Genomic DNA, 57,671 nt, shown 5'->3' with positions numbered 1-57,671 from the left:
AGTTGCACCTAGATTGTCAAACAAATCAAAGATTTGATCCATAACCCAATCAGGGCGTGAGCCTGGACGGTCAATTTTATTGATAACAACAATTGGCTTTAGACCTTGCTCGAACGCTTTTTGCGTTACAAAACGAGTCTGAGGCATTGGACCGTCAACAGCATCAACAACCAAAAGTACGCAGTCAACCATTGACATAACGCGTTCAACTTCACCACCAAAGTCGGCGTGACCTGGGGTATCTACAATGTTGATACGGTATTCAGTTTCTGAAGTATGATCTGTCCAGCGGATGGCTGTGTTTTTAGCCAAAATGGTAATACCACGTTCTTGCTCAATATCACCTGAATCCATTGCACGTTCAGCAATGTTTGCGCGGTCGCCAAAAGTACCAGACTGATGTAATAACTTATCAACCAAAGTTGTTTTACCGTGGTCAACGTGGGCAATAATTGCAATGTTACGCAGGTGTTTGATATCGTTCGCCATATAAAATGCTCGTGTCGTCTTAAAAAAATGCAGTAGCAATAAGCGCCGCTGGATAAACTATTATCATCAACCAGATAGACAAATATTGAATCCTAAATGATGCACAATAAATGCTTTCATTCAAAAAATATCAATAGAATCAAATATCTATTCTGATAAATTCATCATACAGATAGCTATGCTAATGTACATTCTGTCAGTTTACAGAATGTTTCGGTGGCTAGTATAACATTATTGATTCATAAATTTATGTAATAACTTACTTTTATCAATGCATAAATGAAAAAAGCCACCCAGTGGGTGGCTTTTTTTGTAACTTTATATTTGACTATCTCATTCGCTAACTACTACTTATTGAACAACCATATCTTTAGTTTGTTCAACAGTCATTGTTTTGTCACCAGTGATGATGGCATAAACACGACGGTTCATAGCACGACCTTCTTCAGTGTCGTTTGAAGCGATTGGGTTGTCATAACCGTAACCAACAGTTGATAGGCGGTTTGGAGCAATACCAAATTCGTTAGTTAGCATAGACTTAACAGCAACGGCACGGGCTTCAGACAGACGTTGGTTATAACGTGCTGAAGGACCAGTTTTAGAAGCATGACCTTCTACACGTGCTGTAGAGTTAGGATACTCACGCATCTTCTCTGCTACTTTAGCGATTTCTGGCTTGTATTGGTTTTTGATAGCTGATTTGTCGTTGTCAAAGAATACACGTAGTTCCATTTTCAGCTCATCAGTAATATCTACTGGTACTGGGCAACCGCGCTCATCAACTACAACGTTCATTGGAGTGCCTGGGCATGCATCGATGCTATCAGGTACGCCATCGCCATCAGAATCAAGGTCAGCTTCAACAACGACTACTGGAGTAGTGTCAACCATTGGCTCTTCCATTGGCGGTACAGCTACTGTAGGTGCTAGATGGCCACCAAGTACAACTTCTAGACCGGCCAAAGCCATGCCTTCCCACCAGTTGTTATCAAAGTTATGAATCGCACGAGCTTCACCACGTAGGCTTAGCGCGTCATTGATACGATACATAGCACCTAGACCTAAGTTACCGATAGTGTCTTTAGAGCTATTAACTTCAGTACCAGCAGCAACTGTAGCGCCATTACTGTTAACATAAGTTTCTTGGTTTTCTACTTTAATTTTAGATTGACCAGCACCTATTAGCACATATGGCTTCAACGCACTGTCAGTATAACCAGTAAATTCTTCAGTACCGATCAAGAAGTTACCAGAGATCATTTCTTGTTCGATATCAAAGCGGTTAACGCCTGCATCAGCAGAATCTTCAGAAGCTTCGCCGTTTGCGTCAGACACACCATACTCTACTTGGAACTGAGTAGAAGGAGTCAATTCGATACCTAGCGCAGCACCAGTATATAGGCTGCTTTCTTTAGCTACGCCGCCGTTAGTTTGGTTGCCAGCACGGCCATCGATTGAATTGCCGTTAGCATCTACATACAGATCTTTACCAGTACGAAAAGAATCACGCTGTTTGTCAGATGTATCACTGAATTCTTCAGTCATGTGATAACCAAGTAGCAACGGGCTAATAGTGACACCAGCATTAGCTGCCATAGGTACAGCCGCTACAGCAATAAGGGCTAAAGCTATTTTATTCAATTTCATGGACTTCCTCCAAAGGATAATTTTAGTAATGCGTTAAGCAAAACCGATTCGCAAGACGCTGTAAAGTAGACGTCTTTTGCGCATTTTAAGTTACAAAGCAAAACCAATTAAGACGTAGCTTAGCGATTATCAATCCAGTTTACAACTTTTTTCGTTAAGGAGCTACACATTATTACACGATAATGTTGTAACCAAAACACAATAAGCAAACTAGGTTACTTAGAACTAACACACCTTACGATCTTTATCTTTTGTATGTGAGTTCATAATAATTCCCCAACCAAGCAATAGCTATTTACTGTTCATATTTTAATACAAGTTTTCCTTTTTCTCTATTGTTAATATAAAGCATTCACTAATTGAAACATTTTTTGACACTAGGCATATATTCTGTTTATATTATGAAACCCAACATTTTTTAATACACTAAACAATCAGACAACGTACCAATTTTGTATGCAGCCCATATTTTAAAAAACTGCGATTAATTGCAAAAGCATTCTAAACAGTCGCTGCGATACACGATGAAAGATAAGGAACCTCATTTTATTACTATAATGGACTGCTATAGGATGTAGCACCTCATGATATTACTTCATAAGATTTCGTTAAGTTATCTCAAGCTCAATACTATTATCTCACTCATACGAGTTTTGATAAGTAGTAGAGTTTGTAGTCAATCAATATTATTCATCTATCGCCCACCTATTTCACTACTCCAATCAGCTATATATACTGAGTCATTAAAATCATACTTATCTCAATCCGCATCGATATCTAAATCGTTAGGTAGTAAAGGCGCCCACGGGTTCACACTCGTTGAGCTTTTGGTAACCATCACCGTGCTAGGCATTATTGCTACTATCGCCGTTCCAAGCATCTTAACGCACCTAGCACGTTTAGAGTCTCAGCGGGTCAAACACCAACTTAAAAACACGCTTTCGTTAGCCAGAGCTGAAAGCTATATCAGTAGACAAGACGTCTTGGTTTGCTTATCCAACAATGGCGGGCGATGTCACAGGGACAGTGATGAGGTGCTATTGTTGTTTGTGGACAATAACAATAACAAACATTTTGATAGCGACGTTGATGTGTTGTTGACTCAGCAGGATTTGAAACTTAGATATAGTACGGTGAAATTACGAGTAGGAGGTAGACGTCACTACACCAAGTTTTGGGGAGATAGCGGCAAACCTCGAGGACACTTTGGACACATCAAATACTGCCCTACTGCTTCTTATAATCAAGCTATGTATCAAATCTCGTTTAATCAGGCAGGTATAGTCAAACATAAACTCAATGAAGATCACCCTACCAAATGCGGCGCATAAGACGGTAGATCAATCACCTAGTTAAACAGGTACCTATTGATAACGCTGCTGCTGTTGCCATAGTAAACGGCTTTGTAATGGTTGATAGTCAAGCAAGTGATCCATCAAATGTCGATGTAGCTTTGACCAGTTATTCAATGTTTTTTCGTTGATTCCTAACGCTACCATCTCAATGAGATCATCACCGCTAAAAATGGTCTGTCCAGTGACGCTGTCTAAGTGCTCAGAAACTTCATCGCTTCGTACGGTAGGATCACTCTGCAGGGTCGGCATAAAACCCACATCAGGTAAAAATTGATAGGTAAAACCAGATTCGATAGCATCTTCAACGTTGTCATGCGTCAATGTTGGCGTAAAACCCAATTCAGTAAACAAGTACCGTTCAAATTGGCGCAAACAAAGGCGAAGTTCGTTGGCGTTTAAAGGTTGTTTGAGTCGTTGTAGACTTATTTGATAGTGCTGCCATAAGGTAGGCATCGGGTCTTCGGTAGCTAGTAGTCGCCAGAGTATTTCGTTAAGGTATAAAGCAGCGTATTGGTTTTGACCACTGATATTCCCATAAGGAACTGCTGCTAATATTGTAGGCACATTATCTGATGGCTCGGCGCCTACTTGCTCGATGCTTACTTGAGCAATGATTTGTGAGGTGATATTGATTTGACTAAATGTTTTTAGATCCCGTTTGCCCGTAGCAAAAAGTTGCAATGGCATGAACAGTGGTGCGCCTTTTTTGCCAACACCGTGTATCACACCATGTTGCTGAGAGAAAAGGTAATATAAAGCGCGCTTTTCTTGGTAAGGGCGCTGATGTAGCAGATAACCAATTAACGCTTCATTGCGCATTTTCTATCCCCTTCAGCTCTCAGCATCTATAAACTATTCTTATGACAGCAATATATCTGCTGCTGTTAGTATCCCAGACTGGTGAGCGCACGCTCATCATCAGACCAACCGCGCTTCACTTTGACCCACAATGTCAGCATGATTTTTTTATCAAAAAGCTGTTCCATATCTTTACGAGCATCCATGCCTACTTGTTTAATACGTTGGCCTTTATCACCGATGACAATGGCTTTTTGACCACTACGCTCGACATAGATAGTTGCATCAATGAAAGTACAGGCTTTACGTGGACGTCCTGTTTTTGGGTCAGTATGTGCAGGCTCATCTTTAAATTCGTCAATTTGCACTGTCAAATCATAAGGAACTTCATCACCAGCACTACGCATGATTTTTTCGCGAATGATTTCACTGGCTAAAAATCGCTCAGAACGATCTGTGATTTGCTCAGTATCATAAATAGGCGCCGCCACTGGTAGATGTGAGGCAATCACTTCTTGTAAACGATCTAAGTTTTGATTTCTTAGCGCGGACACAGGAACGATATCAGCGAAATCAAAGCTGTCGCTGAAGGTTTCAATGAGCGGCAACACACTGCCTTTATCTTTTAGGGTATCTGACTTATTAATCACTAGCACCACAGTCAAATTGGTGTCGCCAAGCTTTTGTAGTGTCAATAAGTCATCATCACGCCACTGATCGGAGTCAACGACGAACAGTACCAAATCAACATCTACTAGAGCAGATACTGCCGCTTTGTTCATGCGCTCATTAATGGCACGCACCTCATTACGGTGAATACCTGGTGTATCAACGAAGACCGCTTGCATCTCATGGTTTGATAAAATGCCATGAATACGATGACGCGTCGTCTGTGGTTTGCGTGACGTGATGGACAGTTTTTGCCCCAATAAATGATTCATCAGTGTTGACTTGCCAACATTTGGACGTCCGACAATCGCAACATAGCCTGTTCTGAAATCTTCAGACATACGGTTATTATTGCTTGGTGCAAAAAACTCTTCAATGGCCATATCATTTTCTGATGTGACATTGTCTTCATTATTTTGGCTGAGGTGATTGTCTAGGTTTTCATTCATATCGTGAGTATTGTCTTCGTTGTTTGATGGCAAATCAGTACGATTGCTCATAAGTTAATCCTATAGGGTTTATGGCCAGCCAATCATCTTTTATCGTGTGCTAATTAAGTCATCACTAGAGATCGGCTGGCAATATTTGGTTTTTCAAAATAAGTGTTAAGTCAGCACTTCTGATCAATACTTCTTTAAGATAAATACGCTTAAAAACGACATGATAAATTTAAAAGTATGCTGTTAATGATTCTTGGATAGTGGTTAAGAGCGTTTTTTGGCTGAGGCTGGAAGCTTGTGTAGCTGATTGATCATCAGCTCTGCGGCTTTCTGTTCAGCAATACGGCGACTTTCACCAGACTCGGTAATGTCAGGACAATTATTGATATTGACATTGCAACGTACCACAAATATTTGATGCGGTGCATTGCCACGCGTTTCCATAAGCTCATAGTTGGGCAAATCAAACTGCTTAGACTGTAACCACTCTTGCAGACGGCTCTTAGCATCTTTTAATGCCTTTTGATCGTTTACATTGTCGATCAAGTCTCCATACCAAGATAACACGCAATTGCGAGTGATTTGCATGTCTTGGCTGTCCAGATAAATAGCGCCAATCAAAGACTCTACCGCGTCTGCCAAGATAGAAGCACGATTGCGCCCGCCGCCCTTTCGCTCACCCACGCCCAGTATCAAATGATTAGAAAGCTCTAGATTTTGAGCAATAATAACCAGCGACTCTTGACGAACCAAAGTTGCACGCATACGCGTTAAGCGACCCTCGTTTTGAGCAGGATAACGATGGTATAAAGCCTCACCCACGATCATACCCAAAAGAGCATCACCTAAGAACTCTAAGCGCTCATAGTTTTTTTTGCTATCAAATGAGCGATGCGTCAGTGCAAGTTTTGGTAGACTCAAGTCATTAAAAACATAGCCTAACTTACGTGTTAGCACTGCTAATCTTTGGATAAACTCTGAGCTAACAACCAGTGTGTCAGCAGACGTGCTATTTTTTTGGGGAGTAGTAACCGCTTGGAGATGTTGCGAAGTTGGTTTCATGCGTGGCTTGTGGTTATCCCTTCTGTTTTACAGATTTAGTTTAATAACGTTGTATGGCTTATCTAAAAAGATTAGCATGCTGTTTGATACATCAGACGATTTATTCTGCTGCTGCCATATCAATATCGTCTTCAAAACGATTAACGATATCAATATTGCTAAATAAATTATTGGTCACTTCATATTTTTTGTGGATGGCCAACTGTCCTGCTTTTTTATCAGTAAATACAAATACGTCTTCTGCGGTAGTGTTATAGTCAGCATTGATAGAGAGCTGTTTATTCACACGCTCAACAAACTGCTTGGCGGTGTCATTATTTTCATTTGCTTGTTTGAGTTCGGCACTTAGCAACTTGGTTAATTGATAGTCACCAATCTGAGCAGGTAAGATCGCCACCATCAATTTAGTCGCAATGCCCAACACCATGATAATAAGAACGATATTAGTGACACTAGCACCGCGCTGTGTGGCTAAACCAGATAATTGCTGCATTATGACACCCTTCGACTGATAAACGACTGTTTTTAATGGCCACTCAATGACTAAATAACTATTTGGTGAATAGTAAATTGGCAGATAGTAACGATATTAGCATAAAACGATTATCGATAAATCAATCAATACAGTATCTATGATGTCAATCAATAGCGCCATTGCGCTCAAACGTTGGTAAAGTAAGTCCTGGTGGTTTGTGCATCCAGATATAAACTGCCTTACCTGCTAGGTTTGCGTCTGGAACAAAACCCCAAAACCGACCATCAGCACTTCGGTCACGGTTATCACCCATGACAAAATACTGACCCTCTGGCACATCAAGGCGCCACTCGGTACCTTCAGAGCTTACCACTTCTGGCGACTGCTGCTGTAAAAACGGTGCATACTGTGCGCTATTCATACCGCTTAAGTATCGAACAAGATGTGTGTTCTCGCCTTGTACCTCCTGAAAGTATTCAGCCGCGTCTTCTTCTTCTTGACCCATTGCTGCCGCACCTGCTTCTGTCAATACTTGACCTGGAGCCACTTGTCCTGGCAGATAAAGCTGCGAAGTTAATTCGTCTTTTGCAGCAAAGTCCACAGAGCTGGTTTCAACAGGCACATCATTAATAGAAAGTGTGCCTTGATTATAACTAACCGTATCACCAGGCAAACCGATAACCCGTTTTATATAATAGATACTAGGGTTTTCAGGATAACGAAATACAGCTACATCACCATGCTCTGGTTCGCCAGTATCCAATACCTTATTGTATGTCAAAGGCAGGCGTACACCATAGGCATACTTATTAACGGCAATAAAGTCACCCGTATATAACGTCGGCACCATAGAAGATGATGGAATGTTAAAAGGCTCAATAAAAAACGAGCGAACAATCAATACCACGGCTAGGACAGGAAAGAAGTCATAAGCCCAGCGTACTAGAAGACTCTCTTTGCCGCGTCCGCGCGTCTTTCGTTGTTTGAGTGTAAGTTTGTCTAACAGCCAAACGATACCTAAGCCTATGGTTAACGGTACTAAAATTAAATTAAAATCAAAATCCATACCAAATTGCCTATTAACGAGCTGCTTTGACGGTTGCTATTTATAAACTATCGTATTTACTGTTATTACTTTTACATGAGTAATAACAGTTTATTGTTTATTCTACTTGCAGTACAGCCAAGAAGGCTTCTTGTGGTATTTCCACATTACCCACTTGCTTCATGCGTTTTTTACCGGCTTTCTGCTTAGATAGTAACTTTTTCTTACGTGAGACATCACCACCATAACACTTAGCTAGTACATCTTTACGCATGGCTTTGACCGTGCTACGGCCAATAATCTGACTGCCAATAGCCGCTTGAATCGCCACATCAAACATTTGACGTGGAATCAACTCTTTCATCTTAGTCACTAGCGCATTACCACGGTAGCGTGATTGGGTTTCGTGCACAATCATGGCCAGCGCATCAACTTTTTCGCCGTTGATCAACACATCCACTTTGACCAGTTTATCGACTTGGTAACGCTCAAAATTATAATCAAGCGAGGCGAAACCGCGTGAAACTGACTTTAGACGATCGAAGAAATCCATGACCACCTCGCCCATCGGAATATCGAAGATCAGCTGAACTTGGCGACCCATAAAACGCATATCGACCTGTACGCCGCGACGCTCAATACATAGCGTCATGACATTGCCCAAGTAATCTTGGGGTACTAAAATCTGACAGCGGGCGATTGGCTCACGAAATTCTTCAATATTATTCGGCTCTGGCAATCTAGAGGGGTTATCAACATAGATAACGTCACCATTCTTTTTCTCAATTTCATAGATTACTGAAGGTGCGGTAGTGATCAAATCCAAATCGTATTCACGCTCTAAACGCTCTTGGATAATTTCCATGTGCAGCATACCCAAGAAGCCGCAACGGAAACCAAAACCAAGTGCATCTGAGGTATCCGGCTCAAAGAACAACGAGGCATCGTTAATTTGCAATTTTTGCAACGCTTCACGAAACTTTTCAAAGTCGGTAGAATCTACAGGGAACATACCTGCGTAGACTTGCGGGGTTACTTGTTTAAACCCAGGAATACGGTCGACGTCAGGCGTTTTGGCATGCGTAATCGTATCACCAACGGGAGCGCCCGCAATATCTTTAATACCAGCAATAATGAAGCCAACTTCACCTGCTTCCAAAACACCCGTATCTAGAGGCTTCGGTGTAAAAACACCAATTGAACCAACCAAATGTGCTTCTTGAGTTGACTTAATATAGAGCTTGTCACCTTTGCGTATGGTGCCTTCGCGCACACGTACCAATGACACCACGCCTAGATAGTTATCAAACCATGAGTCAATGATTAGCGCTTGTAGCGGTGCTTCACGGTCACCAGTCGGCGCTGGAATAAATGCAACCAACGCTTCTAATAGCTTATCAACCCCTAGCCCTGATTTGGCTGATACTCTTGGTGCATCTACCGCATCAATGCCAATGATGTCTTCGATTTCTTGAATAACACGCTCAGGCTCAACTTGAGGCAGATCAATCTTATTTAAGACGGCCATTACTTCTAGGCCTTGATCCACTGCGGTATAGCAGTTGGCCACTGACTGCGCTTCTACGCCTTGAGCCGCATCGACAACCAACAATGCCCCTTCACAAGCCGCTAATGAACGAGATACTTCATATGAAAAGTCGACGTGGCCAGGCGTATCAATAAAGTTCAGCTGATAACGCTCACCATTTGGGTGATCATAAAACAACGTTACCGACTGTGCCTTGATAGTGATACCGCGCTCACGCTCAATATCCATCGAGTCGAGCACTTGCGCCTGCATCTCGCGATCTTGCAAGGCGCCGCACATTTGAATGAAACGATCGGCAAGCGTCGACTTACCATGATCAATGTGGGCAATGATTGAAAAGTTACGAATATTGGCTAATGCAGTCACAAAGCGCCTACTAAATTAAGGGTGATAGAATAATAAAAATGAATACTGTCAGAGGTAGTCGATAGCATACTTAGGTAGTGTAAAAACCAAACCATCAACCGAGTCAATTTTATGAATATAACGGTCTCGAATACACGGCTAAGAATGCTAACGCTTATGCGCAGACATAAAAGAGCATTCTAGCAGTTTTCTACTGCAAAGTAAGGCGATTTTGTTAGCAGAGATGTGATTTACCTTACAGGTGAGCCAATCAACTGACAAACCACGAATTTAGACAGTATGGTGCTTATCAGCTACTGATGAGGAGGGGTTTTAGAGAGTTCTGTTTCTATAGTCTTGTCTTCAGCTTGAGACAGATACTTATACATCCAAGGAGACCGACCATAAAAAGCACCATTGATCTGAGTTTGCTCTATCAGATACTCACGAAATCTCAAATAAAATTCGTTATCTGGGCTCTTGGGATGCTGCCAGAAATCATCCAATGATTTTTGATCCGTCAGTTTAGGAATGTCGTAGATAGCACGGCCCATAACCTTGGTTGGTTTTTTATGATAGACCGACTGTAGACCTGTGGTGCTATTGATAGTGACCATGCCAATGCTATGTTTCATCAAAGTTGGCAAGTGCATATCACAACCATAAAAGACCCGATGGCTCACTTGATAGCGCTCAGCCAGACTAGAGACTAGCTCTCGATAATCTCGATGACCACGATCGAGCGGATGGTGCTTGAATACCAATAGCTGCTTACGCTCTGCACACGTGGCAAAACTGGCAATAGACTCATCGATAAACTGCACCACATCACGATAATCACTATGATGCGTAATCTGTGAATCGTTATGCACTTGCAGACTGATTAAAAAGTAATTATTACTTTCTTGCTTGGTGAGCTTATTTTGTAATCGTTTGTCAGGCAGATAATCTCGAAATTTGCGCCAAGGGGCTTTGAGCCAAGCGATGGCTTCTTGCCATGCGGTCATGCCTCTATAATGCGAATAGTGTGGATAACGACCTTTATAAAGCCATGCAATCACATAGTAAACAACAGCCGCGATACTCAATCGATAAAAACGATTGTGCGTATAGAGTGGATGATCATTTGCTTTTTTCAGTGCTTTAATATCAGCAGTATTCAGCCGTGAATAGCCATTGATACCATATTCTTGCAAGGTAATATAATCGGGGCGCAAATACCCTTCTTCAAATACAAAGAATGAGGTGCCTCTTTTTTCGCTGACACCTGCCGCTTGCGTATGATGTGGACGACAGTCTCCAAAACAAACAATCGCGTCGATGCTATTTGCTTCTATCAAAGCCTGTAACCAAGAGGAGAATTGAGCCAGTGTGCCCGTATACTCATAGGTATCAGCATGATGATAGAAAAAGGCATCTCCCGCATTAAAATTAACTTTACTGACTTTAATGCCTTGGGTTTGCAAAAATTCAGAGAAACGATTAAAAAATCCGCCCATCTTTCCTTGTAGCAGCAAGACGTGTCGATGAGTTAGCAAGTGAGACATCGAAGCTGCCATAGTATTGGGTTACCATTGATTGAAAAATAAAAGTTATATAAAGGACAAATAATTATACCGAAAAACCCGATAATTGTCTCACAGGATTTGTTTGGTGAATTTAGCACCAGCTAGTCAGGTCATTTACGTAAGCGCTGTTGCCATTGATGGCGCTGCTGCATAAAAGCGGTGGTCAATCGTTGCTTTAGTTGCGTGCGCACACTTGGTTTGGACGAAATGGATGATTGAGCTGAACCATTCATATTACCTACCACTCCCGCCTCAGACTCTAAATTTTGGCCTTTTACTGATTGGCAATCTATTGACTGACCTAAATCTTGAGTCGGGTATAAGTAGTCAATCACTTGCTCTACTTGTGCAAGTCCATAGCCATCAGGCAAGCGATATAACGGATAGCATATCAGCGCCCCATATAGTAACTGCTCAAGAGACAACGGTGTCTCGCGCTTACGTCTGGCTAAATACTCCGCCTTCGGCTGAAACTGTGTATCCATATCAGTGGTTAAGCCCCACCCTGCATAGAATGGTAGGCCATAGCATGTGACTCGTAAGCCGCGAAGCAGTGCTTCAAAACCTGTCAGCGAGCTGATGGTGTGTATTTCATCAACCCACTCTAGACAATCAGGCATTGCCGTATGATAGGCAACCGCTTGCACTTGCTGTAGACAAGCCTCTGTCACTTTACCAGCGCGCAATCCAGCTTCCACATCGGGATGCGGCTTATAAATAAGATAAGCATGCGGATTATCCTGCCGCACACGATCAATCAAGCTACTATTTGTCTTTATGGTTGAGCCGCAATATTGTACTGATAAATCATCTTCTACTTGACCAATAATCAGAATACGAGGTTTTCTAGATACCTTTGCCTCTTGCATCCATGAGGTATGCTGGCCACTAAAATTTTTACTGGCATTGGCTTTCGCACTACCAATATTACCCCCAACATTATATTTACTCACCCGCTGAGTGAGCAGTTTGTCTCGAAGCTTTTGTACTCGTGTGACCTGCTGTGGATCTAGTGGCTGACAATCACGTAGTAATGTCTCTAAATCTGAAGGCTGAGTAGCATCATAATAGATACCTTGGGTGTCTATCACGACAGATAATGGTTCTAATAACGTTGCGCCCAAACCATTTGAGCGGATAAATCCATCTTCCATACAGTATATGGCAGGAATATTTGAGGACTGTTCAACAAGCTTATTCTGACGCTTTGATTGTACTTTTTGGCGTTTGGCCAAGCCCCATACGAGTAGAGGCTGTTGATAATCCACACGAAAATGGTCTGGGTGTAGAAAATTTATTAAATTTAATTTAGGTTTGATAAATAGCGTCGTACGTGGCAAATTCGTAAATGCCTTAACAAAGGGCAGCTTCCATCGACTGAATTCATACACCGTCACGCTACCTTCAAGACGCGATTGCCAGTATCGGTTGGTCACTAGCCAATCAATGGCGGTATTGATATCACACGGTTGCTTCGTCGCTGGGTCTGCATAGCAGCTATAATCAATATACGCGCTACAAAATAATGTTTCCAACGTCGTATCGAGCTTTTGACCAACTGCTTTAGGGAATAAAGCTGAGTTTGAACAGTTTCTATCTTTGACTCGTTCATTGGCAAATGCTTTACGGCGTTGCTGAACGGCTCTTAAGAGGTTTTTTGGTGCGCCGCTATCATCAGTCAGCCCCCAACCACTATACCAACTGACGCCAAAGCAATGCACTGTCTTGCCTAGCATTAAGGCTTCAAAACCCATGTGCGAGCTGACGGTATAGACATCATTAACTTGCGATAGCAATTTAATAGGATTGAGTGCTTGAGACAATAGTCTCACGTTTTTTGGTAACGATAAGCTGGTGAGATATCCTGATGCTGAAGCAGGGTGTGCCTTGATCCAAATATAAGCATCAGGATGCTGTCGGCACGCGGTCTTTAACATTTGCTTAAATTGACGTTTATTCGCACCAGCCCCTTTAATAGAGGCATCACCCATTACTTGATCAATCAATAGCACATGAGTTTTTGACGCGGTATTTTTGACACCTGTATATTCTTTATCAATCAGCTCATCTAATAATGGACACGCTATCACTGAATTATATTTGCTCAGCTTTTCTGTACAGAGACGTGCCATCAATTGCTGCGCATGTTGCTTATCTAACTGATTCTTTTTAGAGGTACTATCGACCTTGGTTCGGGTAACGATTAACTGCTCAAGGCGCGAGCTGCTGGTCATGTCAAAATAGATACCAATATCATCAACCACCACACTCAAACCATGACGACTATCAACACCTGAATCTAGTGACCGCAAAAAACCATCTTCAATACTCAAAGCAGTCAGGTTTTGACGCCTCGCTGCTTTTTCGGCGCGCTGATAGCTTTTTTTGTGTCCCCAACCCATAAATGCATCGGGTCGTAATGAGTTAGGTTCATTATTGGAACCAACATGCTTTATTTTCGATAGTGGCAATAAAGACAGCAATGCTCGGTTACGGTTAGCCATGCGTTGCTGCACACCTGACCATGGATACCAGCGTTTAATATTCGCTTGCAATGCTTGAGGTAATAGCAGATTATTACGGCGCATTCCTTTGCCAATAACTGCTAAATTTTTTGGTGATGAATACTGGTCTGGCATTAAAAGCAGCGCATTATCAGAGGTAGGTAAAGCCAACACCTTGTCTTCATTTGCTACCTTTTTTGCCATTTTTAATGCCTTGTATTGGTGGTACTTTTTTTATGGTACGTCGTTTACTGGTACATTGTTTGCTGGTGACGGTTTCAGAAATGGACTATTTTATCGTAGCCTATTTTTAGAACCTTCCACACAGCGGTCTTTTATATCTGCAAATCAATGCTTATAAGTCTAGCACCACTTTGGCGGCGATGGCTAACTGATACACTATCTGAGACAAGCCACGAGCAATTTCCACACGCTTGGTTTTGACTTTTGGCAGTATCATAATCTCATCACCTTGCTGGATACGGTAAGCGGTATTGACCACTTGGCTGGCACCATTTTGATGAATAATCAGGATATCTTTGACATCTGCATTGTCAGAGAAACCACCAGAATTGGCAACATAATCGCCCACCGTATAATCTGGGTTGAATGTCAACGCACCTTGCGCACGTACTTGACCATTGACAGTAATCACAGAGGTTTGCGCTGGTATTTCAATGATATCACCTTGCTGTAAGATAATATCTTGCCAAGAATTTGGTACGACGACGATTTGGCCATCGGTCTGCACTTTACGTGCTTTAGCCACAAACTCTTTGACCAAAGCGGCATCATCCTGACGTAGCGCGGCTTCCTCACGTGTGGTTGACTGCGTGGCAAGTGTTAACTCTTCTAGGCGATCAAGCGACTCATTGATCATACGTTTTTGTTGTTCAGCAACGGACTGACGATAAATGGTCAAATGCGTCAATTTTGCCAGTGGACTTGGTTGCAGCTGTGGAACGATGTCTTTGAGGCGCGCACCATATGGCACCACCATCGCCCCATTACCTGTGTGAGCACCTTTAACTTGTACGGCGATGGTGCCCGCATATCGATCTGAGGTCACAACCATCTGGTCACCATTATAGACAGGGACGTTTCGTGCTTCAGTGAGTGAATAATACTCTGCTGTTTGTGCACGTCCTGCACTGCGTGTAATACTAACATTGGTTGCATTTGCCGCAGGGCTGGCCACTTGTAATACATCACCAATGGTCAAATCATTCACATCAAATTCAAAGGTATATTCATTTTGAACTTCCCCGCCTACTTCAAACGTTTTCTTTTGCGGTGCGACCGTAATCACATCGCCATCACGAAACGAGAATGACTGCAATTTACCCGCCAGTAGAAAATCATAAAGATTGACTTGCTGTAGCATTTGGCCGTTACGTTTTATTTGAATGTCGATATAGCTACCACGTGTTGGATCAACACCGCCCGCACGATCCAAATAAGACAATACAGAATCAGCGGCCAAACCGCCATAGTAACCAGGCTGTTTGACAAAGCCTGTGACAAATACTTTCACTGGTTGCGCCTGCTCTAGTGACGCATAGACACCAACGTTTGAGCGATAGATACGATTGACCGCGCTTTTGACGACATTTTGTAGATTGCCGTTTTGGACACCAGAGATGCGTACTGGACCCACATTTGGCAAGAAAATATTGCCTTGCGGATCAACGGTCATCGTCGCGGCGTACTGGTAGGCACCCCACATTCTGACCTGAACGTTATCGCCGGGGTTGATAACATAACCATCATTAAAAGTAGAGCCTGAGGTCGTTGAAAAAGCCCCACGAAACAGCTGCTCACCAAACATCATATCCTGAGTGTTGATGTCTTGGTAAGGACGCGTGGTATTAATAACTGACTGACTTGGAAGGCTGGCTGCATTGACGGCCTCTTGTGTAGTTGCCTGTCCGGGCACGCCGCCTGCAAATGCTTGCGTTGAGACATTGATATTGCTGCGGTTCTGGTCTTGACTCATATTATTGCTGCTAGTGCCAAAACCCGAGCCTGATATTTGATCGGCATAACTGGTCGCTGCTACGGCAGACATACTCATCGTAGCCATTGCCAAACTTATCATTATCAAGATAGAACGTGGTTTCGTATTCATGCGTTATATTCCTTTACTGATCTATCGATCATTACTGATGTCTGGTTTGTCAAAACTGGCTTGATCAAATCTAGCTGCGATGATCACGGACTACTGCCATCACGAGGCGCACAAAACCGTATAGCATCAACAGCAGTGCCAATGATGTCCAAATAAGATATGCTTGACGTGGATAAGTTGCGTCTTCAGCCTCATATGGGGTTGAGATCACAATCAAGTTTTTCATTTTCTTAAAGGCTTCTAGTCGTGATTTTTCAAGCGATGACAAAGACAGCTTATATAGCTCAGTGGCAAAATCAACATCCGCCTTGATGGTTTCAAACTGTACGGCTTGGCGGTTTAATTTGGTGGTATTCGGTGATGTTAATTTGGTTTGCTCTTGCGTGATTTGCTCTTCAACTGCTTTTATTTGGCTTCTGAGCGACACCACTTGTGGCGCATCTGGATTCAGATAGCTGAGCAATTGACGCTCTTCGGTACGTAGTGAGCTCAACTGTGCCTGCAAGCTGCCAATTAACTGATTGACGATCTGCGCATTGGCTTGTGGATCATAGATCTCATTGTCGTTTTGATAGTTTAATAACTGCTCCTTGGCATCGTTTAAACGCTCTTGTGACTCATCTAACTGAGTTTCTGCGAACGCCAATTGATCACGTGCCACTTCTTGTGAGATACGGTTCACAAAACGCTCAGACTCACCTAAGATGGCTTTATTCAGCTCAAATGCATACTTTGAGTCAAAACCTTCGGTTGATACAGAGAGCACATAACTTTGTTCATCAAGATCGATATGAACACGTTTTTTAAAGTACTCAAGTAGATCTTCTTGCGTCGCATCAGGAGCGATTTCATAGATAGGGTCTGAACCATCGACATAATAAGCGTCACGAAATTTAAACTTACTATCGAGACGTTTTACCATGTCATTTGACAAGATATACTCTGTCAAATAGGTGGCGTCTTCTTTACTGGTACTATTGACACCTAGTAGCGCCGATAGCCCGCCACCAGAAGATACGCTTGCATCACTGACTTGCTTCACCACCACATCAGCAGTCGAGATAAAGCGTGGGTGAGCCAAAGTCATAACGTAAAAGATAACGAGCGCCCAAGGAATGAGCACCAAGCCGATAAACAGCGAGAAGTTAACTATCTTACTTTTTTGCTTTGTGGATATGCTTTTCATAAACCTCAATCGCTTCTGTTGTATCGTCAAAGACGTGTGCTGTTTGATCCATTAATACAATACCAATATCACAGTTTCTTTTGATATCACCAATATTATGCGACACGATTAGAAACCCTGCTTGTGCACGGCGGGCGGCTAGAATCTCTTCACTACGTTTACGAAAAGCCGCGTCCCCAACGGCACCCGCTTCATCAAGCATATAATAATCAAAATCAAAGGCCAAACTTAATCCAAAGGTTAATCGTGCTTTCATACCTGATGAGTAGCTTTTCACTGGCATATCAAAATAATTACCAATATCAGCAAACTCTTCGACAAAACGAATTTTCTCATCAATATAAGGACCACTAGAATAAAGGCGGCAGACAAAACGTACATTCTGCCGACCGGTTAAACTGCCTTGAAAGCCACCTGCTACGCCGACTGGCCAGGAAATAGTCGAATCGGTAATAATTTCTCCGTGATCTGGCTCATCAAGTCCACAAATGATACGCAGTAAAGTTGATTTACCCGCACCATTACGACCTAACAAGCCCACACTTTGTTTGTCACCAATAGTTAGATTCAAGTCTTTAAACAAATAATGACGCCCTTTCTTGGTCATAAACGACTTAGAAATATTCTTTATCTCAATCATTTATTCAACCTTTCCTGAAATTATCGCTCATAGCTATAACTACTCATTTAACGAGAACGGATCATGTCACGTTCAGCATACTTATAAAGTAAGAGTCCCAAAAAATTTATACCTACCATCCACTTTAGAAAATACCAAATATCAATATGATATGCCGGGTAATTGGGTGCAAAAGCATGTCTTATCAGTTCGATATTATGGATTAAAGGATTGTATAACAAATAGCTGAAGTATGGCTCAGGTACTACGTGAATAGGAAAGATGATTCCTGAAGTAAAATATAGTATCGTAAAAAATATTGTGATTACTTTACTGATCTCGCCACCATAATATCCAACGACCATCATAATCAACGCAGCGCCAAAGCTGAATATAAATAGTGTTATCCAGCAGAATAAAACTATATGCAGGTTCTCTAAGTTGGCATAGATATCGAAAAAAGCCAAACCTAATAGTAGCAATACTGATGTAAAAAAATAGATGATCAATTCTAAAAAGGAGCGAGCAATAATCACATCAATGTGCTTGATTGAGCGATACATTAATAAGCCTTTATTAGCATCAACTGCGCCTAGTGCCCTTGTTGCTATCTTTTGAAACATCCGAAAAGGAACCATTCCTGCAACTAAGAACAAGGAGAAATCCATACCTGGAACTAGGCGTTCACGGATAGCGCCAAATATCACCAAAAAAATTAGAATTTGAAAAAGAACTTCAAGCGGTGCCCATAGATAGCCCAAACGATAACTACCAAAACGTGTTTGCAGCTCACGCATTAGCAATGCATGAAAAGCGGCACCCATGACTTTTAGGCCACTGCGATGCTTAATAGGACGATAAGGAGGTAATTGAACAGACATGGCGTTACAGGACTTTACCGAAAACAGCCCCTATGATAAGTAAGCGCGACATAAGTTACAAGAATTAATCTGTAGCTAAACAGATAAGGCTATGATTTAGTAAGAAATGTGTAAGTAATTGCTGCGACTGGTTTATCATTGAGTCAATTTTCAGGCAAAAAAAAACCAATCTCAAAAGATTGGTTTTTTAGTTGACACTAATTAAAGTATCTATAAATGGTGGCGATGAAGAGACTTGAACTCTTGACCTCACGATTATGAGTCATGCGCTCTAACCAGCTGAGCTACATCGCCATTTTAGGTTGGCTATTATGCCTAAGCAGATGACTGTCGTCAACCCCTAATAAGCATTTTTTCCAAAAAATTTGGCCTAATATTAAGAAACCGTCATTGACAATCAATAGCGAGCTTTTCAATACTATTTGGGCCATTAAAAAAGGTTTGGTAAACCGATAAGCCGGGTTCTGTCGTGGACAATCATTCCTCTAGGCGTACAATCGCTCGTACGCTCAAGCAACCTACCCGCATCGAACGCGGGCCGCGCCATGCCGATGCCTATTTGGTCTTGCTACGCGTGGAGTTTACCATGCCGTGAACTGTTGCCAGCCACGCGGTGCGCTCTTACCGCACCCTTTCACCCTTACCGATGACATGAATATCTTGCGATACTCATATAAGCCAAAGGCGGTCTACTCTCTGCTGCACTGGTCGTCAAGTTACCCTGCCCAGCCGTTAGCTGGCACGCTGCCCTATGTAGCCCGGACTTTCCTCCCCTGCATGTCTGTTACCAGTGTGCAGCGGCGATTGCCTAGTCTACCAAGCGCGCTAGTATAACAAATTTATGACAGCGTGCGAACGTCTTTTGGATTTATTTTTAGCATCAGCAAAAATAGGTCAAATAGAACCTTTGGGCAAAGATAAACAATAATTCTCTGACAGCGTTTCGGTATTAATCAGTCCAGTATTAACAGACACTTTATTTTTTAGAGACGGTATCTGTACCCAATGCGCCTTAGGATAATTCGCAGCTAAGTAATTTTGCAAAAAATCCACAGTACTATTTGCAATCTCAGCATCCGTATTGTCAGCATCGTCATGGATATGATTATAAATAACGCTATGTACAGATAACCCACGTGCTTTTATCGCTTCTAAACTCAGCAACGTATGATTGATACTACCCAAACGACCAGAAGTGACCAAAATAATGGGATAACCTTGAGTAGCAATATAATCTAAAATTAATAACTGCTCCGTTATTGGTACCAGTAATCCACCAGCACCTTCTAGTAATACCAAGTCGTACTCAGCTTGCAATCGTTTGGTGGCACTAGTAATCAGTTCAGGATCTAGCACTTCCCCTGACAATCGAGTCGCTAAGTGCGGTGATGCAGGCTTTTCATAGCGGTGAGCGCAAGTGGTAAAATCAAGATCACATGGCTGTAGAGTAATGTCCATTAATTGACGATGGACAATAATGTCATCAGCAATACTCATCTCGCCAGTATCAGCATCAATAGCCACACCTGTCTGTACCAGCTTCTGAGTAATGACTCTTATACCTTGCAGCATAAGCGCTTTGGCAAGCAGTCCAGTGGCATACGTTTTACCGATATCGGTATCGATACCTGAGACAAATAAAACACTCATAGCTCACCTTATAAAAAATTGACTGGCCTACAAGAAATATTTTTATGGCTAAACTTCAATATTCGAAGCTGAATTCGAAACTTGCGCCAGATAAGCTGTCACTACATGTAGTAACGATTGGCATAAGGTCACAAGCTCAGTATTAGTAATGACATAAGGCGGCATGATATACACGAGCTTCCCAAATGGTCTGACCCAGATACCATTCTCAATCAATAAGGACTGAAAAATAGGCATATCAACAGCGTCTTGTAATTCAATGACGGCGACTGCACCCAAGCAACGTACTTCAGCCACACCTTCTAACAACGCGGCGGGTGCTAGCTGCTGCTCCATAGTGAGTTGCATATTGGCAGTACGCGCTTCAATATCATAAGACATAATCAAATCAATCGATGCACACGCAACCGCACAGGCAAGTGGATTGCCCATAAAGGTTGGGCCATGCATTAGTGCGGGATAGTCACTATTATGAATAGTATCGGCAATTTTTCGGGTACATAACGTTGCGGCAAAGGTCATATAGCCCCCCGTCAGCGCCTTGCCAATGGTCATGATATCAGGGCTAATAGCCGCATGCTCACACGCAAATAACTTACCACTACGACCAAAACCCGTGGCGATTTCATCCGCAATCAATAGCACATCATGCTCATTACACAGCTCACGCAGAAGTTGTAGATACTCAGGACTATAAAAACGCATCCCGCCTGCGCTCTGAATAATCGGCTCAATGATAAAACCTGCCAGCTTATCGCTGTGCTCATCAAAAAATGCTGTGAGGGCAACGCGATCAGATTCTGTTAAAGCCCGCTCAAACCCCAACGGTGGTGCTGCGACAAAATGCTGCGTTGGTAATTGCTTGCCATACAGACTGTGCATGCCGTTAATAGGATCACAAATACTCATGGCATGCCACGTGTCACCATAATAACCAGAATGTGTAGAGGCAAATTGCTGCTTGGCTGGGCGCTTGGCAGCCACTTGATATTGCAGCGCCATTTTCAACGCCACTTCTACTGCGATACTGCCACTGTCCGCATAGAAAATCGCATCAAGTCCAGCAGGCACAATGTCTAGTAATTTCTGACCCAAATCTATCGCTGGCTGATGGGTCAAGCCACCAAACATCACATGCGCCATTTTACCCAATTGCTCAATAATCGCCGCATTTAGCTTGGGGTGATTATAACCATGAACGCTTGCCCACCAAGAAGACATACCATCGATGAGGCGTGTGCCATCTTGTGTAACGATATAGACACCCTCTGCATGGTCAATCACCATATTTGGATAAGTAGGTGGCAGACTGGCATACGGATGCCAAAGGTGCTGTTGATCAAAGTCGCTCGTTATCTGGTTTGCATTTATCGTCATTACATCGTTCCTAAAGCGCTTCGAACCCAAATATTATTAATAATGTATCGTTGATTCAGTTTAAAAGAGAGTCAAGGCAACCGAGCGCAGATGTATATGTGATACTTCAAGTGAGGTTAACGCTGTAGCTCTTTTATAGAGGATCGACTATGTAAGCCACTTATTGACCAGTAATGCGCTTATATTTAGACAACAAATCGCTTTCTGTCTCGACATGATTGGGATCATGTGGAATACAGTCAACGGGACAAATCACCACGCATTGCGGCTCATCAAAATGTCCGACGCATTCGGTACATAAATCAGGATCGATAACATAAATATCATCCCCTTCTGAGATTGCCTCATTTGGGCAGGCAGGCTCGCAGACGTCACAGTTGATGCACTCGTCAGTGATTAATAGCGCCATGATATGCTCCTTATATTGTTGCTCGTATTGGGCATAGTAGTATGGTAAATAATAGATATAACTGGCATCGCGATCTACTTTTAACAAGGCTTGCCAGCAAACATTTTATCTACTGAGTGTTTAGCTTTTTATCAAACGCTTGCAACACGCAAGGGGGCACGAATTTACTGACGTCACCGCCAAGCTTGGCAATTTCACGAATCATCGTGGACGAGATAAATGAATAATTCTGAGACGGGGTCAAAAAAACGGCTTCAAAATTCTCATCCAGCTCACGGTTCATGTTGGCCAACTGAAACTCATACTCAAAATCTGACATCGCTCGCAATCCTCGTAGCACCGCCGTCGCGTTTTTTTCACGCATAAAGTCAACCAATAGCCCCTCAAACCCAATGACGGATACTTGTGGTAAATCGGCAAATACTGTTTCGACCAAGGCAACGCGCTCTTCAAAATTAAACAGAGGTTTTTTATGATGTCCTGAAGCAACCGCGATCACCACCTCATCAAATAGCTTGGTGGCGCGTGTGACCAGATCCACATGACCATTGGTAATGGGGTCAAAAGTCCCAGGATATAAGATTTTGGTGTGTAGTTTTGAGGAAGTAGCAGAAATAGAGTGGCTCATAGCGTGGCTGATATCGTCGATAATAGTAGGCCATATGCTAGCAAATTTTACTCAAACTTAATACTTATCTGCTACATTTGTCCTAACAGCGGATTTACCTTTTGCTCAAAGGCTTTGATACAATAGTCAGTTCGACTCATCCCGCTTATGGTTTAGATAGAAAACCCTGCCATCGATTGGCTGAGGATGAGGAATCAGTAGGATCAGTTAGATAAGGACGCTGCGCTTTTAGCGATTCTTATGGAGAGGTTATGTCAAAAAAATCAAAAAAACCAGATAATCAGATTTGTGCCAATAAAAAGGCACGTCACGAATACTTTATTGAAGAGTCATTTGAGGCAGGTCTTGCCCTACAAGGCTGGGAAGTAAAAGCCATTCGTGCGGGTAAAATGACCATTACCGAAGCTTATGTGATATTTCGTAATAACGAAGCTTTCTTGTTTGGTGCGCACATTCAGCCGCTGTTATCCAGCTCGACGCATGTCAGCCCAGACAGCATTCGTACCCGTAAGTTACTGCTTAATCGTCGTGAAATCGAAAAACTGTCTGGCGCAATCAATCAAAAAGGCTATGCTTGTGTGCCATTGTCTTGCTACTGGAAAAACTCACTGGTGAAATGCCAAATTGGCCTAGCACTGGGTAAAAAGCAGCATGACAAACGTAAAACCTTGAAAGACCGTGACTGGGAACGTGATAAGCAGCGCGGCTTTAAGCAGCATTTAGATTAATAACGTCAGTCCACTATATAGTGGGACAATGTTAATCTAATACGAAAAAGGACGACTCAATATTTACTGAGCCGTCCTTTTTTATTGTCTATGACATCTCATAGACAATCATTTTACTCTTCTAGAGACGTTGCTGTCTGTCTATTGGCCTGACGCAGTTGCCTAACACCATGCGTAACCAGACACGCTATGCCTAACCAAATCAGACCGTAGCTATAAATCATTGTCGACTCAAACGGATTGCCCAAAACGGTGATGGCCAATACAAATAAGAGTGCTGGCTCTAAATAGCTCATCATGCCATACATATTCACAGGTAACATTTGACTGGCGTCTACGTTGGTTTTCATGGCCAAGACACTTAATATGCCCAGCCCTACTAACATCATGATAAAAAAGCCAGAACCACTTACCAAAGCCACACTACTGGGCGCAAAAAAGAACAGGTAAGCCAAGGCAAATGGTGCAAATATCGTTAAATCAACCAACAGTCCAGTTACCGCTCCAATACCTTGCAGTCGGCGTAAAATGTAGTAAATAGGATAAGTACCACATACCCATAGCGTCGCCCAAGATATGCTTTGCGTACGCACAATCTCGCTACCCACACCCACTGCAGCAAATGCCACTGCCAACCATTGCAGGCGGCTTAATTTTTCGCCAAAGAGGACGCAGCCAAACACCACCATCATCAATGGAAATAGGAAGTACCCCATCGCGGTTTGCACACCTTGGCCATTAACTGGTGCCCACATAAATAACCAAAACTGGCTGAGAAATATCGGCGTCGGTAATAACAGCCAAGCCCACTGCTTTGCCGTACGTAATGCTTTTAACTTATCAATGTGTAACCCTAAACGACCACTGATAACCAAATAACCAACCAGTGCCACCCACATCGCAAGCATCCGCCAGATAAAAACTTGCGTCCCTGATAACGGCGCTAAAAAACTGCTATACGCATAGAGTACGCCAAATAACACATTGGATAATATGGCAAAAGACACCCCTAATATTAATGTGCGTTGTTGTGCGTTACCTGCCGTCCAAATCGCAGGCAATGGCAAACGTGCAGCAGTCGTTGCTAGTGTATTAGCGAATACATTGGAGAGCATTGAGATAGACATGATAAGCACCGTAGATATTAATAGATGATAAAAAACCAATTGCTAGCTCTTTGTTTAAAGTAGCTCTAATTGGTATGGTCTATTTTACTAGTGTACTTTGATATATTATCTCTATATATCCATATCTATGAATAAAATTATCAGATAAGAACGTTATAAATCATTATTTTCTTATATTAAAACTTTTAGTGATAATATTTATAAAATATAAAAAGATTATTACTATGAAGGAAGTCGTGACATGAGCCATACTTTAGACAATATTGATAAAGCCATTTTGAACTTGCTACAGGATGATGCGACATTACCGCTTAAAACTGTCGCAGAGCGAGTGCATGTATCTATTGCGACGGCGCAGCGGCGTATACAGGCGCTAATAGATAATGACGTAATTACCAAACAAGTCGCCATCGTCAATCCTGACAAAGTGGGCTACGGTCTGACAGCAGTAGTAATGATAGAAATGGAGCGCTCTAATACCTCAATGCAGCATCGATTTGAGCGCCTGATGGACGCGCAATCACGAATCATGAGCTGTTATGAAGTATCGGGGGATTTTGACTTTATGCTCATGGTCAATGCAAAAAACATGAGTGATTATCATCAGTTCACGCGCAGCTTGTTGACTTACGAGAATAATGTACGCAATTTCAAAAGTCAGTTTGTGATGAACTTTACTAAGAGCGGGACAAAAATCACGCTAGATTAATTACAACCAATAAGTCACAGCTAAACTTACCTATCATATGACAATGGATGATGAGTAGCTAAATGATGCCTAAACCCTGTACGATATCACCAGAAGTCTAGTGATAAATAACACCTCAATAGCCAACTTCGTAAGCCCATTTATTAGACAAGGAAGCCTAATCATGACCAACAATACAAATGCTGCTAGCAAAGATATGCGCATAGCACTAAAACAGTCCACTCTAAGACCATCAGTTTCAAAAACATCAAATTCAAAAACCATAATGGCAGGTGCTATGTTTGCTACGGTACTAGCCAGCTCAGGCTGTGCCACCAGCTCATTATTAGACAATAGCGGACACGTCACTACGAACACGACGAAGCAAATATTGTCTGAAGATCAAATTGTTGCCTTTGGCCGCCCTGCGCAGGCGTTACCAAAAATGCCAAACGCGACGATGGTTATCGTGGGTGAAAAGAACAGCTACGTGCTCACCCAAGGTGGGACAGAAATGGTCAGCTTGCTCAATAATCTCACGCAAAAAAACATTCAAGTAGATAACGATATGAGCTTTGATGTACCCAACAACGATGGGTACTTTCAAGGTGAGATGAAACTGTCTTATGCCAAATTAAAAGACGAATTTGGGCGCTCCGACTATCAGTTCTTTTTGCAAAATAACGGTAAAGAATGTACCTCAGCTAGCGATCAACGTATCAATGCACAGCGCTTTTGCTTTAGCGTGCCTGTCAAGGGTGCTATCTACCCACAAGTCAGTAATTTAAGCCTAATTCAGTCAAATTATCGTGCTTTAACTAAACCCTATACGGTGAGATTTTATACGCAGACTCAGCAAGATGTTGTCACTCGTAGTGGCCCAAATAGCGCACAAAAACTGGTCTTACTACCTTTTGCCCTCGCCTTTGACGTGGTTACTTTCCCACTTCAGCTATTAGATAATTAGTAAGCTATTAGGCAGCTCACCGTTCGTGTTAAAACGTAGAGCACGTTACGAGGGAGTCTTTATCATAGATCGTAACGTGCCTGTTTGGTCGATTAAAACAACTGTTCGACCAGTGCTTTCGGGTAGCTTTGCTTAGTCGCTTGTGCTGCTCGAAACATCATTTCATCTGCTTCAACAGGCCCTGCAACATCGCATAAGCACACATAAGCCAGCTGCACCAAATTGTTTAAGAGATACTCATCGTCAGGTACGGACGGACGACCCCCTTCCAAAAACTGTTTGATATTGATGCTATGCCCTTTGAAGGTGCGTTCTTGCGAAACAGTTTGGTGCATCGTCAGAAATAAATTGTGATTTTTCATGTCTGTTAGCTGACTACGAAGCGCCTCAATGACGGTATAAAACGCCAAAACCAATTGTGAGACAATGACTGGCGTATCGATGATGTCGTTATGATCATCCACCTCCTGTATCTGCGAATTACTCGTTTGCAACGTATCCCAAAAGGCTTTACGAATATCAGACTTGTGATCTTGTAGCTCAGGATAGCGTCTCGTGGCATCCAATATGCATTGCTGCATCATTTTTACAGAGACCGACGAGTACCGTTGCCACTGAGATTTAAGCAGCCGTACCTCTTCAGGATGCAGATACGCTGCAAGTATCTCTGTCATCGCGGACACAGCTTGGTCTACGGATTGAGTATCAATATTCATCAGCTCTCTCCTATAAATGCCGCTCGGTTAAATTCTTGGAATCGAACATCTGCTTTTGAAACTCAGGGTAGCCAAGCTCTGCATGCTCGGTATAATCAAGGCCGCGCTGCTCGTGTAAGCGGCTCGCCTTTAATCCAAAACTCAAGTCAATAAGCTTATACATCACAAGACCCAATCCCAGTCCCCAAGCTAATGCCACACCCACGCCTAGTGCTTGTATGCCAATCCGTGATAAGTTGAACAAATCCCCTGTATAAAACAATCCTGCCGCGAGTGTGCCCCATGCACCGCCGAAACCATGCACTGCTACAGCTGAAACTACATCGTCTATTTTGAGCTTTAATAATGCCTGCGTGGATAAAATATAAACGACGGAGGCGACCGCACCAATGACAATGGCAAAGATGGGTGTCGTTGTGGCACAGCCTGCGGTGATGGATACCAAACCAATCAAACTGGCATTGACACTGTCGCTCAGCAAAATCGCTTTGTTAAGTGTCCGAGAGATCAACATATAACTCACAACAGCGCTCACTGCTGCAATGAAAGTATTGACGGCGATCAGACCGATATCACCGGTGATAGACAAGGTCGATCCAGCATTGAACCCGAACCAGCCAAACCATAAGATAAATCCGCCCAGCGCTAGCAACGTCATGTTATGCCCTGCGATTAGTCTAGGCGTGCCATCAGGGGCAAAGCGGCCTAGCCTTGGGCCGATAACCAAAATACCTGCCAGCGCAAGCCAACCCCCGATAGAATGCACGACGGTAGACCCAGCAAAATCAATAAATCCAAGCTCAGCTAGCCAACCAGTACCGCCAAAATGACCGCCCCACACCCAACTGGCAAACACAGGGTAGATAAACAAACAAATCAAACAGGCAGCGACTGCATAGCCGATGAACGAGACGCGCTCTGCCATCGCACCACTAGCAATGGTCACTGCTGTCGCCGCAAACATCATTTGAAAAAACATCAGTGCCCAGTCCATATTGGACAATTCGGTTGGCATAAAATGATCCGTACCGACAAACCCTGAGTGATTGGTGCCCATCATTAGCCCAAAGCCGACCAAATAAAATGCCAGACCACCGATGCACATATCAGTATAGTTTTTCATCATCACGTTTACCGCATTTTTTGCACGTACCGATCCACTCTCTAGTAATGCAAAACCTGCCTGCATAAAAAACACCAATACTCCGCCCCAGATAATCCAGGCGATGTTTTGATATTCGAGCAGTTGTGCCACTGTCAATGTGTCTGTCTCTGCGGCTTGGGCGCTACCCATCGCTGTAAACAGTAGTGTACTCAGCACCAGTATATTACTCAGCGATGACCTTAATAGTTTTAATAAGCCCTTTAGCGTGTCTAGCCCCGTGAATGATGCTCTCATTTTATCTCCAAACACTTATCTATCTGTTCAAATGTTATCGGTGCACCATTTTCACTCATCAGTGCACACAAATAAGCCCTAAAAGGGTTGAAGCAAAACCTGTGCCACAATCTACTATTAAAAATTAAAGAAATTTATAGATATAAGAAAACAAATGACTAGTATCAGCCAAGTCGATATTTTGACTATCATCCTTGTAATGATGTGGCTATCGGTCAAATGAGGACGGCTAGAACCCTTAAACAAAGATTTTGAAGAGCTAGTAATATGACTGTTCTGCTTAAGCTGTTTTTACCATTATATCGTTCCATAAACCACTTACTTTGTATCAGCAGTTTATCTCATGCTATCAATAACTTATCATTACTCGCCCATCATAGAATAGGTCGCATAGTGAGGGCGATTCATGTTAAAATGAGCGCTTTTAAATTCGCCTTTATTATCAGTGAGTAATAAGGGACGTATTTTTAGTGCCAATTTTCTAATTAACAGGTCCGCCCATGTCTGCCGATACCATCGCCCGCACTGCCTTTAAACAAGGCACTAAGCCACTTTATGATTATGACAAACACTGGGCGAGCTGCTACGAGCCAGCGCCTTACCTGCCGATGAGCCGCAAAGAGATGGACGATCTGGGCTGGGATGCTTGTGACGTCATCATCATCTCAGGCGACGCCTACGTCGATCACCCAAGTTTTGGTATGGCGATTATTGGTCGCCTATTAGAATCTCAAGGCTTTCGTGTTGGTATCATTGCTCAGCCAGATTGGAAGAGCAAGGATGCCTTTATGGAACTGGGCAAACCTGTCTATGCTTATGGCGTGACCGCGGGCAACATGGACAGCATGATCAACCGCTATACGGCGGATCGTAAAATCCGTAGTGATGACGCTTACTCACCAGGCAACGTGGCAAACAAACGCCCTGACCGCGCCGCTATTGTCTATAGCCAGCGCTGCCGTGAAGCCTATCCTGATGTGCCTATTATTTTAGGCGGCATCGAGGGTAGCTTACGCCGTATTGCTCATTATGATTATTGGTCAGACAAAGTGCGCCGTAGTATCTTGTTGGACGCTCGTGCTGATGTCTTACTGTATGGTAATGCTGAGCGCGCCATTGTCGATGTGGTACATGGTCTGTCTAAAGGCTATAGCTTTGAGCAAATGAGCAAATTGCGTGGTACATCGTACCTATTGACCCCAACACGCCGCCATTGGCAAGAAGGCATGACCGAAGTCGCGAGTAACGACGTCGATACCGTTGGCCGTGTCGATCCTATCATCAACCCTTATGTGATGACTGAAGATATTGATAGCTGCTCAATTGAGCAAGACAAACCAAGCGACTCGCCTGTTGGTCAAGCTATGTCATCAATGTCGTCGCAATATAAAGGCTTTGTCGCAGAACCTGTCGCCAATAAAATCATCAACGCTGAACAAGTCGACGAAGAGACGCAAGTGGTACAAATGCGCGGCTTTGATAAGCCAATGACCGCACGCAAGCATAAGCTAAAAATGCCACCACGTGAGCAGACAGTGATTCGCCTGCCTGATTATGAGCACGTCAAATCTGACCCAGTGCTTTATGCTCATGCTAGCCGTATCCTGCATTTAGAGACTAATCCAGGTAATGCGCGTGCGCTGGTGCAGCGTCATAGTAGCGGTGCTGGCAACTCTCATACTTCTATTGATGTTTGGCTCAACCCACCACCGATTCCGCTCTCAACCGAAGAGATGGATTACGTGTTTGACTTGCCGTATGCCCGTCTGCCGCATCCAAGCTATGGCGATGCGCGCATCCCTGCTTATGACATGATCAAGTTTTCGGTCAATATCATGCGTGGCTGTTTTGGTGGTTGTACGTTCTGCTCGATTACTGAGCACGAAGGCCGCATTATCCAAAGCCGCTCAGAAGATTCAATCTTGCGTGAAGTAGAAGCGATTCGTGATACTGCGCCTAACTTTACTGGCGTGATATCTGATCTCGGTGGCCCAACAGCCAATATGTATCGTCTGAGCTGTAAAGATGAGACGATTGAAAAGAACTGCCGTAAGCCCTCTTGCGTCTATCCTGATGTCTGCGAAAACCTCATCACCGATCACAGTAATTTGACCAAGCTGTATCGCAAAGCGCGTGATATCAAAGGCGTGAAAAAAATCCTGATTGCTTCAGGCTTGCGTTATGACTTGGCAGTGAAAGACCCTGAATACGTCAAAGAGTTGGTCAGCCATCACGTCGGTGGTTATCTAAAGATTGCCCCTGAGCATTCTGAAGAAGGCGTGCTATCGAAGATGATGAAACCGGGCATGGGCAGCTATGACAAATTCAAAGCCATGTTTGAGCAATACAGCCAAGAAGCGGGCAAAGAGCAGTATCTGATTCCTTACTTCATCGCCGCCCATCCGGGTACCAAAGATGAAGATATGATGAACCTTGCCCTTTGGCTCAAAAGTAATGGCTACCGTGCTGACCAAGTACAGGCATTTTATCCAAGCCCAATGGCGACCGCGACCACCATGTATCACACGCATAAAGATCCGCTACATAAGATCAGCCGTGACGAAGGTGACATGGATATCGTCAAGTCTGGCAAGCAGCGTAAACTGCATAAAGCGTTCTTGCGCTATCATGATCCAAAAAACTGGGTAATGTTGCGCAAAGCACTACAAGATATGGGTCGTAGCGATCTGATTGGTAAAAACCGTGGTTGCCTAATTCCACCATTTAACGCCAGTTTAGAAGGGCGTGATGCCGCGCAAGATACTTATCAGTCAGCGCGCAAAAAGAACAGCCGTGTTGGCAATGACTCAGTGAAGCGCAGCAATAACTCGTCAAATAGCAATGCAACGGCAAAAGGCGCAGCAGCTACAAACACTAAAAAAAGAGTCAGCAAAGGCAACTTCCAAACTCAGCATACGGGTCTGCCACCGCGTAAAACCAAATAGTGTTGATAGTATAGAAATGCATGCTCAATCTAGTGCGTGTTAAGTAAAACAAAAAGCGCCTATCAGCCACTCGTTGATAGGCGCTTTTTTTATGGTCGGATTTTATAGTTAGGTTTTATAATCAGATTCTATCATCATGCTCTTCAAAATATGAGCGTCAAAATCAGCATCGCATGCTTAATATTCTCTTGAATACTGCAAGTTACATTCGACAGCGGTTGGGTAACGAAGCTAACAGGTAACAAACAATTTCTAACATTGACATGGTTCATTTTCGCTACTATAAGCCTCATATGCTAAATGCATCGTTAAGAACAAGTAAATGACACCAGTGAAAAGCTTTGGAGAGCACCATGAAAATAATAACTAAAATTGCAACCGCCCTACCTGCCCTTGCGCTATTGAGCGCTTGTGCGACTACCGCACCGACTGCGACTGATACGCCTGTGCCAGAAAAGGTCACTGCTGCTTACGATCGTATGGCACCAGCACCGTACACTTGTACTGACGACAGTACCATCATGGCAAAACAGTCTATTAATAAAGAACAAGTCATGCTCAATGTGACTTTGCCTAAAGTAAAATGGGCCGAGCAACCCGTCATCTTAAACGGTGCAGTAAAGGGTGAAGTGGCAAGTTATGTCAATGACTCAAACCCAGAAGTGGTCTATGCATGGCACATGAAAGATGACAAAGGTATCTTTGCGATGAAATGGGCCAACGGTAAAGAATACCAAGTAAACTGCCAAATCTAATTCACTAAAGATCATCTAATAGTTGTCACAGATAAATAGCAGTCATTTTATAATGGCTGCTTTTTTGTGCATATTCATTCGATATCTCTATGAACATAGCTATAAAAATCAGCATCAGATAGACAGCTGTATAGGGCGTATTGAACATTCAAATGTGGTGCTGGCAGTCACTATTTTTTAGACAATATGCCGTGAAATTTTTGATGCCTAGTCATTCTAGGTTAGACAATTTCGCCATATATTGGCAGAAAATAGTACTGCCCTGAAAGGCTGATGCTAAAATCACCCCAAACGTTGTTGCAAGCCTAGCTAAGGTCTCGACATTATCGTCGGCTTGCGCCTAGTTTGGTGCAATTTTAGCGATCAGCAGCCCTAATATTTGAATAGTCAACACGCCCTAGTCAGTTCAATATAATTTCGATACAAGGAAACCGAGTGCAAGTTATACATTAGTATGCTTAGCGAGGTTAACGCTGTCATTCTTTTATAGAGGATTAGACTATATCAAAACTTACCATCCGATGTATTTCGCTAGAGAACCATACAGAAAGCTGTCAAAATAGCAGGTAGAGTACATTAATCATGACTGATCATAAAAAGGATAACTCGATGGCGAAGCGTCTGATAAATCTAACGGTGATTGTAGCTGCCAGTATGTGGGCGCTGGTAGGATGTGACAACTCTGCTGACTCTGTTAATGCCACCGACCAAGCAGCTGCTAATAAAGAGCCGACGTCGGCTACCGCAGCAGCACTCTCAACAACAGAAGGCAAACCAGCGGTCAATACCATCGACTGGTCGATCATGGACAGTGGTGAAAAGCCTGCTGATCCTACCAATTACAAATACCCGTTTGCCATCGACAGTCAGAACGTCCGTGATTATGCAGATTATTTCAAGGTGGACGCTGCGACTGCGCAGCACAATCTAACCATTAGCATGGCCAGTAACGAGGCGGTATCAAAAATACTAGATCAACTCAGCGAAACCTATACCTCACATGAGCTGACCGATGGTAATGAGATGACGCTTATCATTCATACCACACCCGATGTCGCTGCTAGCAGTTATGATTATGTGCTGTCTGACGACTTTGCCAAAGGGCTGGTATTACCTATCGTGATTCAGCCAGATGGTAAGAAAGGCGATGCGAAGGCGCATAGTGAGATGGTGGAGTAGAAAATTAATATATATATTATGGATGATGACCTATACAAGAGTAAATGGCCATAGGAGATGGGGCAGCATCCATATTATTGATGATTTTTCGTAAGCAAATAACTATCTAAATACATTTCCTGATACTTCAACTGGTACATCAATATCTTTTAGAATGTGGTCGAAGTATCGTTTATGGTGAAGCGCAGCGGGAGCCATATAAATTTTATCAAGATGGTCTTTAACGCTAGGTTCATACTCGACATATAGAAAACTACCATATTCCATTGTCACTTTAGGTCTATCGATTGAAGTAATATAAATTATCCTACATTCTTGCTCTTCACGAAATGCTGAATGTTTTATCAAATACTTTAAAGGTAAAAGTATCTCATCTAATAAGGTGTTCAACTCTTTCTGCTTCAAGCTCCCAAGAATAAACCTTACATTATTAATTTCTGCCTCTACTTCCTTGTAGGTAGTTTTAAGGTTTTCATAAGCAGTTTCAAATTCATCAGTAATAATTTTTATATATTCTTGATAAATACCCCACTCATATTCGGCTTGAAACTTCTGTTTACCGTTCTTTGTTACTATCTTATCACCGAACTCTCTAAAGAATGTTAAACGGTTTCGCTGTGCCAAGTGAAAATAATCTGATGACGGGTCTAGATAAACACATCGCATCACTGAACGTCTAACTATCTCTTGATTTTCGTTCTCAGGTTCTTGAATTTGTGTATCGTAGAATTCTTCATTATTTAGATTGGAACTAGTCTTAACGAATTTTGGTGTATTCTCAAATGATAAATAGGAAAGTCCTCCTATAGAGCTATCAGATTGGAAAAATTCTTTTTTGAAAACCAAGCTTACTCCAGAAGCTTCTTTATTATCCTGTTTACCATAAAGTCTAAACTGATTTAGACTATCATGGTTGAAAGTAAAGCAGCTGATGAAAGCATGATATTCTTCATTAAAATCTAATGGAGCAAATTTGTTATCTTTTACACCTTTTAACTTCCTAATAAGTAACTGACCCTCGCTTGGATCATTAACATTATTAATTGTATTCAGCCTAAAAAGGCTTGGAGAACTATTTTTCTTATCATTACTTAATAGCAGGTTAGAAATATATGTCGACGTATAATGGGCAAGTTTTCTCTCGAAAGGTTTTTCTTCATCCGCATACTGTTTGAAATCTAGTGTCAAAATACTGGCTATTTTTAATACTAGGTTTAATAAGCTCAACGCACTTAAACCAAAACTCTCTGTCTCCGTATTTTTTATCAAATCACAGATTTTGCTATAACAGTATGTTTCATAAGAATAAGCTGAATCAGCGTTAATAAATGCCTCTTGTGCTTCTTCATATTTTTTTGATACATGGTCATTAATGAAGTGTTGTCCAATTTCATATTGAGCACGTGCATATACTAAGCTATCATCTGAATGCCTGATTTTTTTCCATGCATTAATAGCATCTTCCATACTTTCATGCTCAGCATGATGACTTCCAGTACAAAATTGTGCTGTAGCATAAGCTTCCTTATTGTCTTCGCGTTTAACTCTACTCCATGCTTCTAGAACGCTTATGGGACTTCCAATGTCTTCTAACAACCAGCCAATGCTCAACTCTGCTTGTGCATATATTTTTGGGTCATCAGAAAAGCTAATGTTACATAGTGTTCTTAACGCATTTTCCAAGTCTTTTTCTTTTTTTAATATAAGCCCTAGAATATACTGAGCTTTTGCATAAATTCTTGGGTTATCTGAGTCACTAATATTTCGTAAAATCGATAAGCCTTTTTCAGTATTTGCATTCTTATATAAATAAAGACCTATATTAAATTGTGCTTGAGCATAAATTTCAGCATTATCTGTATGTTTAATACTACCCCATGCCAATAATGAGTTGGATGTATCACCTTTTTCCTGTAAAGCAGTTCCAATATTAAGTTGCGCATTAGCATATAAATTTGAAGCATCATTAAAATTAATATTCCTCCATCTAGCTAATGCTAGATCAATCTGATCACTATTTGCCAAAGCCATACCCATATTGAGCTGGGTATATGCATAAACTTTTGCATTATCTATATATTTAATACTTTCCCATACAGATAACGCACTCAAAACATTATTATTTTGCGCTAAGATAATTCCAATATTAAACTGTGCTTTTGCAAAATTATCACTTCCATCTTTCTCTCGCGTCACCTGCCTCAACTCTTCAATCTTCTTACGAGTCGCTTCGTCCAAACCTTCGATATCATCGATATTCATCACCTACTCCCCAACCATCGCCAAAAACTCTTCCTCACCCACGACTTTCACGCCTAGCTTCTCAGCCTTCGCCATCTTCGACCCAGCTTTTTCGCCTGCCAATAATGCCGTGGTTTTCGCAGAAATACTGCCTGAGACTTTTGCACCCAATGCTTGTAGCTTGGCTTTGGCTTCATCACGCGCCATGCTGCTCAGTGCACCTGTAATCACCCACGTTTGGCCATCGAGTGGCAAGTCTCCAGCGGCTTTTTGCTCGACTTTATCCCAATGGACGCCAACTTCGCGTAATGCAGTGATGACTTCGATATTATGCGGCGCACGGAAGAACTCGTAAGCCAACTCAGCAGTGATAGTGCCAACGTCAGGGGTCTTAATCAGAGTCTCGATACTGGCTGCCATTAGGCTATCGAGATCACCAAATTGCTGAGCAAAGTTCTGTGCCGTGCCCTCGCCCACACCGCGTATGCCAAGTGCATAAATAAAACGTGCGAGCGTAGTATGCTTACTGGCTTCAATGGCATTGATGATGTTCTGTACTGACTTTTCACCCAATTTTTCAAGGGTGACCATCTCATCTGCATGATTGTGCAATTGATAGATATCAGCGACAGTTTTGACCAAACCGTGCTCAAAGAAGCTGATGAGCCAGCTTGCGCCAAGCCCGTCGATATCCATGGCACGGCGTGAGACAAAGTGAATCAGCGCTTCTTGCTGCTGCGCAGGGCAAAATAGGCCACCAGTACAGCGTGCCAATGCTTCACCTTCTGGTAGCACCACAGGCGAGTCGCATACCGGACAAGTAGCAGGTAGCGTGACTGGCGTGCTATCGGCTGGGCGTTGGTCGTGCCAAACGCGGCTGACTTTCGGTATCACATCACCAGCACGGTGTACGCTGATCATATCGCCTGCACGCACGTCCAAACGCTGAATCTCACCAAAGTTATGCAAGGTGACATTACTGACGGTGACGCCGCCGACTTTGACAGGTTCGAGCTTACCGACTGGGGTGATTTGACCGGTACGCCCGACTTGCCATTCGATATCGTTGAGACGTGTCATCACCGTTTCAGCAGGGAATTTATAGGCAGTCGCCCAACGTGGCTCACGTGACAAAAATCCAAGCTGCTGCTGTAATGCAAGGCTATTGACCTTAATAACCATGCCATCAATCTCAAATGGCAGATCGCCACGGCTCTCAATCACTGACTCATAATAGGTCTGCGCGGCACGTGGATTTGCGACCACTTCTACGGCACTAACCGTAAACCCAAGCTCGGTGAGCCATGCCAGCGCCCCTGACTGAGTGTCAATAGTGTCTGGTAAACCTTGATTGACTGAGTAGCCGTAAAATGCAAGTGGACGACTGGCAGCGACGGCAGGATCTAACTGACGTAAGCTACCAGCGGCTGCATTGCGTGGATTGGCAAAGGTTTTACCCTCATTCTCTTCTGCTAGACGATTGAGACGCTCAAACCCTGCCTTTGGCATCAGTACTTCACCGCGCACTTCTAATAGCTCGATGTCAGCGGCACCTGCAATCCAAAGTGGCAAGTTACGAATGGTCTTTGTGTTTTGCGTAATGTCTTCACCCGTCTGCCCATCACCGCGCGTGACCGCTTGTACAAACTTGCCATGTACATATTTTAATGATACTGCTAGCCCGTCGAGCTTTAGCTCCATCTCATATTCAGGACTCTGCTGCGACACGCTAAGACGGTCATTGACACGGCGCATAAAATCGCGCAAATCATCATACTCAAAGACATTACCCAGCGATAGCATTGGGATGTCATGAGTGACTTGAGTAAAGGCTGATAATGGCATGTCACCGACTTGATTGATCGGACTGTCTGGCTGTACCAAATCTGGATAGGCTTCTTCAATCTCAAGCAGTGAGCGACGCAACTGATCGTATTCGCTGTCCTCTAAGATTGGATTATCAAGCACGTAATAGGCATAGTTATGCGTCTTAATCGCGTCAATCAGCGCACGCATTCGTGAGACAATCTCTGTACTGTTAGTCGTACTGCCATCGGTCGGACTGGGTACATTAGAGGTCGCAGGTGCTTGGCTTTCTACTTGGGCAGATAGATTTTTAGAATTATTTGGTGAGGTAGAGTCAGTCATAGTCGGCGTCTTTTTCGCAATTCAAGATACCGATATGATAACAAGTTTGTAGTAGGCTCGGTATAGTCAATCCTATATAAATCAGCGATGACGTCAGGCCTACTTAGCTTAGTGCTTTGCGCACTTTTACTCGCCCTGCTTGTCTCCAACTTATCTTGGACTGACTGTGACTTTCTTAAGAAATATACATTGAAAAAAATGCAGACCATAAAAAGGCAAATAACGTCGATCGCTATTTGCCCTTTTATTGCTTCTTAGATTAGTCAGCGTTTAACATACATCACGCTTAATCTGCACTATCTTTAACCTGCATAGTCGCGGACTTGATTACGTAGCTGCTGCTTGTATTCAGGGGTGATTGCTTCGTTTTCTTCGTCCAAGATAGTCGCGTCAAGATCGCTTGCCATCATATAAGCAATACTCATCATACTATCAAAGCTGTGTACAGCTTGTGGATGCGGCAATGACAAGAACACCACCACACCGTTATAACTGTTGGTCGCGACACTATGCGGATCAAAGGGTGCGATACCACTGTCGGTAATACCCATCATGCTAAACCACAATATGCCAGTACCGTCTTTTTGCTCATAGCGATGGAACATGTTCATCGCGCCATAGCGTAGGCCATATTTATCAATCAGTGCTAATAGGTCACGACCACGGATAATCACCGCTGGACGATCACGATATTGGTTCGGCAAGATGGTGATATTGATGTTGTCTCTGGCATGGATCAGTGGGCCATTTTGCGCATCATCGCCTGACTCTGATAAATGCTGATCAAGTATCGGACTCTTTTCATCGAAGCTTGGCTCTTCTGCGGTATCGATTGATGGCATCAGGCTGTCAGTCGCTGACATTAGGCTTGAGAAGGCATCAGGCTCTTGCTCGATATGCATCTGCTCGGCAGCTTCTACGAACTCAGCACTGTCGGCACGGCGCTGCTCATCTTGCCAGCGCGCATAGTCGGTATCATCTATCACACCATAGTCATCTGTCTCGGCATGATCAGGGGTCAGCTGGGCATCGACAGTAGTGTGCGGCTCGGTCAGAGGCGCTTCCTCGACGACGGCATCTAGATAGCTACGATCAGGGCCAATGCTCGTCTCGCCCGCGACGGTATCATCCAAGTCTGGCTGATCAACGATATTGCGCTCGTGGCGCGGTATGATGGGAATACCATTTTTATCATAATTGACCGCAGCAGCTTCGGTAGCACCTCGGCGCTTAAAGCTGCGAATGACCATAAACAGCCCTGCAAACACGATAAACGCGGCAACGGCAATCAATATAAACTGAACAACGGTCATGATAAATACATCCTAGTATATATAACAAAAGAGAATACACAATCGAGCATAAATGGCAATATTCTAGCATGGCAAACTCATGCCGTCATCACATTGTGTATTTTATAACCAGTATGCTTGACTGAGCTCAAAATCAATAGCCTCTATGCCAACTGGTTCATTGCATTGACTTATTTAATCACAGTGCATACATCAGTGTTCTACTATAGTCAGCTCAATAGTTAACTGAGTCACTATACAGTCGATATAGCAGGGCTGATAGCGATTTTTTATTGCCATTACATAGGCAATCACAGCATAAAACATATCACTTGCGCGCTTATCATGCTGTCCTATACCCATGTCATATGGGGTCAATGATAGGTGAATAGCGGCTACTAGCTCTCCACGTAACGCGCGGCCTCATCAAGCGAAACACTGACTAATGTCGAGATGCCCGCACTTGGCATGGTAATGCCTTTTAGCTCATCAGCAATCTGCATAGTCAGTTTATTATGACTGATAAAGATAAACTGTAAGTCGTCTGCCAGCTCATGAATAAGACTGGTAAAGCGCGCGACATTGGTATCATCAAGCGGCGCATCGACTTCGTCTAATACACAGAACGGTGCGGGATGCTGCTTAAAGATGGCAAAAATCAAACTCAGTGCGGTGAGGGTTTTTTCACCGCCAGACAATACTGCTAATCGGCTGTTACGTTTGCCCTTAGGCTGCGCCATTAGAGTAACTCCTGCCCGCCACTGTTCTGACTTTGCTGTATTGGCTGGCATTTCGTCAGTATTCAACGTTAGGCTGGCTTGTCCGCCGCCAAAGACTTTGGCAAACAAATTGGCCAGCTCATTATTGACCGCATCAAGTGTCTGCATAAATAGCGTCTTGGTGGTCTCGTCAATAGAGGCAATTGCTTCGGTCAATGTCTGCATACTGGCGGCAATGTCTGCTGTCTGCTGTGCAAGTGGCTCTAGGCGTTCGTTTACCTCGGCCAGCTCTGCGACTGCTGCCAAATTCACGGCGCCAATCTTGCTCAACTGCTGGGTCAGCTTGGCTCGCTCGGACTCAAGCGCTGCAATCTTGTCTGGGCGCACACGGCGATCGTGTGCGATGAAATCTGCTAGTAAGTTTGAGACGCTCATGCTTGTTTGTGAATGTTGCGAATGCTCTGCTTGTGCTTTGTATTTATCACTTATACGAGCATAAGCATCTAGGGCGCTCTGCGTATGCGTACTTTCATCTTCCAAACGCGCCGCGCTCAGTGCCAGTTCAGTCGCATGGCGTGCAAGCTCGTTTTGCTGCGTATGTAACGTGTGTTGCAACGAGTCAAATGCAGTCTGCTGCTGGGCATAGTCTTGTTTGAGTGCCATGAGCGCAGTATCGCGCTCAGTCAATAGCACTTGCTGCTCATCACGCGCTACCCGTACACGCTGCAATACAGCTTGCAAAGCTGGTAGCTTGTTTTGCTGCTGCTCATGGCGCATTTGTAGATGTTGTTCACTCTCTAACGACTTATCATATTGCGCCGTCGCACGTACCAGACTACTAACGCTATGCTCCAAGCGCATCTCGTATTGCTGGATACGCAGCTGTAATGCTTGCCAAGCGTCATCATCTGCTTGACGCGCGCGATTTAGCTCACTGCGCTCAGCTTGCAGTTGCTGGTTTGCCGCTCTGGCCTCTGCTATTTGCGGCGTTAGCGTGGCTATATTACTTTCAATATGCTGTTGCTCTTGTTCGAGCGTCTGTTGCTCTTGCGCCAGTTCCTGCTTTTCTTGTTCTAGCGTTACTTTATCAGTGTTTAGGCGTTGACTATCCGCTTGCAAGCGCTCAGCATTGGCGCGCTGAGTAGTGAGTTGCTGCTGAAGTTTGTGTTTATCACGGGTTAATTGCTCCGCTTGCGCGCGCGTTTCTTCTAAGCTGATTATTAATGCATCATAGTCACGATGGTTTTTTGCAATGGACTTCTTCTGCGTTTCTATTTTGGTTTCAAACGCATCGAGCAACTCTTCTAATGCTTGCAAGCGACTACGCTGTTGCAAACGCTGTGTGAGAAACTGGCTATTGGTGTCACTTTGGCTATCTTGCACGCCAGCAAACTTGCTTAGATTAATCGTTCCTTGACGACTGATGATCCAACCATCTGCGGTGAGTAGAATGGCTGATGGTGGTAATGACCTTAGCACTTCAGTCAGTGTGTCAATCTCATGCTGATGGCTACTGTCAAACGCCGCCGTATATATATAGCACTGTTGCCAAAGCTTCAGTACAGGCTGAGTAATCAATTGCGAGAGTGGCCACACTTTATCAGCTAGTGTAGCTGGTAAGTCACTGACAAAGGTATTGCCTCTGCTATCATGTTGCTCAGCAGATATCCATAAGCTATGACCTGTCTCTACTAAAGACTGACCTTCTGAATTAGCCTGCTTATTCTGTGAAGTCTGATAAGTCAGCAAATCTGCAACGCCATGCTCAAGCGCTTGCCATAAGTTATCGGCTTTTTTAGAATCATCTCCACATGTCTCCGTGCTAGATTTTTTTGCCGTAAACACGTGACTATCAAGCCATAATGCCAAGATATTATCGAGTAGCGGTGCATGCTCTTGCCCCTTGGTACTTAACTCAATCTGCTCACGTAGCATCGCGATGGCTAACGGCTGATTAGGTATGCCATCGCTATCTACACTATCTGTCGCGGTAGCTTTAGTCTTTTCTGATTGCTGCTGCGGCTGTTGTGTAGGTTTCGGATGCAGTATCTGATGCAGGGTATCGTATTCGCCTGCCAGCAATGCATGACGTTTTTCATCATCGCTCAACTCGCTCTGCTGTGCGCTTAATCTTTGCTGCAACCCATGCGCTTGTGGTTGTATCTCAGACAAGCGTTCATCCACGGCGTCGCGTTGACGCTCAATCTGCTGTAGCTGTATATTCAGATCAGCTATCTGTTTTTCTAGCGTCTGACTCAGGTCCTGTATATCATCTATTTTACTTGCACCGGCATTATCAGATGGGGCGATAGACTGCTGTAATTGCTGCCACAGGTTTTGCCAGTTTTGCTCGCGGCGCTGCCATTTATCATCGCTTTGCTGATGACGTTTTTGTGCTTGAACGTTGATAGCTTGCTGCTGCTCAAGAAAGCGTGCTTTATCTTGCAGGCGTGATAACTGGTTTTGCGCGTCATGCCATGCGCGTTGTAGCGGTTGCTCATTGCGTTTATGCGTGTCGCGTTTACTTGTCAGCTCATTGAGCTGTGGGCGTAACGACTCTAATATATTCTGCTGCTCGGCTTGCTCAGCTTTTAATCGATCAATCTCACCCACTGCTTGCGCGCGCTGCTGATCCAAGCTTGCGAGTTGTTGCTCAATCACAGTCAATTGTGACTTGGCATCGCTCAGCGCGTGCTCAGCTTGTTGATAGCCGAGCTGCTGCTGATAATGAACGCTCTGGGCATCATCCTTGAGCCATTGCTCTTGGTTGATACGAGTCGCCAGCTTGTCTTGCTGAGCTTTGAGCGTATCATAGCCAGCCTGTAGCGTTGATACCTCAGTAGCACTACGCTCATGCGTTATTTTTTGCTGCTGCTGATGGTGCTTGGCTTGGTACAGCTGCTGAACGGCTAGCTGCTGTTCAATATCAGCAAGCGTCAAGGCCAGTTCTTCGTAGCGCTGTGCACTGGCGGCTTGCTTCGACAAGCGTTTTTGTTGGCTGACCAGCTCGCTTTGCATGTCATGCAGACGTGCTAGGTTCTCTTGTGTTTTCTCTAGTTTCTTTTGCGTTTCTTCGCGGCGTGCTTGATAACGAGACACCCCTGCGGCCTCTTCGATAAACTCACGCAGTTGCATGGGACTGGACTCAACGATTCGCCCAATCATGCCTTGCTCAATCACCGCATAGCTACGCGCACCCAGTCCCGTGCCCAAGAATACATCGACCACATCACGGCGACGGCAACGCGTGCCATTGATAAAGTAATCAGAGCGTCCCTCCAAATTGACCTGACGGCGAACAGACAGTTCTTGGTACAAGTTAAACTCATGGCGAATACCCGTCTGCTCATCTTGGGTATGCTCAAACGTCAGCTCGACACTCGCAACGCTTTTGGCGGCTTTATCTTGGGTGCCAGCAAAGATGACATCACTCATCGCGCCGCCACGCAGCTGCTTGGCGGAGGTCTCGCCCAGCACCCAGCGAATGGCATCAATCACATTGGATTTGCCACAGCCATTCGGCCCGACGATGGCGGTGATACCATGACGAAAAGTAAAGGTCGTTGGATTGGCAAAGGATTTGAAGCCTGCCAGCTTTAGAGATTTTAAACGCATGAATAGTCAATAAACTTAGCAAAAACAATCGGCTATTCTACCTGAAATTGTAGTAAATTTTTAGGGTTAAACCGCTAAGTGCATAAACGATTTTGATTGAATGCTTTGATGAAACCCTCGTAGCAGTTTTTGCTCCACTTGGCAGACGGTATTTTCTGCTAAGTAGCGATTATTAAACTCGATAAGGGCTGACCATGTGATACTTGCCACTTCTAAATGATCGACTATCTCTAACAGCTCTGTTCTTAGTAGATGCTGATATTTCCTCGGTCTTTTGTGACACAGCGCCAGCTCTCGATCTACGAGCGTTTGCTTGTTTTGCCTTAGCGCGTCGCCACCGATAAACAGTAGCAAAAACTTTGCGCCTTTATCGATAAAGCCTTTTTCTAATAAATGCTCATACATCAAGCAGTATTTTAGGATTGGGTCTGGATTTTTCTGACCAGCGAGCTTTAACTCATTTGCTATCAGCACATTTGCCTGATGGTTATAGGCCAAGTTATCCATATACATCGCTTTTAGCTCTGTACTGTTTTCAAACATGCCGCTATTACCATGTGTTGACCATGATCCACTTAGCTCAAAGGATATAAATTGCTGATACAATAAGTCTAGATAGATATCACTACATAAACTCAAAAAAATATCGAATTCTTTATTGAGATAGTCTTCAGAAAAGAATTTTACGCGGCGCACGGCTTCTCTCGCATTACAGATGCCCATCGTTTGCGTTGAATAGGTCTCTAGCTGCTCAGATTCACTCATTTTTGTATTGAGTTTTTTGATGATTGATTGCTCAATCTCTTCTATGTTTTTATCCTTTAGCTCTGGATGGGTTGCCCACTCAATGATTTGGCGGACATATTGCTTTTTAGTGATACCAAGAATCTGCTTTGGCTCCCATGCCAAAAACTCTACCATATTAGACAGACCAGTCGTCCATGATAGCTGTTCTTTTAGATGATTCATTGAGCCGAAAACACGGCGGTATTTTTCTGCAGCTTTCATACTTAATAATGTCTCACGGTTTGCATACTAGTTTTATAAAAATTCATCATTGCTATAAAATACCTAATCCACTCAATAACAACTGCCCACCTGCAAACAATAACAGAACGCCAAACGCGCGTTTAAGTATCAGTGCTGGCAGTACATGGGCAAGCTTGGCACCGACTTTTGCCATGGCAAAGCTAGCCACTGAGATAAATAGAAACCCAGTAATATGGACAAACCCCATCGTGCCTTCAGGCAGATTGACCACGTCTTGACCGAACCATGCAAACCCTGCCGCCCCTGCCAATGCAATCGGTAGACCACACGCTGCTGACGTGCCGACCGACTGTTTCATCGGTAACCCTGCCCAGTTCAAAAACGGTACGGTCAAGCTACCACCGCCGATACCAAAGATAGAAGACGCCATACCAATACCAGTACCTGCACCAAACTGTACGCCAGCTGGTGGTAAGGGTTTACCCACTTGCTCTTTATTCGAAAAGAACAGCATTTTTAACGCGACCAATAACGCACCAATACCAATGATGGCCTGTAGTGCCTGCCCATCAATCATATCCGCGATACCAGCGCCGACCAAACTACCGATGACCAATCCAAGCGCCATCTTGCGCCATACTTCCCAGCGCACGCCGCCGCGCTTGTTATGTGCAGTCAGTGAGCTGATTGAGGTCACAACGATGGTCGCCAATGACGTCCCAATGGCCAAATGGGTGATTACTTCTGGCGAAAAGTCATAAGCGGTAAAAATCCACACCAATGCTGGCACGATAATCATGCCGCCGCCCACGCCAAACAAGCCCGCGCTGACACCTGCGAACGCCCCTGCAATCACAAACCACACATATAACATCATAGAACGAACCTTTTATAATATTGACTGACGCTATAATACTCACTGGCGCTTAGGTGTGCTCAATTGTATTTGCCAAATCTCAACGTGACCTTTATGCTGTCATTGACAATCGCCCAGTATATCAAAATTTCCTTTAACCACATCGACTAAACTTATGCTGCCACTCACGAATTCCTCTGCCTACTTATCCGAGCTCCATCACCGTCACGTTGTCAGCAGCGCCTCGACCAATAGCGAGCTGATAGAGCAACTCCAAAACGGGACATTAGATGCTACGGCAGTGCAGCTGTTGACCGCTGAGACCCAGAGCGCCGGACGTGGACAACACGGCCGTTCATGGCAGTCGCCACGCGGTAATGTCTATCTGTCGCTATATCATCCTGTGCATATGCCGATCAGTGGCATATTGTCACTCATCATCGGCGTTGAGCTGGCAAACATGCCCATCATTCAAACATTGAATGAGCAGTTACAAGCGCAAGAGTTGACGCCAATTGGTGTCAAATGGGCAAATGATCTAGGATTCTATCAGCAGCCAACTAAAACCTCAGATGAAGATAAATCTGTGGCGATTGACTCGGTATCAGATAGCTCAGGCTTGAGTAGTGCTGTATCAACTCAGCGTACGCTACCCTTTAATAAACTGGCTGGCATTTTGATAGAGCCTGTCACTCAGTCTGGCAGGGTGGTCGGTGTGGTATTAGGTATCGGCCTTAATGTACAAGCTGCGCCAAAACTAACGGCGCAGACGTCTGAGGGCATGAGTTACCAAGCGATTAGTCTGCAAGATATTAATGAGATGCTACCTCCAGAGACACGTTCTGAGAGACTACCAGACCTACAAACACTCTATCAGCAGATGAGTAAAGCATTGATGGCGGCGATGACGCGCTTTGAGCATTTAGGGTTAGAGCAGCCCACCGGTCATACGTCTTATTTAGATAGTTTTTTGGCACAATTTGCAGCGATGGATGCCCTAGCAGGTCTGCGCTTACGCGTCACCCAACACTATAATAACAAAGAGCATGTGGTGATCGGTCATGCTTACGGTGTGGATACTCACGGGTGTTTGCAATTGCGCTTAGATAACGGTAATATTTCTACGCTTTTTACTGGACGCATCGACGTTATTTATTAAGTATATAGTCAAAGAAATCTAAAACAGCTACAAGGCAGCCGACCGCAGATTGTACATATAGTACCTCTAGGGAGGGTAACACCGTAGCGGTTTAATAGTTCGCCGGCTATAGATAACCATACTGATGAGCATCATATATTAACGAGCACGATATAAAGGGACTTTTATGCTCTGGCTTGATCTTGGAAATACCCGCCTGAAATACTGGCTCACCGATGATATCGGTCAGATAGTCACACATGATGCCAAACAGCATTTGCAAGCACCAGCCGAATTACTGATGGGTCTGACGGATCGCTTTGAGCGTTTTGCCCCTGACTTTATCGGTATCTCGTCCGTATTGGGCGACAATCTCAATGCTCAAGTATCGGAGACCTTAAGCCGTCTCAATACGCCGTTTGAGTTTGTCCATGTGGATGCCGCGCATGCGCTGATGAAGAGTAACTATAATGACGATCAGCTCGGCTGTGATCGTTGGCTACAGATGCTAGGTGCGGTCGATAAGAAAAAACGCCAGTGTGTCATCGGCTGCGGTACCGCCGTGACCATTGATTTGATTGATCACGCTGAGCATTTGGGCGGTTATATCTTCCCGAGTATCTACCTGCAACGTGAGTCGTTGTTTTCTGGTACCAAGCAGATCACCATCTCTAACGGTACATTCGATAGCGTTGGCCAAGGCCTGACCACACAGGATGCTGTGCACCGAGGTATCTTACTCTCCATTGTTGGTGCGATTAATGAGATTAGCCACCGTCATCCTAACTTTGAGTTGATTATGACAGGTGGTGATGCAGCCACGATCTCGCAGCACGTCAATCGCCCAGTACGCTTGCGTGATGATTTATTATTAAATGGTTTGGCAAGATACTTTGATTATCGGAATAAGTCATAATCGATCATAGATAACTCAGTGTCACGTTAACATGAAAAAAGCAGTACGTTTTAAACGTACTGCTTTTTTATTTTACTATCAAGAAATAGCTAAGGTCTTGCTAGCTATTGCCCTAATACTTTCTTATTTTGTCTCGTTAAATAGCTCACGACCGACTAGCATACGGCGAATTTCACTGGTACCTGCACCGATCTCATACAGCTTAGCATCACGCCAGTAGCGGCCAAGTGGATACTCATTGGTATAGCCGTTACCGCCAAATATTTGAATACCTTCGCCTGCCATCCAGGTGGCTTTTTCGGCACACCATAGGATCACACTGGCACAATCTTTACGCACTTCGCGACTATGACCGGCACCACGCGCGTCCAACATATCGAGATTTTTGCCGACCGTATATAGGAAGCTGCGACCTGCTTGCAATATCGTATACATATCTGCCACTTTACCTTGAATAAGCTGGAACTCACCGATGGCTTGACCAAACTGCTTACGGTCATGGATATAAGGCACAACATTATCCATCACCGCTTGCATGATGCCGATAGGACCCGCAGCCAATACGGCACGCTCATAATCTAGGCCACTCATCAATACCTTGACGCCTTCATTGAGACCACCCAAGATATTTTCGCTTGGCACAGTCACATTGTTAAAGGTCATCTCACCCGTATGGCTACCACGCATGCCGAGCTTGTCTAGCTTCTGTGCCGTACCAAAACCTTCCATACCTTTTTCAACGATAAAGGCTGTCATGCCTTTGCCGCCTAGCTCAGGATTGGTCTTGGCATAAACCACCATCACATCCGCATCAGGACCATTGGTGATCCACATTTTAGTGCCATTCAAAACATAACTGCCGTCTTTTTCTTCAGCTCTAAGCTTCATACTGACGACATCTGAACCAGCACCAGTCTCACTCATTGCCAATGCACCGATGAACTCACCGCTGACCAGCTTTGGCAAGTACTTTTGTTTTTGTGCTTCACTACCATTACGTTTGATTTGGTTAATACAAAGATTAGAGTGCGCACCATAGCTCAGCGCCACAGAAGCGGACGCACGGCTAATCTCTTCCATCGCGACCATATGTGCGACGTAGCCCATGTTTGATCCGCCGTATTCTTCAGGAACGGTAATACCATGCAAGCCAATATCACCCATCTTTTGCCACAGATCCATAGGGAACTCATCGCTACTGTCGATTTCGCTTGCACGTGGGGCGATTTCATTGGCCGCAAACTGCTGTACCATATCGCGTAGGGCATCAATATCTTCGCCAAGCTGAAAATTCAATCCAGGTAAACTCATAACTATTCCTTGTATTTTGATATATTTAAATTTCGAATTTCAATCTGTTTTTTAAAACCACTGTAACTGCATTTATAATGTCATTTTTGAAGTCGTAGTCAATTCAATGTGAAAGTCTGACAAGGCAACCGAGTGTAGATGTATATGTAATACTTCAAGCGAGGTTAACGCTGTCACACTTTTATAGTGGATTGACTATGCTGTTTAAGACTGACGTTTATTGATGATGGCACGTGCCACATTTGAGCCATTTGGACGCTTTAAGAACGCACTGATACGCTCGCCTGCCACGACCAGTTTATCCAAATCAATACCAGTACTGATACCCATACCATGCAGCATATACACCACATCTTCGGTTGCCACATTGCCTGTTGCGCCTTTAGCATAAGGACAACCGCCTAAGCCAGCGACGGAGGTGTCAAATTCGCTAACACCCATTTGTAGTGCGACTAGCGTATTGCTCAATGCTTGACCATAAGTATCATGAAAATGACCTGATAGCATAGAGATATCAGCATATTCTAATGCAGCTTGTAATGCTCGTTGCACTTTGAGCGGCGTACCAACACCAATGGTATCAGCAATACCAATTTGCTCTGCACCAATCTCTATCAGACGCTTAGTCACATGGGCTACTTGGCTTGGATCAATGTCACCTTCATAAGGACAGCCGACTGTACATGAAATCACACCTCGTACTTTGATACCTTGCGCTTTTGCCGCAGCAGCCACTGGCGCAAAACGCTCGATACTCTCATCAATACTACAATTGATGTTTTTTTGACTAAAGGTCTCACTGGCTGAACCAAAAATGACGATTTCGTCAGGACGATGAATGATGGCATTTTCAAAGCCGCGCATATTGGGTACTAGGACTGAGTAGCAAATATCTGTCTGCCGTGTCTTCTCAAGTGCTTCAAGTAGCGCGCTGTTATCGCCCATTTGTGGCACCCACTTTGGCGAGACAAAGCTTGTTGCTTCTAGCTTTTTGACACCTGCCGCAATCAAATCATTGATAAGCGTTTGCTTAACCTCAGTCGGTACCGTCGTTGACTCGTTTTGTAGTCCATCACGTGGGCTGACATCAACGATTCTGACGTGCTCTGGATATGAATGGCTTGGATACGAATGGCTCATGCTTGTCGTCCTTTTTATTATTCGCCTTTCTGTGAAGCTTTTTTATTAGGCTTGGTCAGCTATTCGCTCTCAGTATTTTCACCAGCATCAATGCGTAATAACTCGTCACCATCAGCGACCAAATCCCCTGCTGCAAATAGCAATTCTGCCACCACGCCATCCGTCGGCGCAGTAATCGTGTGCTCGATCTTCATCGCCTCGATAACGGCAAGTGGCTCACCTTTTTTCACAGTATCGCCAACCGCCACTTTAAAGGCCACTACTTGACCTGGCATCGGTGATTTTAAACTACCGACCGCTGCAGACTCTTCGCCTACGTGCGCCATGATATCAACAAGCGTAATTTCGTCACGGCCACTGTCTGTGAACACATAAACGGTCTCATTAAGTACCCAACTTTGCGCGCTAGTACGTGCACCATCTAACCATAACGTATGATTATTTTCGTCACTACTGGCATAGCTCACCTGACCTTCATAGACTGTTTTGGTCTGAGCAGCTACGTTAATATTGCTATTATCCTGCGTGTTAGCGATTTCTTTTTCGATAACGAGCGTAAAGCTGCTGAGGTTATCGCTACCCTTTTTACTATCTGAACAATTTGCATTGTGCCAATTGCTCATGTGGGCCGTATAAGCATTCTCATCATAAACCAAGCTAAATGAACGAGTATAATCGCTATAAGCACGGAAGCCAGTAGGTTTGCTAAATGGATCGATATCTGACTCTTGCATTGCCATCTCGCTCGCAAGCTGACGAGTAATGGCGGTCACAACGAGCGTTGATAATGCCAAAGGCTGCTGATTAAAAATCGCATCACGCTCGTGTTCAATCAATGCCGTATCGAGATTGGCTTTGCTAAACGAATCGGTATTTAAAATATAGCGCAAAAATGCGGCGTTATTTGGCAAACCCACGATACGCGTTTGAGCAAGTGCTCGATCGAGCTTGGCTAATGCTTGCTCTCGAGTTGGCGCATGAACGATGAGCTTGGCAATCATAGAGTCATAAAACGGGCTAATCACATCGCCTTCGCGCACGCCATCATCGATACGCACGCCAGTACCGTCTTTATCAATCATAAAGGTGCTGTGTTCAGGTTTTTGATACGCAAATAATGTACCAGTCGCTGGCAAGAAGCTATTGTCAGGATTTTCGGCACAGATGCGTGCCTCAATTGCATGACCGTTGATAGTCAGATCGTCTTGGGTTTTTGGCAATGGCTGACCTGCCGCGACCAACAGCTGCCACTCGACCAAATCGACACCAGTAATCGCTTCACTGACTGGATGCTCAACCTGCAACCGCGTATTCATCTCCATGAAATAAAAATTCATAGAATCTTCGCGCTGCTCAACGATAAACTCAACCGTGCCTGCCCCAACGTAATCGACCGCACGAGCCGCTTCAATAGCAGCGGTTCCCATCGCTTCACGCATCGCAATATCAACACCCGGTGCAGGCGCTTCTTCTAATACTTTTTGGTGGCGGCGCTGTACGGAGCAATCACGCTCAAATAAATGCACATAGTTGCCATGCGTATCGCCAAATACTTGGATTTCGATATGGCGCGGTTTTAATGCGTATTTTTCAATCAACACTTTGTCATCACCAAAGCTGGTAATGGCTTCACGGCGACATGAGTCTAACAAGTCAATAAAATCGCTGCTTTTTTCAACGATACGCATGCCTTTACCGCCGCCACCTGCACTTGCTTTGATTAAGACTGGATAGCCAATAGCGTCTGCCTGCTGCTGCAAAAATTCTGCATCTTGATTGTCACCGTGATAGCCCGGTATCAATGGCACGCCAGCTGTTTCCATCAAGCGTTTGGACTCAGATTTGCCACCCATGGCACGGATAGCATCAGCCGATGGACCGATAAAGACCAATCCTGCATCCTGACAGGCTTGCGCAAAGTCAGCATTTTCGCTTAAAAACCCATAACCCGGATGAATAGCTTGTGCGCCAGTTTCAAGCGCTATCGCAATAATCGCATCACCTTTGAGATAGCTGTCTTTCGGTGCCGAGCCGCCCAAATAGATGGCTTCATCACAGACAGCCACATGCTTAGCTTCACGATCCGCATCAGAATAAACAGCGACGGTGCTGACACCCAGACGCTTGGCAGTCGCGGCTACTCGGCAGGCAATTTCACCACGGTTGGCAATTAGAATTTTAGAAAACATAACTATCCCTGTGTGTTATCGTTTTTATTTGACGTCTTGTCTATTTACTCATTTATCTCTCGTGCATTACTCATTTGCCGTCAACCAGTTGGGCTTACGTTTTTGCAAAAAGGCTTGCACGCCCTCTTTACCTTGCTCTGATGAGCGGATATCAGCGATGCCTTTTACCGTATCGGCAATCAGCTCATCAGTGATCGGCGCACCAGCGACATCGTGTAATAGCTGCTTGCAGGTTTTGACTGCATCAGGGCTGTTTTTGACGATTTTGCTACAAAATATAGCGACCTCATCAGCCAACCATTCTTCGCTAACACGTTCATGGATAAAGCCAAGCTGACGTGCCTTTTTGGCATCAAATACTTCAGCACTTAAGAAATAACGCTGTGACGCTCTAGCACCCAATGCTCGGATGACATAAGGGCTGATAGTCGCAGGAGCTAACCCTAAACGCACTTCACTTAGGCAGAAGTTAGCAATTTTGACAGCGATGGCCACATCACAAACAGCGACTAGACCCATGCCGCCAGCATAAACATCACCTTGAATAGCCGCGACTGTTGGCTTAGGGCACTCGTAAATAGTCTTAAGCATTTGCGCCAATTTATCGGCATCCGCTAGATTTTCCTCATAGCTATAATCCGCCATGGCACGCATCCAATTCAAATCGGCACCTGCACAGAATGCCTTACCAGCAGCGGCTAGTACAATGACACGTACCTCATCATCAGCACCAAGCGTACTGAATGCATCGGTCAGCTCAGCTATCATTTCATCATTAAAGGCATTGCGTATCTCAGGGCGATTCAATGTCACCGTCGCCACATGCTGCTCAACACTGACCAACAGGCTTTTATAATTATTAGTATTTTTTAATTTCGTTTCTTTCATAGCTTTCTCTGTGTTCCTGTTTGTAAATATTTAGCCCAACGTTTGGGCCATCCATAATAACGCCCATATAAGAAAGTAAGATGTCAAAACCCGATGCCGCGATATAATCACATTAAAAAATTGTCGCACCACCATCTTATTGCGAGCAGACCTTGGAGCGCTTACATTCTAAAGACACCAAACGTCGTCTCTTCAATCGGTGCGTTATAAGCCGCGCTTAGTCCCAATGCCAATACATGTCGCGTATCAGCAGGATCAATCACGCCGTCATCCCATAGACGTGCGGTGGCATAATATGGGTGGCCTTGCTTTTCATACATATCGAGAATTGGTGCTTTAAATGCCGCTTCATCCTCATCACTCCACGCTTCGCCTTTACGATCAAAATTGTCACGCTTGACCGTTGCCAAGACCGATGCTGCTTGCTCGCCGCCCATCACCGAGATACGTGCATTTGGCCACATCCATAAGAAGCGCGGACTATAAGCACGACCACACATGCCGTAGTTACCAGCACCGAATGAGCCACCGACAATGACCGTGAATTTTGGCACTTTTGCATTGGCGACTGCCATGACCATTTTGGCTCCATGGCGCGCAATGCCTTCGTTTTCATATTTGCGACCGACCATGAAGCCCGTGATGTTTTGCAAAAATACCAATGGGATTTTGCGTTTGCAGCACAGCTCAATGAAATGCGTGCCTTTTTGCGCTGATTCACTAAATAAGATACCGTTGTTGGCGATGATACCAACTGGCATCCCTTCGATATGGGCGAATCCACAGACTAGCGTCGTACCAAATCGTGATTTAAATTCATCAAAAGCACTGTCATCGACGATACGAGCAATGATTTCTTTGATATCAAATGGCTTGCGCTTATCGGTTGGAATGACGCCATATAACTCTTTGGCATCATAGCGTGGTGGACGTGGTTTGATTTGATTGGGCACTTGCTTCGCAGGACGATTTAGATGGCTAACGATGTTGCGCGCAATTGACAACGCATGGGTATCGCTCTGTGCTAAGTGATCGACGACCCCTGACAGACGGGTATGCACATCGCCGCCACCCAAGTCTTCGGCAGTGACTTCTTCACCTGTCGCTGCTTTGACCAGTGGTGGACCACCCAAAAAGATGGTGCCTTGTTCTTTGACGATAATCGACTCATCACTCATCGCTGGCACATAGGCTCCACCAGCCGTACAGCTGCCCATGACCACAGCAATCTGCGGAATACCAGCGGCACTCATATTGGCCTGATTAAAGAAGATGCGACCAAAGTGTTCTTTATCGGGGAATACGTCATCTTGGTTGGGTAAGTTAGCCCCACCTGAATCCACTAGATAAACACAAGGCAAATTATTCTCTTGCGCGATTTCTTGTGCACGCAAATGTTTTTTGACCGTCATTGGATAATATGTGCCGCCTTTTACCGTGGCATCATTACAGACGATCATACATTCGATACCATTAATACGTCCAATACCCGCAATCACGCCAGCCGCTGGAATCTCTTCGCCATACATATCGTGCGCTGCCATCGGTGCCACTTCTAAAAATGGCGTGCCCACATCGAGCAAACGCTCGACACGCTCACGTGGTAGCAACTTACCGCGTGCTAAATGCTTGGCACGGGCACGCTCTGAACCGCCTTGCACGACTTTACGTAAGTGACCATATAAGTCATCGACCACCGCTTGCATTGCGGCACTGTTTTGTTGAAATTCAGCGGCGTTTGGACTCAGTTTACTGGTTATGATAGCGCTCATGACATCCCTTTTCTTTAATGCGTAAATGCGAGTGGCTTTTTTATTTTATGCTTTATTTTAGCTTTTACTCATATATCTTATTCATAAAATAACAGATAAGAGTGGTTAAATTTCTACAAACCCAGCTCTTCTTTCATTTGTTCGATGATTTTATATTTCTGAATTTTTCCAGTGATGGTCATCGGATATTCAGTGACAAAGCGATAATAAGTCGGCACTTTATAATGGGCCATATGCTCGCTACAGAACTGGCGAACTTCTTCTTCCGTCAAGCTGTCTGCTTCTTTAGGGATAATCCAAGCCGCGAGTACTTCACCATACTTTTTATCAGGAATACCGACGATTTGCACATCACGAATCTTTGGATGACGATAGAGATAATTCTCGATTTCGACCGGATAGATATTCTCTCCGCCACGAATGACCATGTCTTTACTACGACCAACGATTTTGACATAGCCGTCTTCGTCCATTGTGGCCAGATCACCCGTATGCATCCAACCATCTTGGATGGCCGCGCGGGTTTTGAAGCGACTGCCCCAATAGCCTTTCATCACTGAATAACCGCGTGTGAGTAGTTCGCCTGTCTCGCCCAAGGCTACAGTCTCACCCGTTTCCGTATTGACAACTTTAACCTCAAGCGCAGGCTGTACTAAACCAACAGTCGATACTTGCTTATCAAGCGGCGTATGTTCATTGGTCTGGCAAGATACTGGACTAGTCTCTGTCATACCATAGGCAATGGTGACTTCACTCATGTGCATCTCATCAATGACGCGGCGCATGACTTCGATCGGACAACTAGAGCCTGCCATGATGCCAGTACGCAAAGTCGATAAATCAAAGTTTTTAAACTCAGGATGGTCAAGCTCAGCGATAAACATCGTTGGCACGCCGTGCAAACCTGTACATTTTTCTTCTTCGACCGCTTGCAAGACGGTTAATGGCTCAAACCCATCGTTCGGATAAACGATACAGCCGCCATGCGTGAGAATCGCTAGGTTGCCAAGCACCATACCAAAACAATGATAGAGTGGCACTGGAATGCACAGTTTATCTTCTTCGGTGAGGTTCATAGCCTCACCGATAAAGTAACCGTTATTAAGAATATTACGATGGCTTAAGGTTGCCCCTTTTGGCGTACCTGTCGTGCCACTGGTGAACTGGACATTGATGGCATCCGTGTTTTTGAGCTGGGCTTGACGCTCTGCAACTCGTGGGTCGTTGGCATCGCCTTCCGCCATCCATGCAGAGAATTTCTGCATAAAGCCAAAGATCTCTTCACTATCAGGCTCATCAATCCAAATGATACGCTCAATCGTCGGAATCTCGACCAAATCAAGCTGAGTATAGTCTTTATGATAAATTTCAGGACACAGTTCACTGATGAGACTGGCGTAATCACTGGTTTTGAAATGGCGCATAAGTACGAGCGCTGAACAGCCCAGTTTATTCAAGGCATATTGCAACTCAAAGGTACGATAGGCAGGGTTAATATTGACAAGGACAATACCAACTTTTGCCGTCGCCAATTGCATGAGCAGCCATTCAGCATTGTTGTGTGACCAGATACCGATACGGTCACCAATCTCAAGCCCCATCTCAATCATACTACTGGCCAGCTGATTGACTTGCTGTTGTAGCTCGCGATATGTCCAGCGGATGTTTTGATGGCGAGAAACCAAAGCTTCGCGCTCTGGATACTTGGATACAATCGCATCAAAAAAATCACCGATAGTCGCTTCAATCAGCGGCACATCAGGGCCTTTGTCATAGCTTTGGGTAAGCGGTGCATTTGCTGAGCGTGCGCCCATATTAATACTAGGAATGCTATTCAGAATAGTATCAAAATCAATTTGAGTCGCATCGAAATCAGAAGTTTGCGTCATAACGAGTCCTTTCGTTTTACTTTTTATCGTATTGGTCATTTATAGATAGTACGTATGGATAGCCTGTAGACCCGTCACTCTTCCTTGAATAGGTCTTATATAGATTGTCACTACTATACCGTTGTAAACAAACGACTGTCAATCATAGTAATACAATGCGTATCATTTAATTAGTTGTCAATATTTTGTCTTAGTAAAAGGTAACATAGAATCATGGCAAATTTTTGACATAAAAAAGCCAGCCACATTACTCATAACGTGGCTGGCTTTTACAGCAAATGAGGCTATTAATGTTGAATAGTGACACTATATAAGTGTCTGTGTTTGATGACGGCTAGTTTGATAACAGCCCCTACCCACAGCTCTAAATCACCCTAGACCCAACTCATCTATCATTTGCTCAACAATTTTGAATTTCTGAATTTTACCAGTGACCGTCATTGGATATTCTGTCACGAAGCGATAATAAGTCGGTACTTTATAATGGGCGATATGCTCACCACAGAATTGGCGCACTTCCTCCTCCGTCAAGCTGTCTGGTTCTTTAGGGATAATCCACGCTGCCAACACTTCACCATACTTCTTATCAGGAACCCCGACGATTTGCACATCTCTAATCTTCGGATGACGATAGAGATAGTTTTCAACTTCGACAGGATAGATATTTTCGCCGCCGCGAATAATCATATCCTTACTACGACCCACCACAGTGATATAACCGTCCTCATCCATGGTCGCAAGGTCACCAGTATGCATCCAGCCATCTTGAATGGCCGTACGTGTTTTAGAGCGGCTGCCCCAATACCCTTTCATAACTGCATAGCCATGCGTGAGCAGCTCTCCCGTCTCTCCAATTGCCACGACATTACCCGTTTCAGTATTGATGATTTTGGCTTCAAGCGCGGGCAGCACCATCCCCACAGTAGAGACTCTCTTTTCAAGGGGTGTTTGCGAGCTGGTCTGACAAGAAGCGGGACTGGTCTCAGTCATACCATAAGCAATCGTCACCTCGGTCATGTGCATCTTATCCATGACACGGCGCATGACCTCAATCGGACAGCTAGAGCCGCCCATGATGCCCGTGCGTAAGCTGGACAAATCAAAACTGTCAAATTCTGGATGATCGAGCTCCGCGATAAACATCGTCGGCACGCCAAGCAGCGCCGTACACTTTTCCTCTTCTATGGTTTGCAATACGGTTAACGGATCAAAGCCATCATTAGGATAAACCGCACAGCC

At 44.2% G+C, this 57,671-nt stretch carries 43 protein-coding genes, 1 tRNA gene and 1 other RNA gene (2 of these 45 cut by a window edge); 9 read left to right on the top strand and 36 right to left on the bottom strand.

Features of this window, described 5'->3' with window-relative positions; all coding sequences use genetic code 11:
- Both typA and IP485_RS05835 read right to left on the bottom strand, forming a co-directional pair.
- Positions 1 to 489 carry the start of a translational GTPase TypA gene (gene typA, locus IP485_RS05840; RefSeq protein ID WP_198326407.1) on the bottom strand. 1,362 nt of this gene lie to the left of the window's left edge, so 489 of the gene's 1,851 nt are visible here — the first part of the coding sequence; it begins with the start codon at positions 487 to 489; the stop codon falls past the left edge of the window.
- Positions 490 to 840: 351 nt separating this feature from the next.
- Positions 841 to 2,136, bottom strand: a complete 1,296-nt coding sequence (locus IP485_RS05835) for an OmpA family protein (RefSeq protein ID WP_198326406.1) — start codon at positions 2,134 to 2,136, stop codon at positions 841 to 843.
- Between the two features lie 728 nt (positions 2,137 to 2,864).
- Here IP485_RS05835 and IP485_RS05830 point away from each other — a divergent pair.
- Positions 2,865 to 3,467: a GspH/FimT family pseudopilin gene (locus IP485_RS05830; protein WP_413787019.1), complete on the top strand. Its 603-nt coding sequence runs from the start codon at positions 2,865 to 2,867 to the stop codon at positions 3,465 to 3,467.
- Positions 3,468 to 3,500: 33 nt separating this feature from the next.
- Here the strand turns inward: IP485_RS05830 and recO are convergent, their stop codons facing one another.
- The 18 genes from recO to coaD all read right to left on the bottom strand — a co-directional run bounded on the left by recO (position 3,501) and on the right by coaD (position 22,824).
- Complete coding sequence (gene recO / locus IP485_RS05825) at positions 3,501 to 4,310, bottom strand: DNA repair protein RecO (RefSeq protein ID WP_198326404.1); 810 nt, start codon at positions 4,308 to 4,310, stop codon at positions 3,501 to 3,503.
- A gap of 65 nt (positions 4,311 to 4,375) precedes the next feature.
- A complete protein-coding gene (era, locus tag IP485_RS05820; protein WP_413787018.1) occupies positions 4,376 to 5,341 on the bottom strand; it encodes a GTPase Era in 966 nt (321 codons plus the stop codon).
- A 321-nt stretch (positions 5,342 to 5,662) separates the two neighbouring features.
- The gene (gene rnc / locus IP485_RS05815; protein WP_197174584.1) at positions 5,663 to 6,460 is read right to left on the bottom strand and encodes a ribonuclease III; all 798 of its coding nucleotides are present in this window, start codon (positions 6,458 to 6,460) and stop codon (positions 5,663 to 5,665) included.
- Between the two features lie 100 nt (positions 6,461 to 6,560).
- A complete protein-coding gene (locus IP485_RS05810; protein WP_227686423.1) occupies positions 6,561 to 6,953 on the bottom strand; it encodes a DUF4845 domain-containing protein in 393 nt (130 codons plus the stop codon).
- A gap of 145 nt (positions 6,954 to 7,098) precedes the next feature.
- Positions 7,099 to 8,001 (bottom strand): signal peptidase I, encoded by a 903-nt coding sequence (gene lepB, locus IP485_RS05805; RefSeq protein ID WP_198326403.1) that lies wholly within the window; start codon positions 7,999 to 8,001, stop codon positions 7,099 to 7,101.
- 97 nt (positions 8,002 to 8,098) lie between these two features.
- Positions 8,099 to 9,895, bottom strand: a complete 1,797-nt coding sequence (gene lepA, locus IP485_RS05800; RefSeq protein WP_198326402.1) for a translation elongation factor 4 — start codon at positions 9,893 to 9,895, stop codon at positions 8,099 to 8,101.
- 293 nt (positions 9,896 to 10,188) lie between these two features.
- Positions 10,189 to 11,421, bottom strand: a complete 1,233-nt coding sequence (locus tag IP485_RS05795) for a capsule biosynthesis protein (RefSeq protein WP_227686422.1) — start codon at positions 11,419 to 11,421, stop codon at positions 10,189 to 10,191.
- 131 nt (positions 11,422 to 11,552) lie between these two features.
- Complete coding sequence (locus IP485_RS05790) at positions 11,553 to 14,150, bottom strand: capsular polysaccharide biosynthesis protein (protein WP_198326400.1); 2,598 nt, start codon at positions 14,148 to 14,150, stop codon at positions 11,553 to 11,555.
- Positions 14,151 to 14,301: 151 nt separating this feature from the next.
- On the bottom strand, positions 14,302 to 16,074 hold the full coding sequence (locus IP485_RS05785) for a polysaccharide biosynthesis/export family protein (RefSeq protein WP_198326399.1): 1,773 nt from the start codon (positions 16,072 to 16,074) through the stop codon (positions 14,302 to 14,304).
- A 70-nt stretch (positions 16,075 to 16,144) separates the two neighbouring features.
- Complete coding sequence (locus IP485_RS05780; RefSeq protein ID WP_198326398.1) at positions 16,145 to 17,260, bottom strand: capsule biosynthesis protein; 1,116 nt, start codon at positions 17,258 to 17,260, stop codon at positions 16,145 to 16,147.
- A complete protein-coding gene (locus IP485_RS05775; RefSeq protein ID WP_198326397.1) occupies positions 17,229 to 17,900 on the bottom strand; it encodes an ABC transporter ATP-binding protein in 672 nt (223 codons plus the stop codon). The genes IP485_RS05780 and IP485_RS05775 overlap by 32 nt, the downstream gene beginning before the upstream one ends.
- Before the next feature lie 47 nt (positions 17,901 to 17,947).
- Complete coding sequence (locus IP485_RS05770; protein ID WP_198326396.1) at positions 17,948 to 18,760, bottom strand: ABC transporter permease; 813 nt, start codon at positions 18,758 to 18,760, stop codon at positions 17,948 to 17,950.
- A gap of 217 nt (positions 18,761 to 18,977) precedes the next feature.
- Positions 18,978 to 19,054, bottom strand: a tRNA-Met gene (locus IP485_RS05765).
- 143 nt (positions 19,055 to 19,197) lie between these two features.
- Positions 19,198 to 19,580, bottom strand: an RNA gene (gene rnpB / locus IP485_RS05760) — RNase P RNA component class A.
- 74 nt (positions 19,581 to 19,654) lie between these two features.
- A complete protein-coding gene (gene bioD / locus IP485_RS05755) occupies positions 19,655 to 20,410 on the bottom strand; it encodes a dethiobiotin synthase (RefSeq protein ID WP_198326395.1) in 756 nt (251 codons plus the stop codon).
- Positions 20,411 to 20,458: 48 nt separating this feature from the next.
- Positions 20,459 to 21,787 carry an adenosylmethionine--8-amino-7-oxononanoate transaminase gene (bioA, locus tag IP485_RS05750; RefSeq protein ID WP_198326394.1) on the bottom strand — a complete coding sequence of 443 codons (1,329 nt, stop codon included), beginning with the start codon at positions 21,785 to 21,787 and terminating at the stop codon, positions 20,459 to 20,461.
- A gap of 160 nt (positions 21,788 to 21,947) precedes the next feature.
- Positions 21,948 to 22,196 carry a YfhL family 4Fe-4S dicluster ferredoxin gene (locus tag IP485_RS05745; RefSeq protein WP_021814308.1) on the bottom strand — a complete coding sequence of 83 codons (249 nt, stop codon included), beginning with the start codon at positions 22,194 to 22,196 and terminating at the stop codon, positions 21,948 to 21,950.
- A gap of 109 nt (positions 22,197 to 22,305) precedes the next feature.
- Complete coding sequence (gene coaD, locus IP485_RS05740; protein WP_194363664.1) at positions 22,306 to 22,824, bottom strand: pantetheine-phosphate adenylyltransferase; 519 nt, start codon at positions 22,822 to 22,824, stop codon at positions 22,306 to 22,308.
- 251 nt (positions 22,825 to 23,075) lie between these two features.
- Between coaD and smpB the strand changes: the two genes are divergently transcribed.
- Positions 23,076 to 23,552 (top strand): SsrA-binding protein SmpB, encoded by a 477-nt coding sequence (gene smpB / locus IP485_RS05735; RefSeq protein ID WP_194363663.1) that lies wholly within the window; start codon positions 23,076 to 23,078, stop codon positions 23,550 to 23,552.
- A gap of 113 nt (positions 23,553 to 23,665) precedes the next feature.
- On the opposite strand, the gene rarD is transcribed toward smpB, so the two are convergent.
- A complete protein-coding gene (gene rarD / locus IP485_RS05730; protein ID WP_265090931.1) occupies positions 23,666 to 24,679 on the bottom strand; it encodes an EamA family transporter RarD in 1,014 nt (337 codons plus the stop codon).
- A 241-nt stretch (positions 24,680 to 24,920) separates the two neighbouring features.
- On the opposite strand from rarD, the gene IP485_RS05725 reads away from it, so the two are divergent.
- Positions 24,921 to 25,388 (top strand): Lrp/AsnC family transcriptional regulator, encoded by a 468-nt coding sequence (locus IP485_RS05725; protein WP_102091517.1) that lies wholly within the window; start codon positions 24,921 to 24,923, stop codon positions 25,386 to 25,388.
- Positions 25,389 to 25,551: 163 nt separating this feature from the next.
- Positions 25,552 to 26,334 carry a hypothetical protein gene (locus tag IP485_RS05720; protein ID WP_227686421.1) on the top strand — a complete coding sequence of 261 codons (783 nt, stop codon included), beginning with the start codon at positions 25,552 to 25,554 and terminating at the stop codon, positions 26,332 to 26,334.
- A gap of 92 nt (positions 26,335 to 26,426) precedes the next feature.
- Here IP485_RS05720 and IP485_RS05715 read toward each other — a convergent pair whose 3' ends face one another.
- Both IP485_RS05715 and IP485_RS05710 read right to left on the bottom strand, forming a co-directional pair.
- A complete protein-coding gene (locus IP485_RS05715; protein WP_198326393.1) occupies positions 26,427 to 27,050 on the bottom strand; it encodes a hypothetical protein in 624 nt (207 codons plus the stop codon).
- Between the two features lie 10 nt (positions 27,051 to 27,060).
- A complete protein-coding gene (locus tag IP485_RS05710) occupies positions 27,061 to 28,344 on the bottom strand; it encodes an ammonium transporter (RefSeq protein WP_413787017.1) in 1,284 nt (427 codons plus the stop codon).
- Positions 28,345 to 28,949: 605 nt separating this feature from the next.
- On the opposite strand from IP485_RS05710, the gene IP485_RS05705 reads away from it, so the two are divergent.
- The 3 genes from IP485_RS05705 to IP485_RS05695 all read left to right on the top strand — a co-directional run bounded on the left by IP485_RS05705 (position 28,950) and on the right by IP485_RS05695 (position 33,328).
- Positions 28,950 to 31,394: a YgiQ family radical SAM protein gene (locus tag IP485_RS05705; RefSeq protein ID WP_198326392.1), complete on the top strand. Its 2,445-nt coding sequence runs from the start codon at positions 28,950 to 28,952 to the stop codon at positions 31,392 to 31,394.
- A gap of 353 nt (positions 31,395 to 31,747) precedes the next feature.
- A complete protein-coding gene (locus tag IP485_RS05700; RefSeq protein WP_194363658.1) occupies positions 31,748 to 32,149 on the top strand; it encodes a hypothetical protein in 402 nt (133 codons plus the stop codon).
- 609 nt (positions 32,150 to 32,758) lie between these two features.
- Positions 32,759 to 33,328, top strand: coding sequence for a hypothetical protein (locus tag IP485_RS05695; protein ID WP_198326391.1), 570 nt, complete (start codon positions 32,759 to 32,761; stop codon positions 33,326 to 33,328).
- A gap of 102 nt (positions 33,329 to 33,430) precedes the next feature.
- On the opposite strand, the gene IP485_RS05690 is transcribed toward IP485_RS05695, so the two are convergent.
- The 6 genes from IP485_RS05690 to IP485_RS05665 all read right to left on the bottom strand — a co-directional run bounded on the left by IP485_RS05690 (position 33,431) and on the right by IP485_RS05665 (position 45,207).
- A complete protein-coding gene (locus IP485_RS05690; RefSeq protein WP_198326390.1) occupies positions 33,431 to 35,590 on the bottom strand; it encodes a tetratricopeptide repeat protein in 2,160 nt (719 codons plus the stop codon).
- A 3-nt stretch (positions 35,591 to 35,593) separates the two neighbouring features.
- Entirely contained in the window at positions 35,594 to 37,717 is a 2,124-nt protein-coding gene (gene ligA / locus IP485_RS05685; RefSeq protein ID WP_198326389.1) for an NAD-dependent DNA ligase LigA, read from the bottom strand.
- Positions 37,718 to 38,019: 302 nt separating this feature from the next.
- Positions 38,020 to 39,030 (bottom strand): cell division protein ZipA C-terminal FtsZ-binding domain-containing protein, encoded by a 1,011-nt coding sequence (locus IP485_RS05680; protein WP_198326388.1) that lies wholly within the window; start codon positions 39,028 to 39,030, stop codon positions 38,020 to 38,022.
- A gap of 377 nt (positions 39,031 to 39,407) precedes the next feature.
- A complete protein-coding gene (locus tag IP485_RS05675) occupies positions 39,408 to 43,343 on the bottom strand; it encodes an AAA family ATPase (protein WP_198326387.1) in 3,936 nt (1,311 codons plus the stop codon).
- A gap of 66 nt (positions 43,344 to 43,409) precedes the next feature.
- Positions 43,410 to 44,351, bottom strand: coding sequence for a hypothetical protein (locus IP485_RS05670; RefSeq protein WP_198326386.1), 942 nt, complete (start codon positions 44,349 to 44,351; stop codon positions 43,410 to 43,412).
- 52 nt (positions 44,352 to 44,403) lie between these two features.
- Positions 44,404 to 45,207 carry a sulfite exporter TauE/SafE family protein gene (locus tag IP485_RS05665; protein ID WP_198326474.1) on the bottom strand — a complete coding sequence of 268 codons (804 nt, stop codon included), beginning with the start codon at positions 45,205 to 45,207 and terminating at the stop codon, positions 44,404 to 44,406.
- Between the two features lie 157 nt (positions 45,208 to 45,364).
- Between IP485_RS05665 and IP485_RS05660 the strand changes: the two genes are divergently transcribed.
- Both IP485_RS05660 and IP485_RS05655 read left to right on the top strand, forming a co-directional pair.
- Positions 45,365 to 46,348, top strand: a complete 984-nt coding sequence (locus IP485_RS05660; protein ID WP_198326385.1) for a biotin--[acetyl-CoA-carboxylase] ligase — start codon at positions 45,365 to 45,367, stop codon at positions 46,346 to 46,348.
- Positions 46,349 to 46,514: 166 nt separating this feature from the next.
- On the top strand, positions 46,515 to 47,243 hold the full coding sequence (locus IP485_RS05655; protein WP_198326384.1) for a pantothenate kinase: 729 nt from the start codon (positions 46,515 to 46,517) through the stop codon (positions 47,241 to 47,243).
- 123 nt (positions 47,244 to 47,366) lie between these two features.
- Here IP485_RS05655 and IP485_RS05650 read toward each other — a convergent pair whose 3' ends face one another.
- The 7 genes from IP485_RS05650 to IP485_RS05620 form a co-directional block, all read right to left on the bottom strand.
- Positions 47,367 to 48,554 carry an isovaleryl-CoA dehydrogenase gene (locus tag IP485_RS05650; RefSeq protein ID WP_198326383.1) on the bottom strand — a complete coding sequence of 396 codons (1,188 nt, stop codon included), beginning with the start codon at positions 48,552 to 48,554 and terminating at the stop codon, positions 47,367 to 47,369.
- A 204-nt stretch (positions 48,555 to 48,758) separates the two neighbouring features.
- Positions 48,759 to 49,694 (bottom strand): hydroxymethylglutaryl-CoA lyase, encoded by a 936-nt coding sequence (locus IP485_RS05645; protein ID WP_198326382.1) that lies wholly within the window; start codon positions 49,692 to 49,694, stop codon positions 48,759 to 48,761.
- A gap of 59 nt (positions 49,695 to 49,753) precedes the next feature.
- The gene (locus IP485_RS05640) at positions 49,754 to 51,883 is read right to left on the bottom strand and encodes an acetyl/propionyl/methylcrotonyl-CoA carboxylase subunit alpha (RefSeq protein WP_198326381.1); all 2,130 of its coding nucleotides are present in this window, start codon (positions 51,881 to 51,883) and stop codon (positions 49,754 to 49,756) included.
- 66 nt (positions 51,884 to 51,949) lie between these two features.
- The gene (locus tag IP485_RS05635; RefSeq protein ID WP_198326380.1) at positions 51,950 to 52,771 is read right to left on the bottom strand and encodes an enoyl-CoA hydratase/isomerase family protein; all 822 of its coding nucleotides are present in this window, start codon (positions 52,769 to 52,771) and stop codon (positions 51,950 to 51,952) included.
- Positions 52,772 to 52,932: 161 nt separating this feature from the next.
- Positions 52,933 to 54,543: a carboxyl transferase domain-containing protein gene (locus IP485_RS05630; protein ID WP_198326379.1), complete on the bottom strand. Its 1,611-nt coding sequence runs from the start codon at positions 54,541 to 54,543 to the stop codon at positions 52,933 to 52,935.
- Between the two features lie 113 nt (positions 54,544 to 54,656).
- Positions 54,657 to 56,432 carry an AMP-binding protein gene (locus tag IP485_RS05625; RefSeq protein WP_198326378.1) on the bottom strand — a complete coding sequence of 592 codons (1,776 nt, stop codon included), beginning with the start codon at positions 56,430 to 56,432 and terminating at the stop codon, positions 54,657 to 54,659.
- Positions 56,433 to 56,801: 369 nt separating this feature from the next.
- Positions 56,802 to 57,671: the end of an AMP-binding protein gene (locus IP485_RS05620; protein WP_198326377.1), read on the bottom strand. Its footprint extends 918 nt past the window's final position; only the last 870 of its 1,788 coding nucleotides appear in the window; its start codon lies off the right edge, out of view; the stop codon is at positions 56,802 to 56,804.

It is taken from the genome of Psychrobacter sp. NG27, from assembly GCF_016106655.1.
Taxonomy (GTDB): domain Bacteria; phylum Pseudomonadota; class Gammaproteobacteria; order Pseudomonadales; family Moraxellaceae; genus Psychrobacter.
Note: the sequence above shows the minus strand (reverse complement) of the source record. Positions and strands in the feature narration are given on the sequence as shown.

Coding starts and splice junctions, on each gene's coding strand:
- IP485_RS05635 (WP_198326380.1), bottom strand. CDS start 52,771: ATGAAAGAAACGAAATTAAAAAATACTAATAATTATAAAAGCCTGTTG.
- IP485_RS05770 (WP_198326396.1), bottom strand. CDS start 18,760: ATGTCTGTTCAATTACCTCCTTATCGTCCTATTAAGCATCGCAGTGGC.
- IP485_RS05630 (WP_198326379.1), bottom strand. CDS start 54,543: ATGAGCGCTATCATAACCAGTAAACTGAGTCCAAACGCCGCTGAATTT.
- lepB (WP_198326403.1), bottom strand. CDS start 8,001: ATGGATTTTGATTTTAATTTAATTTTAGTACCGTTAACCATAGGCTTA.
- coaD (WP_194363664.1), bottom strand. CDS start 22,824: ATGAGCCACTCTATTTCTGCTACTTCCTCAAAACTACACACCAAAATC.
- smpB (WP_194363663.1), top strand. CDS start 23,076: ATGTCAAAAAAATCAAAAAAACCAGATAATCAGATTTGTGCCAATAAA.
- IP485_RS05710 (WP_413787017.1), bottom strand. CDS start 28,344: ATGGGTAGCGCCCAAGCCGCAGAGACAGACACATTGACAGTGGCACAA.
- IP485_RS05650 (WP_198326383.1), bottom strand. CDS start 48,554: ATGAGTTTACCTGGATTGAATTTTCAGCTTGGCGAAGATATTGATGCC.
- IP485_RS05660 (WP_198326385.1), top strand. CDS start 45,365: ATGCTGCCACTCACGAATTCCTCTGCCTACTTATCCGAGCTCCATCAC.
- IP485_RS05705 (WP_198326392.1), top strand. CDS start 28,950: ATGTCTGCCGATACCATCGCCCGCACTGCCTTTAAACAAGGCACTAAG.
- IP485_RS05665 (WP_198326474.1), bottom strand. CDS start 45,207: ATGTTATATGTGTGGTTTGTGATTGCAGGGGCGTTCGCAGGTGTCAGC.
- ligA (WP_198326389.1), bottom strand. CDS start 37,717: ATGACTGACTCTACCTCACCAAATAATTCTAAAAATCTATCTGCCCAA.
- IP485_RS05780 (WP_198326398.1), bottom strand. CDS start 17,260: ATGAAAAGCATATCCACAAAGCAAAAAAGTAAGATAGTTAACTTCTCG.
- IP485_RS05835 (WP_198326406.1), bottom strand. CDS start 2,136: ATGAAATTGAATAAAATAGCTTTAGCCCTTATTGCTGTAGCGGCTGTA.
- recO (WP_198326404.1), bottom strand. CDS start 4,310: ATGCGCAATGAAGCGTTAATTGGTTATCTGCTACATCAGCGCCCTTAC.
- IP485_RS05795 (WP_227686422.1), bottom strand. CDS start 11,421: ATGTCTCACTTGCTAACTCATCGACACGTCTTGCTGCTACAAGGAAAG.
- IP485_RS05645 (WP_198326382.1), bottom strand. CDS start 49,694: ATGAGCCATTCGTATCCAAGCCATTCATATCCAGAGCACGTCAGAATC.
- IP485_RS05745 (WP_021814308.1), bottom strand. CDS start 22,196: ATGGCGCTATTAATCACTGACGAGTGCATCAACTGTGACGTCTGCGAG.
- IP485_RS05680 (WP_198326388.1), bottom strand. CDS start 39,030: ATGACCGTTGTTCAGTTTATATTGATTGCCGTTGCCGCGTTTATCGTG.
- bioA (WP_198326394.1), bottom strand. CDS start 21,787: ATGACGATAAATGCAAACCAGATAACGAGCGACTTTGATCAACAGCAC.
- IP485_RS05810 (WP_227686423.1), bottom strand. CDS start 6,953: ATGCAGCAATTATCTGGTTTAGCCACACAGCGCGGTGCTAGTGTCACT.
- bioD (WP_198326395.1), bottom strand. CDS start 20,410: ATGAGTGTTTTATTTGTCTCAGGTATCGATACCGATATCGGTAAAACG.
- IP485_RS05640 (WP_198326381.1), bottom strand. CDS start 51,883: ATGTTTTCTAAAATTCTAATTGCCAACCGTGGTGAAATTGCCTGCCGA.
- IP485_RS05720 (WP_227686421.1), top strand. CDS start 25,552: ATGACCAACAATACAAATGCTGCTAGCAAAGATATGCGCATAGCACTA.
- IP485_RS05790 (WP_198326400.1), bottom strand. CDS start 14,150: ATGGCAAAAAAGGTAGCAAATGAAGACAAGGTGTTGGCTTTACCTACC.
- IP485_RS05670 (WP_198326386.1), bottom strand. CDS start 44,351: ATGAAAGCTGCAGAAAAATACCGCCGTGTTTTCGGCTCAATGAATCAT.
- IP485_RS05785 (WP_198326399.1), bottom strand. CDS start 16,074: ATGAATACGAAACCACGTTCTATCTTGATAATGATAAGTTTGGCAATG.
- rarD (WP_265090931.1), bottom strand. CDS start 24,679: ATGTCTATCTCAATGCTCTCCAATGTATTCGCTAATACACTAGCAACG.
- IP485_RS05695 (WP_198326391.1), top strand. CDS start 32,759: ATGGCGAAGCGTCTGATAAATCTAACGGTGATTGTAGCTGCCAGTATG.
- IP485_RS05700 (WP_194363658.1), top strand. CDS start 31,748: ATGAAAATAATAACTAAAATTGCAACCGCCCTACCTGCCCTTGCGCTA.
- IP485_RS05655 (WP_198326384.1), top strand. CDS start 46,515: ATGCTCTGGCTTGATCTTGGAAATACCCGCCTGAAATACTGGCTCACC.
- IP485_RS05725 (WP_102091517.1), top strand. CDS start 24,921: ATGAGCCATACTTTAGACAATATTGATAAAGCCATTTTGAACTTGCTA.
- IP485_RS05690 (WP_198326390.1), bottom strand. CDS start 35,590: ATGAATATCGATGATATCGAAGGTTTGGACGAAGCGACTCGTAAGAAG.
- IP485_RS05625 (WP_198326378.1), bottom strand. CDS start 56,432: ATGACGCAAACTTCTGATTTCGATGCGACTCAAATTGATTTTGATACT.
- IP485_RS05715 (WP_198326393.1), bottom strand. CDS start 27,050: ATGAATATTGATACTCAATCCGTAGACCAAGCTGTGTCCGCGATGACA.
- era (WP_413787018.1), bottom strand. CDS start 5,341: ATGGCCATTGAAGAGTTTTTTGCACCAAGCAATAATAACCGTATGTCT.
- IP485_RS05775 (WP_198326397.1), bottom strand. CDS start 17,900: ATGATTGAGATAAAGAATATTTCTAAGTCGTTTATGACCAAGAAAGGG.
- IP485_RS05675 (WP_198326387.1), bottom strand. CDS start 43,343: ATGCGTTTAAAATCTCTAAAGCTGGCAGGCTTCAAATCCTTTGCCAAT.
- rnc (WP_197174584.1), bottom strand. CDS start 6,460: ATGAAACCAACTTCGCAACATCTCCAAGCGGTTACTACTCCCCAAAAA.